Below are 57,671 nucleotides of genomic sequence, written 5' to 3'. Positions count from 1 at the left end.
CGCAGTGACGTCGGGCGCCCAGGCCAGCTCTTCCGTCACGTTCTTGCGGATTTCACCATCTGTCGGCATGTGCCGGTTCCTCGAGGAGCAAAAAAGACGTATCGGCATTGCGCCGCAGTGCTTTGCGATCGGACCCTCGGCCGTTGGGATGGCAGCCACAATCCTCGGCTTTCCCTCATACGGGCTTGAAACTTCGCCTCACGGGGGCGCTCGGCCGGCTGCTCCACCAGCCGTGGATGCCGCTAATCAGTGACGGAAACTACGCAGACGCGGCGGGCGCCCGGCGGTGGCGCGCCGGCGGATTCCGTCGCGCTAGCCCGGCGAGTGCGAACGGCTTGAGCAGTTCCGCTGTGATCAGATAGCCGACCGCGATCGCGCCAATCGCGGCCAACAGGGAAGCAGGCGGTGTCACGAATCCGAACCAGGCGCTCATCGGCGTGCAGGGCAGGGCCATCGCAACCAGCAATGCGGTGAGAGACGTCGCGGTCAGGATCGGCCGCGGCAGATCGGCCCAGGGGCGGCCATTGGTGCGGATGATGAAGATGACGAGGATCTGCGTCGCCATCGATTCCAGGAACCAGGTCGTGCGGAACTCGTCCGGAGACGCCTTGAAGATCCAGATCAGCGTGCCGAAGGTGATGAAATCGAATAGCGAGGACAGGAGCCCGAGCACGGCGGCGAAGCGCAGCAGGCCGTTCATATCCCAGACTTGTGGCTGCGCGGTCGCCTCGGGGCGCACGGTGTCGAAAGGAATACCGATCTCGGAGAGGTCGTAGAGCAGGTTATTGAGCAGGATCTGGGTCGGCAGCATAGGCAGGAAGGGCAGGGTGACCGACGCCACTGCCATCGAGATCATGTTGCCGAAGTTCGAGCTCGCGCCCATCCTTACATATTTGAGGATGTTGGCGAATGTCCGGCGTCCTTCATCCACGCCGTCGGCCACGACTGCCAGATCGGAATCGAGCAGGATCATGTCGGCCGCCGCCTGCGCTACGCCCGTCGCGCCATCGACCGACAACCCGATATCGGCGGCTTTCAGCGCCGGCGCGTCGTTGATGCCATCGCCGAGATAACCGACGACGGCGCCGCTGGCCTGGAGCGCCTTGATGATCCGGAATTTCTGGTCTGGCGCCAGCCTGCCATAAGCGTCGACCGATCGGACCTGCACCGCTAGCGCATCATGGCTCAGGCCTGCAATGTCGGCGCCGCTCAGGACCTTCTCACCGCGCAGACCGACGAGCCCCGCGAGACGTTTGACCACGATCGGATCGTCGCCCGAGAGGATCTTGACCGAGACGCCGGCCGCGGCGAGCCGTGCGATCGCGGCCGCTGCGGTTGCCTTCGGCGGATCGGCGAAGGCGCAAAGCCCCTCGAAAACCAGATCGCTTTCATCCTCCACCGAAACGTCACGCACCGCGCCTGTCCAGGGTCGCGAGGCGACGGCGATGCAGCGAAGGCCGTCTTGCGCCAGAGCCTGCACCTGAGCCGCCGCTGCGGCCTGGGCTGCCGTATCCATCGGGGCCGTGCCGGTCCCGATGCGTTTCAGCGTGCACCGATCCAGAATGGCTTCGGGCGCGCCCTTGGCGATGAGCACAACCTCGCTTTGGCTCGACGCCAGCACGGAGCCGATCCGCCGCGAGAAATCGAAGGCTCGGCGGCCCGCCAGCGACCAGTCCTTGCCGGCGGCTGGGCTTCCCGCGATCAGTGCTGCATCCATCGCGCCGCGGTCGCCGCCGAGGATGGCGGCCACGGCGGCGAGCGTCGCGGGGCGTACATCCTTGGCGCCGGTTGGATCGAGGCTTCTGGCGAGCGTGATCTCGGCGGAGGTGAGCGTGCCGGTCTTGTCGGTGCAAAGCACCGTCATGGCGCCGAGATCGTGGATGGCGGCGAGCCGCTTCACGATCACCTTGCGGCGCGCCATCCGGATCGCGCCGCGAGACAGGGTCACCGTCGTGATCATCGGCAGGAGTTCGGGCGTCAGGCCGACGGCGAGAGCCACGGCAAAGAGCAGGGAATCGAGGACATCCCGCCCAAGCGAGACGCGGGCCGCCAGGACGACGACGACGAGGCCCATGGTCGCTCGGGCGACCACGAGCCCGAACTGGTGCAGGTCGCGCTGGAAGGGTGACGGGTCGGCATTCTCTGCGAGAGCCGCCGCGGCCGAACCGAAGAGGGTCGAGCGCCCCGTGCCTACCGCAAGAGCTGTCGCCTCGCCGGTCTGCGCCACCGCGCCCCGGAACAGCGCGTTGGCGGCTTGAGAGGCGCTTTTGGCTGTGCTGACCCCGGCGCGTTTCTCTACGGGGTAGGGCTCGCCGGTCAGCGCAGCCTCGCCAGCCGTGAAGGCGCTGCTCTCGAGGATCAGCGCGTCGGCGGGGATGATGTCGCCTGCCCGGATGCGCAGCAGGTCGCCGGGTACCACCTCGTTGACGTCGATCTGCACGAAGGCGCCATCGCGCTTGACCTCAGCCTTGAGCGCGACCGAGCGGCTCAGCTCTGCTGCGGCCGTCATCGCCTGTCCTTCCTGCACAGTGTCGAGACCGATCGAGAGGGCGAGGATCGCGACGATGATTGAGCCGCCGACGGTGTCGCCCGTCCCGACTGAAACGATCCCAGCCGCGAGCAGGATCAGGGAGAGCGGCTCCAGCATGCGTCGAAGAACAGCGCGCAGGCGACTGTCGGCCTTGGGCGCCGCGTCGCTGTTGGGCCCGTAGCGATCGAGGCGCCGGGCCGCTTCCTGGGACGACAATCCGCCCGTTGGACACGCGAGCGCCGTGCCGATCTGCTCGGGCGACAACGTCCAGAATGTCCGAAGGCTGTCCTGCGGGGTTGAAGGCTCCTGCGCTGCAGCTTTTGGCATGGGCCTCTCCGATCAGGCTGTGGCGTGGGGAACGAGGTGTCCCTGCCCCAGGAGCGCATGTGCTTCATCGGCGATGACCTGCTCCTCGTCGGTCGCGACGACGAGGATGGCGATCTTGCCCGCCTTGCTATCGATCCGGGGCAGGTTCGCCGCATTGGCGGCGGGATCGACCATCGCGCCGAGCCAGCCGAGCCGACGGCAGATGGCATCGCGGATCGTCGGTTGGTGCTCGCCGATGCCGGCCGTGAAAACGAGGCCGTCGAGGCCACCAAGCGTATTGGCGAGGGCTGCGACCTCGCGCGAGACCCTGAACGCAAAGAGGTCGAGCGCATCCTTCGCTCTCGGGTCGTCGCTGGCGCAGAGCATGCGCGTGTCGCCGCTGATCTCGGACATGCCGAACAGTCCCGAGCGGTGGTAGAGCATGTCCTCGACGCGCGCGATCGACCAGCCGCGCTGCTTGACGAGATGGATCACGACGCCGGGATCGAGCGTGCCGCAGCGCGTCGCCATCGGGACGCCGTCGAGCGTCGAAAAGCTCATCGTGGTATCTCGGCTGACGCCGGCCTCCAGCGCGCACATGCTGGCGCCGGCGCCGAGATGGGCGACCACGACCCGCCCTTTGGCGACGTCCGGGTAAAGCCGCGACAGCTCGCCTGCGACGAAAGCGTAGGACAGCCCATGGAAACCGAAATGCTTGATGCCCTGGTCGAACAGGGCGCGCGGCAGGGCGAAGCGTCGGACGAGGTCGCTCTGGCTGCGATGGAAGGCCGTGTCGAAAGACGCGGTCTGCCGGATCTGCGGGCGCAGATGCGCGATGGCCTTGATCAGCCGGATGCTCTGCGGCTGGTGCAGCGGATCGAGCGGGACCAGCGCCTCGATCGCGGCCAGCGTCTCCGGGGTGATCAGCGTCGGGCCCGTGAACCGATCCCCGCCATGGACGACGCGATGACCGGCCACCGCGATCTCAGCCAGTGCGAAACGGCGTGTCAGCAGGCCGAGCATCTCGTCGATGACCGCGTGCAGGTCGCCGCCCGGACTAGCGGATAGCGGGGTCGCGGTCGCCTTGCCGTTCTCGACCAGGTGCAGCACCAGCGGCTCATCCGAGAGGTCGATCTCTCCATGCCCCAGCCTGATCGGCCGGTCGCCGTCCAGCGCGAAAACGCCGAGCTTGATGCTCGACGACCCGGGATTGAAGGTCAGCGCGATCGGCAGGCTCACGACGCGCCCTCGATTGACTTGCGACAGGCATCGCTGAGCGCCGATTGCGCCGGGGGCGGGGCCGCTTCCGGCCCGGAGTAGGAGAGCTCGTCAGGCAAGCGCATCGATGCTCGTTCCGGCTTTCCGGCGGCCAGCGCAGGCGATGGAGGCCCGCAGAATAGCGTGCCTGCGCCGAGTGGCTGTGATCCAGGGCAGAAGCGAAGCTAGCTCCGTACGAAGTCGCGCCGTCAGGGGTGGATTCTACCTAATCGCGCTCGAAACTCTGACGCCTTGCGCCGTGCGCCAGACGAACGACGCGGCTCGACGTTGTTGATCCGATGCGTGTTTTCCGAGCCTCTCCAGAAGACTCCGTTCCAACTAGGTTCTGCCGCCAGACGTCCCCGACGCTCCACGGCGGAGGCGAAAATCATGGACCAAACGAGTCCGAAACAGCCGAAGCCGGCTGTCTCGCCCGACGAGGTCCGTGCTGCACTAAAGGAGGCGGCAGCGCTGAAACCCGCCCATCGGAGCCAAGCGCGAACTAGGTTCGCGCGTCGATAAGGTGGTACGTGACAGCGATCTCGCTGCCTTCCGCCGTTCTCGTCGCGATGATAGGCCTCGAACGACACGATCTGCGCTTCGACGAACTCGCTAGAGCGGCGCTATGGCATCCCTAATCGCAACAGCTCCACTTTCGCAAATTCGGGCGGTTATACCACCATAACCTCGAACTGCATTATATTGATCTGAGCCCTTCCTAAATTCGCTTTATCCATGCGCACCGCGCGGAACCAGACCGATGTTACTTCGAGGAGAATATGGCTATGAGGACTTCATGAGTAACGATCGAACGCGCCGCCCGACGAGTGCGCGGGACAAGGCGGAAGCCCTTTTCGCGGCGCCGAAGGTGGCGCCACCCGCGCCAATCGAGAAGCGTACCGTTCTGCCAGGCGCCAAGGAGATGGTCACTCTTCGGATCGACAGCGAGGTGCTGGCGCACTTTCAGGATGGCGGCCCCGGCTGGCAGGACCGGATCAACGACACCCTCAGAAAGGCGATGCCAGCAGCCCTCCATGAGGGGCTGAGGCCGGAGGAGGTCAACTCGTCAAACGGCGGCTGATAATCAGCGCGCGAGCCCCGCTTTGATGACCGGGGGCAGTTTGCTGTCCGCCTGGGGCTGCGGATGGTGAAAGGGCTTTCAAACGCCCACGCTGCCGCGATCATCCCGGCCCGAGCCCGTCTGCCGTTCAAGTCGATCTAGGACCTTTGGCGACGGGCGCGCGTACCGGTCGCGGCGCTGGCGCAAATCGCCGAGCCCAAGAGAAGATGAGAGCAGAATGTGCCAAGGAATGGGGACGTAGGAGCGCGATCGGCCGATTGCGCGAGGTGCTGTTTCCGGATTGGATCCTCAGCGAGCCTTAAACCAAGTAGATCCAGGCCATCGCTGCCGCTCGGCTCGTCATCCGATGCACGCCCAGAGAGTATCATAGTGTCTGTCGCGCATGACCCTTCGGCCAGCGGGCGCGTCTAGCGGATCATGCTATCCCGAATAAGCTTGATCCAGTCGCCCACATTACCGGCATGAACACGGTCGAGAAGAGCCTCGAGGCGCCCCTCGTATATCAGGCGAAAGCCGTGAGCTCGTGCCTTGGCGGCATCCATATGAAGATCGTAAAGCCCCGCATTCGGGTCATCGTAGCCCAAGAGGTCGAGCACGGCGGTCCGCTCGATGACCTGAATTGCCTGCCGAAGCTGCAAGCCGTGGAGCGCTGGCGGAATCAAGGAAACATCACCAACGCCGAGCTGCGCAAGAAACCAGCGGTCGAGTTCGACAACATAGATGTCGGCTTCTTCAACCGCTACCGCAGCGACGTCACCGTGGTCGCATGCGAAGCATCGCGCGAGCAGGCCGTCCTTCCAGCTGAGAGGTCGTCCGCAGCTGCAATGCGAGGCTAGCCGTCGCAGATGCCGGGGGCAGGTGGCGATGAAGGCGAGATCCCACCACAAGCGATGATGATGAGACTCGTTGAGGCAGTCAGGGCACGACCTTCGCGGCGACTTCAAAAGATCGTCTCTGGAGTCAAGGACGTGCTCGCGCACGCGGATCGCTCGGCCTGAGCCGCCCCGGAAAGCGCTTCGTTCGAGGTCAGCCATCGGGCATTTGGAGATCTCGGCGAGCGCATGTAGATCACGGCCGTTCCAAACCCTCTCGCAGCGCACTCCGGTCAGGGTTCGCATTATGGCGCTCCTGGCGAGACCATTGGTGTCGCACAGACGAAGGTATAAGCCATGCGCCGGCTCCTCGGAGCGCAGCACTGGTGTCCAGCGCGGTGGCGCCCACGACAACTGATCAGTTGAGCTCACCGGCCGCGGGCTCCGAACGCGGTCCGGTTTCGCTTCCCCCGTGAACGCCGCTTTTCGGCGCTGACGATGCGATCCTTCCGAGCCGCAGCCACCAGAGCCGGGAGCGTTTCCAGCTCCTCAGCGGTCATTCGGAATGGATTCTCCTGATCGGCGATCTGGAGTTTGTCGCGCAGGTAGTTTTCGAAGACCAGGCGGTTGAGGCAGGGCAGGTTGCGCTCGATCGCATAGCGCGCCGCCAAGCGCACGATCGTGGCGATGCGCCCTTCATAACCATCGCAGTACGTGCCGAGCGGCAGAAAGACGTCGGGCTCTCCAAGGGCACTCGGTGTATCGAAAGGCAATTCCTTGTTCAGGGTCGCGCAATAGGTTGCGAGCGACGAGCTCCGCTCTGCCGTAATGTCGTGTGGTCTGACGACATGCACTTCGCCGCCGAGCCACTCGGCCTGAGGATTGGCGTCCTTGATCTCGATGGTGTGTTCAAGACCGACACACAGAACTTGAGCCTGGCCGGTTTTGGCCAGAACCTTGAAGACGTCCGCTCCCTCGTAGGCGGCGGAGGTTTTGCCCTTCTCGCAGATGTGCTGGGTATCGTCGAATACCACGAGGCGGGTCGCCTGGCCCTTCAATTGGCGGCCGAGTGCCAATTGCCGCTCGGCGAACGTCGCGGATCTCGGCAATTTGATGTCGAAGGCGAGCAACACGTCGTTCAGCAGGCCGTTGAATGTCGGGGCTTTGGGCACGTAGATCTTGACGATGGGACGCTCCCACCCGTTCGGCGTCTTCACCAGGACCGAGACCATCGCCTCGGAATCGCGCTGGTCATCAAGAAGCTGGCTTACAATCTGGCCGCCGGTTTCCTCCGCCGTTTCCGCGATCACCTCGTTAATCGCCGTCGTCTTGCCAGCGCGGGTTTCCCCGAGCAGGAATGCGATCTCACCTTCAGGGGCGGTGAGATGGCTGGCCATCAACGTCTGGATAAAGGAGATCGAGCTCTGCAGGCTGGGCGTCACGGCGACAAACTTTCCGATGTGGCTAAGACGCCGGGAAACGGAAGCATCGCTCCAGTGGGGGGATCGCAAAGGCCTCGCGGTGGCGCGCTCAATAAAGGGCTGCATGGAGGAGGGGGCTTTCGAGTTGTTCATCGGCGACGTCGCCCGACATAGGTTTGGGGAGATGGCAGGGGCTGCACATCTGGTTCCGGCAATGCGGCAGGCGCTGAAAGCGCGATGGGGGGAGGGGGCTGCCAATCCCCGGGATAGCGCCCTGTCTCATCTCGCTTTGGATACGGGTCGACGGGCCGCAGCACGGCATCGCGATATGGGCCGTTCGGATCCGGAGCAGGTGAAAGAATGGGCCCATCGAGATTGTGGGTTCCGACCGCCTGCGCACTGGCTTGTTGATCGTGGCGTTCACCATGAATGTGCTCGACCGCCCGGGACCCCTCCGTGATGAAGGCCGCGATCGGCTTCGGAATGACGCCGTTCTGGCGCCTGCGCTTTTCGACAAAATCGAATTGAGCTTGGCTGCCGCGCGCGAGCTTTAGCTCGTAGTCCTCGTCGACGACCCGTGCATCATCGGTTCTGGCCTTGAGGAACTCGTACTGGCCGAGCGTCATGTTTTCGATCGAGCGCTCGGCCATCAGATCGCCTTCGATCCAAGCATGTGTATCTGGATCGAGGACGTAGCCCTTTCGGAGATCCTTAGGATCGATGCGGATCAGGACGTCACAGGACCGTCCGACCCTTTCTCGCAGAGCGCGAAAAGCGTTCGAGTTCCAACGCAGTTTTTTGTGGCGGACGCCCTCCCGGCGCAGCTTACAGGAAACGACCTTTCCGACGAGCGGGGCGATGAGTTCCTTAGGCGGCGCCGGTTTTTGGCCGACCTCGTCCATCCCCTTCCGCCACAGCTCGGCAGGAATCTTGTTGGTCCTGGAATTGGGAGTGCGGTTATGCGTATCGACCACCCATCTGATGACGACGTAGCGAACATCGTTGAGTGAGAAGATCGCGTCGTCCTGTGATTTGTATTTGCCGCGCTTCTGAGGGTTCGAAAACGTCGTGCCGTTCATACTATGCATGCGTTCGCGATTGAGGCGGTGAAACTGACCCTCGATCGTGCCCTTCTTGTCGCCGCTGGCTTTCGGCAGCTGGAGAAGCCTCATGTTGAGGGCTGCTTCGGTCGCGACCATCGAAGCCGAGAGAAATTCAGATCCCTGGTCAACGATGAGGACGTCGGGTGCCCCGAAGCATGGCCAGTCGAACTGGAATGGCTTTCCGTCATACTCCGCCCAGCGCTGAAGTTCCTCGTCCTTGGGCAGGACGGCATGTCGCAGAGCCTCCATGACCGAGACCCAAGACGGTGGAACGAAGGAAATCGAGAAGCCCAGCACCATCTGCGAGAAGCGATCGATGAGCATGGTGAGCCAAGGCCTGCCGAGAACGACGCCTCCTTCCATGACCATGACGTCAAGCGGTGTATGGTCGGCCTCGACCTCTGCAAGCGGATACTCTCCCGTGGGGCCAGCCCCCGTCAGGCGCAAAAGCCGCTCCGCTTCCGCCCGCCCTTCTCGTTTGACCAGGATCTCCCATGTCCCGCGCTTGGCGAGGACGGATTCCACGACCTTACGTCCGATCACCTCCTTGCTGGTTCCAGGCAGAACAAGTCGCTCGTCAGCGGCGCGGATTCAAGTGGCGATAGATCAGGCCAAGCTGGATACCAAGGCTCTCGTTCAAGCCAGAAAGCGCAGGCCCGACTGATCGCCAATTCTGAGATCGAGCGTTACCTCCAACAGCGCGATCCTGAGATTCTCGATGAGTTTAGGGTAGCGATCATCGCCGCGACGTTGGATCAACGGCTACAAGTCATCGGCAAACGGCCCTTTGTCATGGTGGACCGCAACGGCGGTCGCCACGAGTGCATCGCCTAGTCCTTCACCCAGACCCACCAGGTCTTTGTCCTCATTCATGTGGTCAAGACGCTGACCGCCCCGCGTCCCTCTACCTCGCGGCCGAGTAGAGCGCGAGGGCCCTCTCAGCAGAGCCAATTTCGCATACCGAAACCACACCGCACCACAGACGGCAAAGCAATTCTTGGACTGACACGATGGGTCTATTCAGGCCCAACAGGACGGAGAATTGTTGTTGCAAGTTGGCTGAAGTAAAGATCCGCAGGACCTTGCGCCGCTGCGCCGTTCGACTACGGTGGCTCAAAAGCAAGCTAAGGGCGGAGCGCTTCGCACTCGCGCCGCCGAGCGAGAGGTCGTTGCAATGCCGCCACGAACAAAAGCTCCTGGCAGGACCACGGCGTCGGCCGCCAAGCGAAGCGCGCCGGCGAGGAAGGCAGCCGAAAAACTCAAACGTGTAACCGCTGCTGCGCGCATCGATCTCTATTCGGCTCGGCAGTATCTCGACAGCAGTACGCTTGACGAGCTGACGGTCAGCATTCCCTTTGATGTCTATTTCCAGGATCCTGCCGTCCGCGAGGCGACCAAGGCCTATAACTTTGACGAGACGTTCACGGTCCCGTGGGAGCCCGGCATTTCCGATGGTCCGACAAGCGCTCGATTCGTTGTCATCGACTATGACGGAACCACCGAGGCGCTCAACCGGCCCGCCAAGTGGGACAAGAAGGACAATGTCTTCCGCGACGACAACGGCGTGATCCTCGACCGCAACAATCTCGACACGCCCCAGTCACATCAGGTCAACGTTTGGGCGACATTGCAAAGTGCGCTGAATTTCTACGAAAGCGGCGCAGGCCTCGGCCGCCGTATCAGCTGGGGGTTCGAGGGCAACCGCTTGATCGTCGTGCCACATGCAGGCTACGGCGAGAACGCCTATTACGATCGCGACAGCAAGTCGCTGCAATTTTACTATTTCGACTACAATGGCGACCGGGTTCACACCTGTCTTTCGGCCGATATCATCAACCACGAATTCGGCCACGCCGTGCTTGATGGCGTTAGGCCGCTCTATCGCGAATCCGTATTTGTCGAGACAGCTGCCTTCCATGAGTTCGTGGGGGACATCTCGGCTATCCTCATCGCATTTCGCAATAGCAAGCTTCGCCGGCAGATCGGCGAGGTCACCAACGGCGATCTCGACAAGGACAGCGCACTCTCCAGCCTCGCCGAACAGTTCGGACGCAAGGATGAGAAGCCTTATCTGCGCACCGCGCTCAACAAGCTCAAATACAAAGAGGTCAATGATAGCCCAAGCCACCATCATATGTCGCAGGTGCTGACCGGTGTCATGTTCGACATCCTGCGGGAGGTCTATCGCTACAACCGCACAAAACGCGAACATAGCGTCCCGCAATCGCTCTGGTTCACTGCCAGCCGGATGCAGAATCTTGCCATACAGGCGCTCGATCTGCTTCCACCTGTCGATGTCACCTTCGCAGACTATGCGGAGGCGGTGTTGCGCGCCGAGCAAATCGTCAATCCCACCGATCCCGATGGCTATCGCGGGATGATGCTCAAGGCTTTCGGCAAGCGGGGCATCCTCGAACCCAAGAGAATCAAGAAGCTGGCGGATGAGTCCTCCGTGCTCGCGCCGGTTGAGATGAGGGTGTTTCATGAAGCCAGAGATATCGCCAGTTCACCCGCCAACGCTTACCGCTTCCTCGATGACAACCGGCGGCAGCTGCTGATCCCATACGGCGCGGATCTTGTGGTCAGCGACTTGTCTACCGCCGTCAAGTTCACGACGCGCCGCCGCCGACAGGCCAAGCACATATTACTGCAATATGTCTGGCGCGAGGACGTGCCGCTCGCAGGCAAGCAGTTCGGACAATTCGACGGCCAGACCACGGACCTGCTGTGCGGCGCCACTCTGGCTCTCGACATCGACGGCAATCTTCTCGCCTGGGCGCGCAAGCCAGGCATTCTGCCGCTGATGCGGTCCCCCACCGGCAGAGGCAAAAAGGGCGACGCGGAAGTCGATGCCGAAGCCGAGGCTGGCGTTCGTCGCCGCGAGGCCTTTCTCACCGCGCTCGCAGCCCGCATCCAGGCGGGCAGCGTTGGAGGTGTGCCAGTCAGCGGCGCGCTAGGACTTCTGCAGAAATCGATCGCGCCGCTTAGCTCATATGTGGTGAACGGTACCGTCCGGTTCGGCCTCGCGCCGCATGTCGGCATCAGCAATCACTCCGAGGACGAAAACAACGCGATGGGAGACAGATCGTGGTCGATAAGCTCCTGATCCACGCTTACTCGGTTGGCGTTGGCGACTGCATCCACGTGACCATCCCGAAGGCCCGCAAAGATGGCGCCGATTTCCATATCCTCATCGACTGCGGAACAAGGGGAAAAGGCGCGGTGCTCAAAGTCGCCGTCGATCACCTTAAAACGAAGCTGCCCAAGATCGACGGCAAACGCCGGCTCGACCTGTTGCTGGTCAGTCATGAGCACGAGGATCACATCAAGGGTTTCGATCCCGACTGGTTCAAGGACGTCTTGATCGAGAACCTCTGGATGAGCGTGGCGATGAACCGCAAACATCCGCAGGCAGAGTTCAAGCACAAGCTTCACGATGAGGTGGCGCTGGCCATGCGCAGCATCGCGGCGCGAAACCTGTCGCTTAGCCCGGAGTTGCAGGACATCGTATCGCGCTATCATATCGCCAATGATGGCGCACTCACGGCGCTCACAGAAACGTTGCCCAAGCAGAACAAGATCGAACCGCTCTACGTCCATGCCAGCCTTCCGGCTCCCAAGCTCCAGCCAGAGACGCTCACCGGCGCCGCGTTCAAGGTCCTCGGCCCACAGGAAAATATCGATTACTATTATCTGGGCGAGGACGCCGGGACCATCGTACAAACCTTTGCTCTTGCCGCCAACGGCGCCATGCGCTCGCCCGCCGCAGCTGCGGCGCTGGACGCTGCTCCGCCCGCCAACATCAGCGGCACGGATTTCCGACGCCTGCGCTCGCGAATGATGTCAAACGTGTTCGCCTTCGCCGAGGAGGAGGGCGAGGTGGTCAACAACACCAGCGTCATCCTGCTCATCGAGTGGCGCGGGCGGCGCCTGCTGTTCGTCGGCGACGCCGAGTGGAACGGGGCCTATGTCGAAGGTAAGAAGAACTTCGCGTGGAATGTCGCCTGGGAAAAACATAAGATCGAGCTCGGCAAGCCGGTCGACTTCCTCAAAATAGGCCACCACGGCAGCACCAACTCGACGCCCTGGAACGACCGGGAGGACGGCAAGCAGACCGAGCCGAGTAGCATCCTCGACGCCATCCTGCCGCGGCCCAAGGGCAATAAGAAGCCCACCGCTATGGCCGTTGTTTCCACCGATCGCACCAAGTACGACCCGATCCCCAAATCGCCGCTCCTGCTGGAAATCGGCAGCCGCGTCAGCAACACGCGCAACTACTTTTCGCTCCTCGGCGACGAGCGGGCGCGAACGCTCCCACTCTATGTAGAATACGAACGACAATGGCTCGATAAGCCGCAGCCTTGGCGCACGGACATTGAGACCATGATCAGCGGTGAGATATTCGTCGAACTCGAGATCGAACCGGCGGCTGGTCATTAGTCGCCGCGCACCAGGCTAGCTCGCGGTCAGATGAACGGGAAGGCGGGAATAGGCAAACCGTCTTGGACCTGCGGCGGGGGATCGTCGAGGTTGACTGGAGCGTAGAAGCCGCCGCTCGCCGGATCCGCGTCGATCACTCGATGTACGCGCCGACCGGTCCGGGGTGGGGCATCTCCCAGGGCAAGGTAACGGTGGCGACGTTGACGACCGCCGTCTGCAGGTCGAGCGGCGCCGCCGGGTCGTAGGCAAAGATCATCCGCCTTACAAAGGGAGGTCTCAACGCTCCGTCAAACCTGCTTCCAGGCATGTCTCTCCTCCCGGGGCGAAGGGGACGGCTAGTAGCCGCCCGGATACGGAAACCCATTCGGGAGCGAGACGACGACACCGAGACGCGCCTGCAGATCCTGCGGGAAATGCGCGCGAAGCGCTGCATCGGTGATCGCATAGCCCCAGTTCATCAGCCGTTCCTGGAGCTTGTCGGGCATGGCCTCAAGCCGGGTCGGTACGGCCGCCAATGGGTCGGAGCTTCGCGCGCAGCAGCCGAGGGGGTCGTTCGCGAGTTCGTAGTCCTCGAACCTCGTTCGGACGCTCCAATATGCTCCCGTCCGCTCGCCGCTCTCGAACGAGCCGATCAGCTGGCGCTTGCGCAGGCTCCGCACCTGGTTGTCGACGACGTCGAGAATGCGGAGCGAATGCCGGGCCCAGTCGTCCGCCGGACCCTCCTCCGCCTGAATCTTCTGGCCGGCGTCGCTGACCAGCAAGGTGCGGTGGCGCTTGAACGCGGTCTCCAGTCCGAGGTTGTCGTAGACACCGCCGTCGCTGAGGACCACGGCGTCGCGGAACTCGGGCCTCTGCAGGTCGCCGCCGTCGACGTCCTGGTAGGGGCCGTCGACGGGCAGCGTGAGCGGCGACAGGATGGGCGGAAAGGCCGATGAAGCGGCGACGGCCAGCGACAGGGCCACCTTGGGCGACCGGACGCGGCCGACCCTGTAGTCGCCCATGTAGGGACGCGAGAAGCGCCAGAGGGCGGCCGACTGCACGTTGGTCGCGTTCAGCACGAAGCGTGGGGCCTTGCCGCCTGCGTCGTCCGGCAGGTCGGCGAGCGTCGCGCCCTCGAACAGGACCTCATCATATGCTGCGGCGACGCGCTCGCTGATCGAACCCGGTAGCAAGATGCCCTTGAGGACGGCGCCGACGTCCACGGACGTCCTTGCCATCTTCCGGACCCCCGTGACGACGGCCTCCAGATTGGCGGCTCGACCGTCCTTGAAATGAAGATCCTTCCAGCGGAGACCGAGGTAGGCCGCGGTGATCGAGCCGCCGGAGACGGACGAAACCCTCGACAGCCTCGAGAGTAGGCCGGCTTCGTTCAGCCGAAGGAGCGCACCGAGATGGAAGACCATGGCGCGGTAGCCGCCGCCCGACAGGCAAAGCGCAATCCCATCATCCACCATGTCCGACATGCCGAGATCCGTATGTTGGGGGTGTCCGCGATCGGACTACCGAGAGTTGCATGCGTAACATTACGTTACAAGAAGTCATAAGCACGGCGCGCTAAGAGCAATCGCAGGAAACTCACTCCTGGGCGGGTATGGGGAGCGTAAGATAAACTCCTCCCGACCTCATCTGGTTCAAGACCGACTGGAACCCCAACTGTTGCATGACCGTGTAAGGCTCCTTCCCTTCCCATGCGGCGTTGATACGCTCGCGCTGCTCCGCCTGTTCCTCCGTGGATGCAGAGACGACCGCGGCGCAATACTGACGCAGCAGCGCGCGGGCGTTGAGGAACGCTGCGTGTCGGGCCTTGAGAAGCCCTTCCCTTCGATTCAAACCTAATACCGCCAGCGTCACCTCTCCGACCTTGGTTAGCGGAGCGATCCGACCATCGGGCAGGAACTTCAAATGCTCCGCCGGGTCCGTCACGCTAGGATCGATCAGAAGGGGTTCCTCTCCGGCCTCCTGTCCTGGCGCGCAGGCGCGCGGACCACTTATGGGGAATCGATCCGCCTTGCCAGCCGCTCCCTCGTCCTCGCCATGAAACCGCCGTCGGTTGCAGTCCGTGCAGGACGGCAGCAGGTTGTCCCAGTCGTAGGCGAGCCAATAGTAACCGGGATGGTCCATCGCCCCCCGGGTCGGATGCGTGAACGGCACCGGCTTTAGGTTCTCGTCGACGACGCGGCCCTTGGGGCGATAGTGCTCCACGTCCCCGGGTTGATTGCTGGTGATGTTGGTCTCGCAATAGGCACACTTCTCGTCGAACAGAGCGATTAGGTAGGACATGTATTTCTTGTAGATCCGGTCGTCGATCCGTAGCTCCTCGCCCTTGTCGAAATCCTCGACGAGCTTCCTGCGTCCGGCTTGGGAGACCGCGGTGAGGTCGGACCATTCCGCATCGGTCCCGACGGCTTTGCGAACGCGTCTCATACCGTCCCCCCCGTCGATCCGGGCCTTTCGTCGGCCTTGGCGAAATGCTTGTTGAGGGCCTCGATCTGCACCTCGGACCACTCGGGCTCGATCGCCTTGACCTCCGCCTCCCCGGTCAGGACCGAGCCGTAACCTACGCGTTCGAGTTCGGCACCGAGGGCCCTGAGCTCACCCTGTTCCGCCTGCGTCCGCTGTCGCCTCTCGAAGAGGTCGAAGTAGCGTTCTATCGCTCGTTCGGTCTCGGGATTCCGATCCGATTTCAGGCCGAACACGAAGCTCGTGAGTATCTGCTGGCTGTTCTGGCCGAAGAAGTCGGCTTGGATGGTTTGTACCCGTACGACGCCGGATCTAGCATCCTGACCCAGGACGCACAGCTCCTCTTTACGCAGGGCGCCCGCCAGCAAGGGGGAGTGGGAGGTGGCGATCACCTGCACCGCAGGGAAAAGCCGCTTCGTCATCTCCACGAGCTTCCTTTGCCAGTCCGGATGGAGGTGTGCGTCGATCTCGTCGATGAGCACGACCGCTGGCTCTTTCTGCGAAGCCGGCGAGTCGGGGTAGAAGTCGTACATGCGCTGCACCAGGATCCCGAGCCAGTTGAAGATGGAGGCCATGCCCTGGCTGATGTCGTCGAACGGCACGTCCGTCGGCGAAGCGGTGTCTGCATCATCCAGCTTCACCTTGATGACGTAGGTGACATCGAGGGGCGCGAATTTCCGAAACCGTCCGGGGACGATGTCGCGGATGATCTCGTCAAGGAGCTGCTTCATGGCCATGGCGTTGCGATCGCCACGGCCAGCCTGTTCGAGAACGTTGATCATCCACTGCTTGAAGCCGACTAGCCGCTTCTCGACTTCTACGTTGACGAGCGGCATCAAGTCCGCCGGGGCCGGCTTGCTCCTCTCGACGGCGGCGACGCCCTTCGGATTGGTCGAGGGGCCGCCGCGCAGGGCCGGGAAGCCGAGGACGAGGCTGAGCCCCGCCTGGACCGGGGTCGTTTGGTGCGACTTGACCACCACCGCGTCCCTGTCGCGGGTCAGCTGGGTGCGGAACTCCTGGTTTCCGAAGGAAAGCTCGATCGCTCCGTCCCGTTCGCCAAGCCTTAGGAGCCGTCCCATCGGCGCCGTCGTCTCGTTTCCGACCAGCGCCAATCCGATTGCGCGCAGGATGGTCGACTTCCCGCATCCGTTCGGCCCGAAGATCACTGTCCACGGCAGCCCGGCCTCCCCCTCTATAGGCTCGTCGCGGAAGTTCAGTTCGAGCGCTTCGAAGTGCCCGACATTATGGAGGGTCAGCCTCCTGATCCGGGAACTCGCCAACTCGCGGTCGAAGGTCGCGGGCTCCGGCGAGCGATATTGCTGCGTGGCCTTGTGCCGCTCGACGACGCGCATGACGAAGCGCGAGACCTGGCTATGCGCGCCATCGACCGGATAGGGCAACAGCTCCACGCCGAACCGGCCCAGGGTCGACCTGAACACCTCGTTGTCCGGCCCGCCCGGAACGAGCGAAAAATGTCGGGAGGGCGTTCGCACGGCGTCCGACCCGATCGCCTGCAGGAACTGCTCGATGGTGTCGGCCCCGGCGCCGACGAAGAGCACGGTGTGGGTTTGGAATTGCAACCCGACCTGTCGGGTGAATTCCGGCCATCGCGTCAGGTTGCGGCGGAACTCGTCCATCGACAGCGACAGGGAGGCGGTTCTATCCAGCTCGCCCAAGGGTTTCAGGAAGGTGCGCTTGTTCGCGCGGATGCTGGTCAGCAGCTCCGCCGACTCGTCCAGGGTGGCGACTGCCCATTCGCCCTTCTGCGCGGCCATCTCCCTGGTGAAGACGGGCTGCGCGACGTGATCCCAGGTCAGGTCCACCACCGATTTCCAGGGGAGCGAGGCGAGCATTCGGTGGAAGGTCAGGTCGGGATCGGCATGCGAGAGGATGTCCTTCAGCGCCGACGCCATCTCTTCCCGGTGGAGGACGCCCATCAACGCGTCCATCGAGCGGCTGAAATCGGTGGAGCGTGAGTTCAGCGCCTCCGCGAAGCCCGACGGCAGGCGTGTGTCGAAGCGGTTGATGAGCCTGTTGATCAAGACGCGGGCGGAGGGCACGCCGGCTTGGGCCGAGGCGCCGCTGCCGAGCACGAGGATGGCCCTGCCCATCCTCAACGCCTCAAGGAGGGCCTCGGGCGGCTCGGGAGGCGGCACCTCGTAGAAGGGCCGCAGCTCCCGATCGATCTGCACGGGACGCTCGCCGTAGGCCAACGACCGCTCGGCTTCGAGGATCCGGCGATACCGGTTCCTTCTGACCACGAACCAGCCAATTGCGAGGACGACTGACGTCGCCGCCAATCCGCCGGCGATCAGCGCCCTGATCGAGCTTCCGATCTCCACGGGTACGAAGTTCGATTTGAGGGAGCCGTCCTTGGACGCCAGGATGAGGAGGCGGCTCGGCGCGAGCGACAGGCCGACGAACGCGCTGGTGCTCCGGTCGTCCGGCGTGAACCCGACGGCGCCGAAGGCGCGGAACGAGCGTTGGGAGTCCGACGGCGCGACCTTGGTCACGGTCAGGAACGCCGGAAGGATCGCGCCGCCGTCCGTCACGAGCGACAGCTCTCCGACCAGTCGATTGGCCTCGCGTCGCGCCGTAGCGGGATCGCCGTGCTCGAACTCGATCATGAATTCGGCGGTCGCTGGTTGGTGGAGCCGAAGCGGGCTGGGCACCGGCGGTTGGAGGAGCAACGTCGTGACCTGCGGCGGCGCGACGGAGTTTGGCGCCGCGGCCTTCCCGTCAACGTCCGGGCTGGTCTGGGGCGCGGCGCCCTGCCCGTGGGCGCCGAGGTCCATGCCGGCGACGAACGCCAGCGCCGAGATCAGAAGGATGGCGGCCAATCTGCTCATCGTCGGCACGAACCTCGGTGTGGGTTGGGCGTGTCGGATTTCGACACACCGATGGTCGTCAAAGCTTGACAACGAGGTCGAGGATGGCGCGAGGCCCCACCGGGGCCGGACCCCAGGCCGCCAAGGGCAGCGCCTTTCCCATGGCGTCGACGCCCTTCAGCTCGATCTTGTGCGCCTTGCCGGCCTCGACCACGTAGCCGCCCGACTGAGGGAACCGTACCGGGTTTCGGAGGAAATGCCGGAGCGGCCCGGTCACCTCGGTGCCGGTCCCGACCTGGCCGATCGCCTGGTCGTCGAGCAGAACCTCGACCACGCCGTGGGACCGCTCGCGGACCAGCCTCACGGAGATCCAGCCCTGGTCTTCGCGCAAGGTGCTCCGGACCTGCTGGTCAGGCGTCCCGATGGCCCGGAACCCGAACGTCTGCAGGATCCTGTTCACGCCGGCGCTGCCGCCGGCGACGATCATCGCCGTGACCAGGCGCCCGGGCAGGTCGGAGGGATGGCTCGACTGGGTGTAGATGTTGGTCAGCGAGGTGACGACGTCGAGCCCGAACGTGGCCACGAAGATGAACGAGACAACGAAGGCGATAACCGGCGTGAGGTTGCGGGAGTTGAAAGTGGCCAGGAACGGCTGCCAGCGGAAAAGCAGCGCGAGGGCGTTCTCTAACAACACGGCGAGCACGAACAGGATGAACAGCGCCTTGAAGGAAGGCTCGTAGAGGTTGGCGGCGGTCAGGTCTGTCCCTTTGGCCGCGCCCGCGGCGGAGACCGTGACCGGGATTGGGGCGACCGCCACGCCGCCGACCTTGAACGTGACCTTGTCGTCCAGGCGATCGACGCCCGGAGGCGGCAGGTACACGACGACGGTCTCTGCCCCGTCCTTCTGGAGCGCCACGCCCGCCCCCTTTGCCTCGACCTTCTCCTCCGAGACCGCCCCCGCGACGCGCTTGACGATCACGTGTTGGCCCGGAGTCGTCGAGATCTTTTCCGGCGCCTTTTCCTGTGTCTGCGCCTGCGCCGATAGAGCGCAAAAGGCGAACGCGAGTGCGATCCCGAGCAGCCGCCTTGCAAGCGTCGATGCGTGGTTCATCCACCCCCCCCAGTGCGTCCCGATGGTCGCGGCTCTTCGGCGCGATCTCATCCACACGATCGCCGCCACGACGGTCGCGGCGGGCTCTCCGATCCCTGCGCCGCGCCTGATTGCTCGCCGCGGATTGCCTCAACTTTAGGATGCAACGATACCGTGTCGGGCGATGATGTCCAGAGTATCGGCGTGATCAAACTCTAGGGAACGTTCGCGCCCTTGCTTGCCTGTCCGACTGTCAGCTCGTGGGCCTCTCCGCCGCGGAGCGCGCGCTTGGTGTCATGGCAAGGAGCGGGATTCGGTCGTCGCCACGCCGCTCTAGGCATCGGAAACGGCCTCGACGACAGCGCCGATCCCTGCTCCGTCGGACGACCGCACGAAGCCACGAAGCATTGAATCATCGGCGACGCAGAGTAATGCCCGGATCGGCTTGCACGTTATCGTTGAGCGTGTTCGGATGGGGAAACGACCTGGGCGGTAAGGTGGGGGTGGCCGTGAAGTTCCCGATGACCTGCGCCATGCTGGCATTGGCCCTCGGCGGCTGCGGTTACTCGGTCGACAAGCGACACGGCATCGACCCGGCCCTCGACCCCGTCGCGATCGAAACGGCAGTGCAGGCGCGCGCCAGGATATTGACGGCCTTCGCCGCGGACGCCCGGGTTCCCGAAGGCGATCCATCCTACTGGCACGGCGTGGCCGAGGCCGGCTTCAACCACGTCCAGGACGAGTGCCGCGTCTATTTCCAGCAACTGCATTCGCTCAGCCGCGGCAGGGAGCGGGCCAGGGCCGGCTTCGGCGCTGCGAGCGCCGCGACGACGGCGATCCTCGCCCTCACCGGCGCCTCGCCCCTCACCGAGGTGCTCGTGCCCCCCGCGTTCTCGGTGGGAGCGGCGGCGACGGACGTCGTCATCGGCTCCTATCTCTATCGCGCGTACTCGCCGGCGGCGGCCTGGATCGTCGTCAGGAGGTCGCTGGCCGCCCACCGTCGCGCCGTCTCGGCCGGCCGGGTCGACTCGGCGCCGGCGGCGTATCGGGCGATCCAGGAACATCTCGACATCTGCCTCCCCGTGAGCATCGAGGGAGCGCTCGCCGGGCGCGGCGCTCCGCCGGGGGACGGCTCCGAGCTTGGAACGTCGACGGGTCGAGGGAACGCCGGAGCGGGGAAGACCTCCGGCCGGGGCGATGCGGGTCGCGGGGAGCCGAGGCGAACGGATCCGGCCCCGACCCTGGTCGCGGGCGTCGAGGAAATCCTGGCGCCGGCGATCGCCTCGCGCGGCACGAAGGAGTTCTTGGTCCAGCTCCAGGAGAAGCTCTGCGTCCCTCTCGCGGAACGTGGCGTCGTGGGAGTGACCACCAAGGCTATGGTCGAGATCTTCGAGGATTGGAAGTATCCGCGCATCCCCCGGGAGAGGGACGGCAAACTCACCGATCGCGATACGGTGGCGTTGAGGGAAGAAGGCGGATGCCCCGACAATGGGCCTCGGAACCTCTACGAGAAGGCCGCCTTCACGGCCGACCGCGACGGTGCGAATGCGCTGAGCGAGCTGGTCAAGGCACTGAACCGGACGAAGGTGGGCGAGGATATCGACCCCGGCGCGTCGCTGGAAGCCTCGCGCAAGAAGATCGCCGCCGTGAGGGCGAATCCCGCCTTCGCCGGCCGCCTTTCCGTCAGGCTGCCCGGCGCCATGGCCGAGCAGGTCACACGCGATCTCGTGAGCGTGCTGCCAAGACCTGGAGCCGGACCATGAACCTGCTGAAGGCCGGAACGAGGGTCATCGCCACGGCGACGACCGATGTCTTCGCGGAACCCGGGAAGGGCCAAGCCGGCACCATCACCGCCTCCGAGAGGGCGGAGGTGGTCGAGCAGACGCCGGACCAGGTCTTCACGCGCGTGGATTTCGGCGACGCGTCGCCGGCCGTCTGGGTCGAGACGGCGGCGTTGAAGGTCGACGCGCTCCCACCCCCGGCCACGAAGTTTGACCCAGACGAGTTCGTCGACGAATGCGTCGCGGTCGCGCAGCTGATCAACGAGATGCCGTCCACCTCGCCCTGCTTCATCGATGCCCGGGGGGTCGTGGCCAGGGCTCTGCTGCTTACGGACATGAAGCCGTCCAAGGCGAGCCTCGGCGGCGAGGAGCTGGCCGGGCCGCTCCAGCTCTCGGCGACGGAATGGGCGGCGTTCCTGACGTCGGGGGCGCCGCTTGCGCAAGGCTTCCGCCCGAAGGACCGGGGCTCCCCGTTGGCGCAGATCAGGGGGGCGGCCTGGAGCCTGCTGGCCGATCGCCAAGACTTCGACCGGCTGCGCGCCTCGCCCTCCCCCCAAGACCAGATCCTGGCGCCAAGCCACGTCGAGCTTCTCCTCGCCCAGGTTCTTGGCGCGGCGGTCCGCTCCGAGGGTCTCGCCTCGATCGAAAGCCTGCAACCGGACCGGGCGCTCGGGTCGGCCTTCGGCGAACTCCTGCCAGCCGGCGAGGCACCATCCCTCCTCGACAGGTTGAAGGCGTGGGCCGGGGCGGGAGCGATGGCCAAGTCGGTGAGGGGCTTCCTGGACGACTTCGGCAAGGTCCTCACGAGACATCTGTCCGCCGCCGACCAGCGCATCCTCCTCCGGACCGGCCCGCCGCCGGTCGTCAAGGACCCCAAGGTCAAGGTCCTAACGAGCATGCCCAGGAACCTTGCCGCCGTGCCCAAGGAAAGTCCCGTCCCGTTCGCGTCCTTCGACGCGAGCCCGGACGACTTGTACTGGCCGGTGATCACAGCCGACCCGCGGGCCATGGTGATCTCCCACCGGACGACGAGCGACCGCCTGGTCGGCGGCCCGGGACGGGAGTTCCTCGCGGACAGGCTCGGCGGGCGACGCAACCACGTCGGCGTCGACGTCTACTGCGAGGAGGACGACGTCGTGGTCGCCTGCGCCGACGGCGAGATCGTCAACTTCTTCAGCTTCTACACGCGCCCCGACGGCGAGCGGACCTATGCGCTGCTCGTGAAGCATGCGGGCGTCGTCGTCAACTACGGGGAGGTGAAGCCCACCGCGCCGCAGGAATTCAAGTGGGCGATCGGCAGCGCCGTCGAGGCGGGCCAGCCGATCGCGCGCGTCAGCGGCACGCGGATGATCCACTTCGAGACGTACCGGCCGGGCACCGATCGCACCTACCGCTGGATGCGGGCCGACCCACGTCCGGAGCGGCTGCTCAACCCGACGAGATTGCTGATGGGGCTGGCGGTCAACGCGAGGCGGATCGTCAAGGGCGGAGACGAGATCAAGAAGCCGGGGCGCGCCGCCATGCCGTCGACGGACGGCAAGAACGTCCGGGACCGCGACTTCCTCGCGCTGGCGCGGACCATCTACGGCGAGGCGCGCGGGGAGAGCCAAGAGGGCCGGATCGCCGTCGCGAACGTGGTGATGAACCGCGTCAAGATCGGACCCAAGCGGTTTGGCAAGACGGTGGAGGACGTCTGCCTCCAGGACAAGCAGTTCTCTTGCTGGAACGAGAACGACCCCAATCGAACGATTATCCAGGCCTTGCAGCCGGGAGCGAACCCACGGTTCGACGAGTGCTGCGAGGCCGCCGACCTGGTGCTGCGGGGACAAGTGGGCGACAATTCCGGCGAGGCCACGCATTACTACGCGACCTACATCGCCGAACCGAGCTGGGTGAAGCCCAAGGCCAAGCACACCGTGACGATCGGGCGGCACAAGTTCTTCACCGACGTCGATTGATCGGGACTGGCCGATCCGGAGGCGGGTATCGGCCGAACTGCGCGAGGTATTGCTTTGTTGGCTGGCTTTCGACCGAGCGAACGCCGGCGCGGGACGGCAAGGCGCGGGCTGCTGCCCTGGATCGCCGACCTGTTTCGCCCGCGGGCCTCCGACCTCGTCGAGGCCGACGCCAAGGCCCTGATCGAGGCGCACGGCATCGGCGCCTACGGCATCGCCCGCTCGCGCGCGAGACAGGTCGCGCAGGGCCGCTTGGTCCACGACAGCCGCATTCCAGGGCATTGGCGCGCGGTCAGCCATCGCGTGGCCGAGCTTGTCGGACACGAGATCGGTCTTGATAATGCGACCCGCCGCCTTCGGGAATAGCGAGCTTCGGGACGTCGCCGACGGATGCGCTCGCGGCCGTGCGATCGGTCGGGCGGCGGGGCGACGGCGCCCGTCGGGCTCTCGACCTGCCCGCGGCGGTCGAGACGCAGGTGCGAAATGACGCGCCCACGGTACGCTCAAGTGCGATGCCCTCGCCCAGGGTTCGTGATGCGAGAGCGGGGCGGGAATCTGGGATCGAGGGAGGCGACGGGGGCATGAGCCGAAACGGCGGATCTCGGCGCCACTCGCACGACGTTCGCGCGCCCGATGGACGACGCGGTGCCGCACCTCGTTCCCCGCCACCGGCAACGACGGTCACCGGGACGGCCGCGAGCGCGCGACGGCTCGCTTCCGATCGAACGGCATGACCGCCGGCGATCCGGGTGCGTCGCTCGTGACCCGCGCCCTCGCGGAGAGACCGACGCCGCTCGTGCTCCAATGGCCGGTTCCGGGCAATCCGGCCGCGCTGGTCGCCTTCGAGACGCCCGGCGAGTGGCGACGGGCGATCGCCGCTCTGGACCTAGATGCGCGCCTGCCGGACATGGTGCGGCGCAAGTTCGCCCGAGCCCAGAAGCTGCACCTTCTCGGATGGCAGGACATCGACCTCCTGAAGGCCGGCGAACTGGCCGCCCTCGCGGCCCTGGAGCTGGCGCTTACGGACCGCTATGGCGGTGCGGTCAAACGGCGGCGCCCGGGGCTGCAGCGCCTGCTCTCGCACCTGGTCGAGACCGAGGGCCTTCGCGACGTCGACCTACCGTCCATCGTGGCGTGCGGCGGAACCGCGCTCGGCTATTTGACCGGCGAGCTGCGCCCTTCCCTGGCGGATCGGCGCAACGCGATGGCTCACGGCGATTCGTTCGACGGCCCGCCGGTCACCGGTTTGTTGCACCTGGTCAGGGATCTCGTCCACGTCTCCTATCGCGAATACCTCCGGGACGCCGGACAAGGCTGAGCGAGCTGCGGCCTCCGAACCGGGCGTGACGGGGCAAGGCGAGGCCCCATCGAGCTATAGCGCCATAGGCGGCGATCCACGCCTGAATTTCTCGGTTGGCGTCGACCGCCCGGCGTCTTCGCTTTCAACCTCGACCGAGGTCTCGAACGACAGCATCTCGCTGAACGCGTCATAGCCGGCTTCGCTGGCGAGTGCGCGGAGGCCGCGCACCCGGAACTGCCTCGTCCTGTCGACGACGAGGGTGGTCGGCGCGAGCGGCCGGGAGCTCCCGGTCGACAGGAACCCGGCGACCTCCTGCAGCGTGCCCAACACAAGTGCGGACGATGGCGGTGGATCGTCCATCATGGCGAGCGCGAGGAAGCTGGCGAATTCCCAGCATCCGTTTGCCTCCGAGCAAATCCCCACCGACGCGCCCCGCGTGCGCTGCGCCAGCTCGTTATCGACGTCGACGGCGGAACGGACGGTCATCGGCGCCGACGTCCTGTCCTTGCCCAAGCGGGGATAGAACACGTAGTGGCCGGCGCGCGTCGCGAGAAGCTCGTCGAGCTGCGCGCGATCCCCGCCGCGGGCCACCGTCGCAGTTCCGCGCGCTTGCTCATCCTCCCATTTGGCCTGGAACAGCGCGACGCGGAAGCGCGGCTCGTCTCGGTCCATGGTGCCGACGACCACGGCGAAATCCGCCCCCATTCGGTCGCGGCGATCGGTCATGGACATAGTCGCGACATCGAGGAAGGATCCCGGCGGCAGCGCCGGGCCGGGGCCGTTCAACGGCGGCAGGAAGCGATCCCTGAGAAGCCCGACGATCTGGTCCATCAACGCGATGGTGAGTTCGGGCTCCGGGCGGCCCTGGCGTTCCCGGACGACCCGATGGACCGCGCCTTGCGCCGCGGACAGCAGCAAGCCCACGGCGGGATCGCGCCAGGCCCATGGCGACATCGCCAGCAATTGCGCCCAGGCGCAGTCCCGTCCGTCGGAGGCGAGCTGCGAACGACCGGTTCGCGGAAGGGCGCCGGTCACGCCGACCCATCTGCCTTGCTTGCAGGGAAGTTCGAGCTGGAGCAGCGCGCGCCCGCCAACTTTCCGGGTTCGTATTCGAGTGGCGGAGACCAATCGGTCCCTCGTCGTTGCCCTCAAGGCCATTTCCGCCTCGCCCATCGCGTCCGCGGGTTTGCACGCCCCCCGCAGGATGAGGCGCCGAACCTCCCGGGCGAGTTCCGCGAAAGCGCCTCGAACGGGGTGCCGGAAGGACCAATACCTGGCGTTGTCCCAATCGCCGTCCGTATTCGGATCCATCGCCGACGCCCCTGAATTCAGCCCCCGGATTCGCCCAGCCGCTGCTGCCGTTTGCGCCGGGCGCCCCGCCACCGGGGTTCGCCGCGACGCTCGCAACTCCGCCAGGGTCGATCCCGCCTCGCCAGACCGCGCACTTCTGCTCGAACTTTCATTCCGTTCCTCTTTTGACACAATGATTGACGGGCGTCGCTTGTGGCTATCGTTTGCGTCTGCCGCCACAGATCATTTTGAGGCTGAAGCCGATTAAGATAGGGGCTCGCTTTCGAAGCATGATGGCTGCGGTTGACACGCTCACGGGAAGTCAGCCCTTGTTCGTCCAGTGGCAACGGACCACGGAAGTCGTGCGTCAGCGTGTAAGTCCGGGCCCTCGCGGGACCGGCCGGGGCGCACCGGAATTTGCCTTGGTCGACGCGAGTTACATAGGCGCCAAGCCCCCTCGCCTCTCAAGCGTCTGACCGCTCCCGAAGCTTCGGTTGAGCAAAAGCCCGGAAGCCGAGCACCATACCTGGGTATTACCCGCGTAAACCAACGCCGGCCTCCCGACCGTGCGCCCGGTGATCAGCCAGGATACGCGTTGCAAAGGCGCTGTCTCAGCGATCAACTGGCGTCTCACGCGCCGCGATCAGCAAGGTCGAGCGCGGGGAGATCAGACGAGAGCGCGACGTGCGTCCAGATGGGCGATGACCTCGACAAGTCCGGTCGCAGTCTGCAGCTTCTCGATGGGCCGGGCATTGAGGAAGGTGTTCGGACTGGCGAGCCAGCTTGCCGCGACCTCATCGTCGCCGCCCACAATTGCATCGAGCGAGCGAAAAAAGCGCACGAAAAGGACTGCAAGCTCGAAGGGCTTCGTGCCAGGCTCAAGTCCAAATACGCCGCGCCTGATGCGCGTGACTGTGGTCTCGTCGAGACCGATGATCGCGGCAAAGGCTCCCGCAGGAATCTTGAGCTGATCCGCAGCCCGAATGGCAGCTTCGGTGATGACCGCGCTCTCGCTGGAGACTGGCTGCATCACGCAAAGTCTCTCGTGGCGGCCTGCAATACTTCTTCGACGCTCCCTTGCTTGAGACGGTCGAGAGGCGTGCCCCCGATGCTCTCCTTAGGCGATATAAGCCAGTGCCAGGCAACCCGTGGATTGCGGACGATCTTCGTCACCTCTGCGATTCCATCGACCGGCCGGCCATCGACGAACTGTGCGAGGGGAAACATGGGATTTCCGGCGCCATTCTGAATGCTGATGACGGCGCCACGCTCCTGCCAGTCATCCAGTTTGGAGCGCTCCACGCCGATCCTTGCTTGCAGTTCAATCGCTTCGACGACGCCCCCTGCCCAGTCCTCAAGAGGAATGGCAACTGCGTAAGCGTTTAAGCGCCTTTGCCCTTCTTCGAGGGTGAGCGGCTCTCCCAAGCCCTCGCCATAGCTGATCTCGACGGGCTTTTGCACGGGCACCTCCGTTAGAAGGATCTGAGAACGTCCTCGGCCAAGCCGGCTGACGTCCGTCACAGCTTCTTTTGCTTCGTCGGCCGCGCTCACCTCGATCACGCGGTCGGGCCGAAAACCCTGGTTCTCTCGAACACCGTTGCGAGGATAGCCCGCTTGGTTCGCGAAAACTCGGGTTCGGCCAACCAAGTAGTCGTGTGAACCATGATCATGCCCATGGATCCACAGCTCCGGGCTAGCGCCTACGATCAACCAACTGAGATTCGACGCGAACGCCGGCGACAGCGAATTACCCTGGTGCCGTGGCTGCACCGAGCCTGGATGCGGCGCGTGATGGGTCACGACCACCGTGGGCCCGTCGTGGTGACGCTCGAGCTGCTCTTGGAGGTAGACACGGTCTTTTCGATGCTCGGCGGCCGCGTGCCACGGCATGAACCGGGCGACGTGGCCACTGTCCTCTCGATATCTGATCAGGCGGTGGTCGTTCATCTCGTCCCCGGCCGTGATCATCGATGGCTTCGGGGTGCCCAGCAGCCGATAGTCGGTCCAGAGGATCGCACCGATAAAGCGGACCCCTTCGATGACAACTGCGCGCCTGTTCAGCATGTGGATCCCTGCTTCGTCAGCGGCGGCCTGCCCCTTGGCGAGCTCGGATTTCATTTCATGATTGTAGAATTCGTGGTTGCCGGGGACGTACACAATCGGCCGACCTTTCAGCGCGCCGGTGTCGCGCTCTTGGGCGAGCCATTCGACCGCCGCCGTGACAGGCTGATGGACATCGCCGGCGAAGACCGCGGCATCGAACTCCGGGAGGTCGGTTGAAAACAAGAAAGGGCCGAACTCAAGATGAATGTCCGAGATGATGAGCAGACGCATGGGCACGAGGCGATTCCAGTTTGTTAGTCGATAGTCGACTCCCCTGCCCTGCTGTCGTCAATCCCAGCTAGCGCACGCCGCGGCCTTCGCCAGTCTTAAGCAGATCGAAGGGCACGGCCCCGCCCTATCTGCGGGGAATTTCTTTTTCCCGACCCCACAATCCCGGCAGGTGATCGAGCGCTGCAGAGGCGTCGAGAAAATAGGTCAGGGCGAGGAGTGCAAAAACGACGAGAGCACAATCCCATGAGGAGCGGATGAATCGGAGAGGATAGAGCAGCGGCGCAGGCGGATAAGCACGCTACGCGTGCTGCGTCGAAAAGTGATGAGTCGAGTCGAAAATAGCTTACAGCGCGAGGATCAGGTCGAAATTCAATTACGGCCCGGACCTGCACTCGCCGCCCAGATCACCGCCCTCGTCGGCATCGCGCAGGCCTGATCTTCGATACGAAGCAGGCCAAACACCGCCCGTTCGGTGCGGGGTTTTTCTTATGGCCGCTTGGCCAATCCCCTCCGCAGACCTTGCGCCCGCGCAACAATGGGACTGAGCGGCGAAGCCGCCGGGCCGCCCGATTCATAACCGCCCCGCAGCCGACCGACACGGTCGTCTCCCCTCGCCTTCCGGCACCTCGATCTTCCGATTCACCGAGGTTGCTGGCGCGACGCCAGTTTCGCCGATTCATACTGGCGCAAGAGCCTGACGGCTGCCCCTCAAATGCATCAATCCGTTCGCCAGTCCGCTGCGATTCACCGCTGATTCAGCGCTACGGATTCATGCCCGACGACGAGGGGCCCTCGCCGGCAGTGGACATACGATCCCCCGCCTACGCTATGTCCGCATTTCCCGGCCTCGCTTTCAGCACCAACCGCCCCTTATGATTCAGCGTGGATTCAACGCGCGGACATAAGGTCCCCACCTACGGTATGTCCGCAGTTTCCACGCTTTGATTCAGGCTCAATTTCGGGCCGTTTTTCACACCCCGTTTTCTGGCGCGGACATACGCTATCCCACCTATCGTATGTCCGCATTTCCAGGGTGCGCTGAAAGGTTGAACTTCAGAAGGAAACAACATAGGGCCCAATACCGTAAACGTTACGCGTGCCGCGTATCCTTTACTGCCTTCGGCTGTGGGCTCTGCGAGGCTTATCCTTCCCAAATTGGTAAGGATGGAAAAACCTGGGACAGGCCCGGTTTTTCGAACCAATCGAGCCTGCCTGCTGCCACGCGAATTTACCGGTCCGGAAAAAGTTTCCGGCCTCGGGAAACCCGCGTTCTCAGGCTCGATGGGGTTGCGTTCCGGCTACGCGCCGGACGCCGTTTCCAGGGCCCTGATGAGCACCTTGGAAAATCGGGATGCTGTCTCCGCGCTCCCCGAAATCGGGTCGCACAGGCTGCCAACGGCGGCCTGTGTGCGGAGGCCAGGAAGCATCCCGATATGCCGCTGGTGCGGTCTGATTTCCATGATCTCGGACCTAGCCGAGAGATCTCGCCCCACAGCGTCAAGGCAGCCCGCGCGCCGTCCTGACGGCCGACGCACAACGCGGCAAAGCCTTGTCGTGGCGGGATGCCAAGTTGGCCGCATTCCATAGCTGCGGCGGCCAAAAAAAGAGGCCCGGGAAACCCCGGGCCTCTATCGACTCCATGAACTTCGATATTGCATCAGTGCAAGGTGTGGCCGCCGGCCTGGACCTTGCGCTGATCCGCCTTGATCTGCATCAGCTCGCGGAAGGCTGCCGCCATCTGATCCTCGATCAGCTTGGCTGTCTCTTGGCCGAGATCGCGCTGGACTTCCCACCCCAGGTCTCGCTCGGAGCCCGAGACTTTCGCTACGATCTCGTCGATCTGATCACCGATCATCGCGCCGTATCCCCTGCCCGACTTGAGGTTTTAATCGGCCCGCAAAATCGACGCTGGCTTAGGTTCAGATCCATTGCCCGATTTTGATTTTAAAAGTCTTTGAATAAGCACTGGGGCCTATGTTCGGTCGAGAGGACGATTTGCGTGTTCGAACAGGGGACGGTTCAATCAACCTGCCCCTGTTGCGTTGGCGAACATGGCTTTTGACAATTTTCAAGCGTTCAGTAGCTGAGTTCACTTTTCCGCTGACAAGTCGTTTGCTGGTGTTCAGGCTTGTCATTTCACAGATTTCTGACGTGGCACATCCCGAGCCTGCGTGAGCAGCTGCATCAATTCTGCGTTCTGCTTTCGCAACTGCATAATCTCGGCCTCTAGCTGACTTATTTTCGACTGGTCCGGTTGTCCCATGGGCAGATTTTCTAATCCTATCCACCGCACCAGAAAGTCTACAATCGGGTGATAGCCGTGAAGCGTCACCTTTGCTTCCGTTCGATTCGTTCGGTTGTTGCCACGCTTGAACTTCGGCGCGTGGCCTTGGGCGGCGCACCAACCGTCGAAAATTTCCTGCCAGCTATCGCGGTTTGTCAAACTTCCGAACACGTCTACCACCAGAAGATATTTGACCCGGTCGCTATCGATTAGCACCCACTCTATTTCAAGCCTCAGTTTGGAAAAACCGCGGGCTGGGGCAGGAAAGCGTTCCATCAAAATTCGCACCACCTGCGCTCGTGATCAGTCCGATGGTCATAACCTCAATGTGCAATATAGCGCAACGCGGTATAGCGCGTCGCCATTAAAGGCTCGCCGCAGATAAATGCGGAAATGGATATTAGACAGGTGATCGCTGCAAATGCGCGAGCCGCCAGGCTCACCAAAGGTCTGACCCAAGCTCAAGTCGCGCAGCGTCTCGGCGTCGACAGAGCTCATGTGAGCGCCCTAGAGATGGGCCAGCGAAACCCGACTGCGACTAGCCTCTGGCAAATATCTCAAGCGTTAGAAGTGACGGTCCGCGACCTCGTCGATGATGGCCATCCTTTCGGCAATCCAAGTTCGGTGGACAAGCTGTGACGGGCTGGGCATAGCCAGAGCAGGCTTGCACACGATCTTCAGCGATCCGCTGAGTTCTGAGACGTTGGGGGTGATCCTCCCGTTGAACTGGTCTGCGCTGGACTATCGCCTTTCGCGGGCAGAGGACCGGAATATGCAGAAGTCTGGCCGCCAATCTTGCCAAGGCGCTGCGCTTAAGCGCACTATCTTCCACAATTTTCGGCAGGAGTTGCATCCTCGGAAATTCGGTAGTGCAGAGTTTAGGCACACTCGACGCCCGTCTTACTCTCCGCAGGCTCACGCCGGCGGGGTGAACGCTGAGAGGTCCAGGACCGCGAGATCAATACTGAGAACGATCACATGTGTCGCGGAGGCACCAGAGCGGGCTCGAGAAAGCGGCCAAGGATCCGCGGCAAGCTGAGGACCTGACGCCCTACGCGCGGCTTCTGGTCACCTTCAAGGACGCCATCGTGCAGCAGGCAGTGGAGCCGCAACACCCAAATAAAGATCACCAAGCCAGGCAAGATTCTGGGTGGCGACGAGGCCCTCGCAAGCCTGATCGCTGTCTTCGGCCACGTCGAAAACATGAAGGTCTTCCTGCATCCCGATAAGTCGGAGCAAGCCCTCGCCATGGCCGATCCGGACATTGCAGACCTCTATCAGGCTGTCAGTTCCGATCCCCAGCCATAACCACGGCTCGCCAGCCGCGCCGATCGCGCGGCAGCTCCCGTTTCTGATCGACGAAAAAATCTGGGCGAAACCTAGATTGATCAGAATCCCCAGGGAGAGGTCCACCGCGCTGCTGCGACGCTCGATCAGGCCTCCAAATACGAAGGCGACCTCTAAGCCGGATCAGCCAAGAAACCCCCTCCCCTCTCCGGGCGGGGTTTTCTCTTGGTCGCCCGACCCATCCTGGAGGACGGCGCGCGCTGCATAGACGTCGAATAAACCCGCTAGGGTGATCAGGGAGAAAACGTTGGGCGCATAATCCCCGGCGGAGCGGATAAATCGGCAACGGCAGAGAGGCAGTAACGGGAGAGGCCAGTGCTGTGAAACCGGACGTCAAAGGCCGTTTCCGCACGTCGAAAGATGCTTATGGCGCGAGGCCCAGGTCGAAATTCGACTACGGTCCTCTTTGCGCAGATCGCCGCAACACCGGCATCGCGCAGGCCTGATCGTCAACATCCCTCAGGCCAAACCCCGCTCATTCTGTGCGGGGTTTTCTTTATGGCCGATTGGCCAATTCCCTCCTCCGACGTTGCGCAAGCGTATCCTCGGGGTTGAGCTACAGAACAGCCGGGCCGCCTGATTCATTACGCCCCGCAGCCGACCGCACCCGGTCGACCACCGTTCATACCGGCGCAAGAGTCTGACCGCTGCTCCTCTCATGCATCAATCCGTTCGACGCTCCGCTGCGATTCATGGCGCCCTGAGCCTTGGCCACGCGGCCTCCCGGATCAGCGTCGGGCACTCGGCGCGCCGCTCTTAAGAGCGACGCACAACGCGGCAAAGCCTTCTCGTGGCGGGGGCTAGGTTGGCAATTTCAATGGCTACTGCGGCCAAAAGAACGGCTAGAAAAGCCTGAACCTCTGTCCCCTCGGTAGGCTTCGGGATTGCATCAATGCAAGGGGTCTTTGTCCTCTGATTTTGCCCTGAACAAAGGCCATGCGCGGCATGACAGGCCGGCGGACGGCCGATCCCATAATCGCTCCCGATGAGGCCGAGAGCCGGGGCGCGGCCGCGACCGATCCCCATCGACGTTACGCGCTGGCCAAGCCGATCAGACGAGGAACCCTCCGATCTCATTGGAAGAGGCCCACGATAAAGCGAAGTCCATCGTGGCGGAGATCCCAGCCCTCCCAGTGAGCCGTGGGTTTGGGGGCCTTGCTGACTTCTTCGATACTCTCATTGCATTGGGGGCCGGCACTTGGCTCGAACCCGACATCAAAGGCGCTCGGGCAGTGGGTGGCTCTGACGCTCATCGTGCTCGATGACGGCTGCAACGCGCCAGCTATACGGCGACATGAAAAGCTGAGTCGTCCTACCGATTCTCGGAAAACGTTAGGCGGCGAAGCCAGTGACTGAGTTGGGTGCCCTTCGCTCTGGCATCCATGCGAGGTCGACGATGAGGTGGCAATCGTCGACATAAAATTTCTAAGTCGTTGGTTTATTTATGAAATCAAAGTATTGGCTTGAGCATTTGGCGGCGAACCGGGAGTTTCGTTAAGACTCTATTAACCCCATTTTTCTTGCACAAGACGGGCAATCGGACATACTAGCGCCAAATCCACCAAACTAGCTAAATTAGCGCTATTTCCTCCGAGGCAGCCCGAAGCATGAACGCGCTCGCACCGTTCGAATTCGACGATAAGATTCTCCAGCAGGGTGCGGAGATCTCGCGGAAGCTCAACCAACTGCGTCAGGAAAAATTCCCTCCGAATGCAAAGAAAACGCTGAGGCGTTTTCCCATGGCGGAGGTTGCGCATTATCTTGGTGTTAGCCCGAACAATCTCAAGCGCCTCCATCTGGAAGGTAAGGGGCCCGAGCCCCTCACCGGCGCCGGTGGCCGTCGTTTCTACACTGCCGAGCAAATGTTGGAGCTCAGGCATTATCTCGACAAAAACGGACGGTCCGACGTCAAAAAATACGTCCCACATCGCAAACCCGGCGAGAAGCTGCAGGTCATCGCTGTTGTCAACTTCAAGGGTGGCTCGGGCAAGACGACGACCACAGCGCACTTGGCGCAGCACCTGGCTTTGACCGGTCATCGTGTCCTGGCCGTTGATCTGGACCCTCAGGCTTCGCTGTCGGCGCTTTACGGCTTTCAACCTGAGCTGGACAAGAACCCGTCGCTGTATGATGCGATCCGATACGATGATCAGCGCAAGCCGATTCGCGACGTGATCATGCGCACGAACTTCCCATCGTTGGATGTGATCCCCGCGAACCTTGAACTTCAGGAATACGAATACGACACGCCGTTAGCGATGCAGAATTCACTTGAGGGCAAGCGGTTCTTTACCCGATTTGGCAATGCGCTCAAGGAAGTTGATTCCTCTTACGATGTCGTCGTCGTGGATTGTCCTCCTCAGCTTGGCTACCTGACTTTGACGGCGTTGATCGCCGCGACATCGGTTCTCATTACGGTCCATCCGCAGATGCTCGACCTGATGTCCATGAGCCAATTTCTGCTGATGCTAGGAAACATCGCTAAGACCATCAAGGACGCTGGTGCGGAGGTCCGCATGGATTGGCTCCGATACCTGATTACGCGCTTTGAACCAACTGACGTACCGCAGGTCGAGATGCTTGGCCTCATGCAGAGTATGCTCGCGGCGGAAATGCTGAAGGCGCAAATGGTCAAATCAACCGCCATCTCGGATGCAGGGTTAACCAAACAGACCCTGTATGAGGTGGAACGTGCGAACTTCACCCGCGAAACCTATGACCGTGCGATCGAGTGCATGGATGCAGTCAATTTCGAGGTTCAGGGACTGATCCACCAAGCGTGGGGGCGACTCTGATGTTGACTGCCGTAAATTCTGGCAAAAAACACCCTTGTTTCAATAGCATGCCTCGAATGAGGAGGGCGCGGATTGGCTCGTAAAAACCCCTTCGCAAACCTGATGGCCAGCGAGGCTCCCGCTCCGGAGCACCCTGCCCTCGACTATACGGTCAAGGGTGCATCCAAGTCGTTTCTCAACTCACTGAACGAGATTACGGCGCGTGCGGACAAGCTCATGGAAGGCGAGCCGATCGTCGAGCTCGATCCCGACAGTGTCGACCCGTCCTTTGTCAGGGATCGCCTCGATGAGAACGAACAGGAGTTCGATGAGATCCTAGAAGCCATCCGTGAGCGCGGGCAGGACAGTCCAATTTTGGTGCGGCCGCATCCAACGGTGGCCGAGCGCTACATGGTGGTCTTCGGTCATCGGCGTCTGAAAGTCGCCAAGGCACTTGGCCGCAAGGTTCGGGCCGTCATCAAGGAGATGAAGGACCGCGAGCATGTAGTTGCTCAAGGTCAGGAGAATTCGGCTCGTGCGAACCTCTCATTCATCGAGAAGGCACTGTATGCGTCCGAACTGGCGAAGCTGCGCTACGACGAGGACAATGCGATTGTCATAACGGCCCTCGCCTTGGACCGGACTACCTTGTCGAAGATGCTTGCCGTCGCGAGCATTCCGGAGAAGGTCTTGCGCGCGATCGGATCCGCGAAGGGCATCGGTCGCGACCGCTGGTACGAGCTGAAGCTGCTCCTAGAGCGTCCGTCCAATTATGACGCGGCTGTCGAAGTGGTTGAGGCTGAAGGCTTTGCAGAGCTTGCAAGCGACGCGAGGTTCATTGCGGTCGAGAAGCGGCTCAAAATCAAGCAGAGTAGGAGTCGGAGCGAGCCGAGCAAGCAAAGCTGGGCACCACGCGACGGCACTCTCGCAGCGGAGATGTCGGCCGAAGGAAAGAAATTCACTTTGGCTATCAAAGCCAAGGGGCCGGACGCCAAGGCGTTCGGCAGCTATTTGTCCGATAATCTGGACCGTCTCTACGACGACTTCAGAGGTCGGAAGGGTAACACTGCAAACGGAGATTAGCCCCGCAAAAGAAAAAGGCCCCCGAAACGACGTCCGGAAGCCCTTCTCTGTGTCCTAAGCAAACACAGAATCGCACTTCCACGAATCACAGTCAAGAGTCCCGCAAGGGGTTCAGCGCCGTTTCGGCGAGCGGATTTCTTTTGCCTAACGATAGGTGAAAGAACTTGGTTTCGCACATCTCGACGACGCCCTTTGGGCGGCGATCGCTGACGCTTGCCCATGTTGCAAGTCAGGCGATTGCAAAAGAACGTCCGCCTGAGAAGGCGGTTCATAAATGGAACATCTTCCGGGCGATCTGCACGGCGAAAGCTCGCATCGGTGTTACCGAGCGTGCGCTGGCTGTTCTGGACGCTCTCCTGACGTTTCACCCGGAAACTGTACTGACGGGCGAGGGGTTGATCGTCTTCCCGTCAAACCAGCAGCTCTGCCTGCGGGCGCACGGCATGCCGCCGGCGACGCTGCGGCGCCATCTGGCCGTCCTGGTCGATTGTGGGCTGGTCATCCGTCGGGATAGTCCCAACGGCAAGCGCTATGCGCGCAAGGACAGGGCAGGGGAGGTCGAGGTCGCGTTTGGCTTTGATCTGTCGCCGCTTGTCGTTCGCGCCGAGGAATTCGAAACTTGGGCCGACGAGGTCCAACTCGAGGAGCGAGCGCTGAAGCTGGTGCGCGAGAAGATCACCATCTGTCGGCGTGACATCGCGAAGATGATTGCGACCGGCATGGAAGAGGGCGTGTCCACCCAGCGAGGAGGGCAGGGCCCGGCGGACTGGATGGAGATTCACGAGCTCTATCGAGGCATTATCGGCCGGGTTCCGCGTTCTGCTACGCGCCAAGTCCTGGAGCCGATCGCCGAAGAGCTGTCACTACTGGCGGACGAAGTGCTCAGCCTGTTGGAGGATCACATCAAAACTCAAAATATGAGCGGCAATGAGTCTCATTCTGAGCGTCACATACAAAATTCAAAAACAGACTCTCCTATTGATCTTGAACCTAGCTTTCCAGAAAGCAGGGTGGCGATCGTCGAGATCCAGCCGGAACCCGTGAAGAAGCCCGAACGGCCGTTCCCCCTGGGAATGGTTTTGGATGCCTGTCCAGATATCATCGATTATGCTCGCGGCGGGATTTCAAATTGGCGGGATTTCCTGGCGACGGCGGCGATGGTGCGATCGATGCTCGGAATTAGCCCGAGCGCCTGGCTCGATGCCCAGAATGCGATGGGCGAAACCGAAGCCTCAATTGTCGTTGCGGCAATCCTGCAGCGCGGGGAGGCAATCTCGAGCGCCGGTGGTTATCTGCGCGGCCTGACGCGGAAAGCGGAAGCCAACGAATTCTCGATCGGACCTATGCTGATGGCGTTGATCGGAAGCCGGCGGCGTGAACCGAAACGAGCATAGCGCATCCGTGGATCGCCGACATGTGCGGGCCGTTGCCGACAGTAAGTGGTACAAAGGGTCTGTGGTGATAGGGTTTGCTCGATGAATTGGAAGCCGCCGGCGCCGATCGATGCCAGTCCGGAAAACCGGACCAGAGTGAGTGGACCTGGCTTAAGGACGCTGCTCATTGTCGCGCGCGTAGCTCGATATTGCCGAGATCCGAACGCGTCTGGGTATGCCCACATCGGAGGAATTTCAGACCTGTCTGACGCTGCCCGCGCCGACGAACCTCTGACCCTTGAAACCGACGTCCTTTTGCGGATTTCTGCGGTGCTCGGAATTTACAGATCCCTCCCTCTGTTGGAGGGGACTGACGGCGAGGGCTTGAAATGGCTCCGAGGCATCAATCGTTACAACGCGTTCAATGGGAAAGCGCCCATGGAGCTGATGCTGTCCGGCTTCGAACCTGAGCTGATGGATGTCCGTGGCTACTTGCTCGCCAAGGAGTACGGGGGTGGCACCGCCCCTAACGAGGTCGATCGCAACTTCAAGTCTTAATACCGACGCCAATTTAATCTGGCGTCTGATATCGCCTCGGATGATCTCTTGGGGTGCAAGGCGGTCGGTTCGATATTGGCGCCGCCAGCTCCCATGAACGATGCGGCTAAGGCGGGTTCTTGATGCTGCAGTTTCGGTGTTTCAAAGGAATAGACGTGTTTCAGATCAAGGCCACGATCCGGGGTAGCAAGGTCAAGGAAGCAGCCCCTTCTGCGGTGGAGGCGCTTCGTCGCTACCAGGATATCCAGACACGCCCCGGTGTGACTGCTTGTTCGGTGATGAAGGGCGGCGTGCTGGTGGGGCAAGCCGAGCTCGTGAGCGCGGCGACGGTTGAGGACCTGCGCGCCAAATCCGGGATCTGACCTCGCGGCGAGGGCGAGGTTCTGCAGGGCATCTCGTGGTTCATCAACGCTATGAATCATAAGCGCGGGATTGATTCATCCTTTGCGTTGGACGGGTGTCTGCCATGAGCGCGAGATGCGCGCATGGACAGCTCCTTCGTCAAAGACGTGCCGCGCTTGCAAATGTTGGTGTTAGACCGATCTGATCCAGCACAGAATATGGCGCGCTTCTATGTGCTTGCGATTGAGCCAACCCTGTTTGGCGATGTCGCGCTCGTTCGCGAATGGGGACGCCGGGGCCGTCCCGGCCGGCGGCGATTGGACCTCTTTGGGGATCAAGAAGCCGCAGCCGAGGCGCTGCAGGACTGGCTGCTCAGAAAGACCAAGCGGGGCTACGGTGTCGTAGCAGCTTCGGCGACGAACGTGGGGGCATAGCCGGAAGGCTCCCGTTGTTGCGGCGGTCACCTTGTTGGACTGGCATAGCAGGCGCCGGGCCGGCCTCGGCCCTGTTGTGAGCGGCGAGCTTTAACCATTGAGCTACCGGCCCGCTTGGGCGTCTGGCATTCCGCGCGATGAGCAAACAAGGCTGCGCGATCGTTTCTCTCAGGTCCGAGATGAGCCCTCAGTCCGGCGGCAGGCTACCTCGTTGGCCCTACGAACTGATTGTCTGTGGGAAGGAGGGGAGCTCGCTGCGTTGCTGCCTGGCCACAGAAGAGGAGAGTCTGCCGGTTTGCAAACAATCCCGATTGCACGAGGTCAGGACGAGACCGAAGCTGGGGAGAGAGGGAGGCGAGGTTATGCGTACGCCTGACAACTCGGACGCCTCTATGGCGCGGATCAACGGCATCCTCATTCGGAGTGCCATCGTCGTGGCGATTGCTGCGACCATCGTGCTGCCGCTGCTCCGCTAGGTCGGGCATTTCGAACGCGCGCAAATTCGGCAGGAGGGGAAAAGTCGACCTCGTAGGAGGCTCGCTGAGTGCCCATCGGGTAGGTGGCGGCTAGGGTGATGAGGCTAAGCGCTTAAATGCCCCCAGTGGTCATTTATGCGGCTTTTGGTCTGGCGGATGGGATCGTGACGTTTGTGCGAACGATGCTGACAGCATAGCCACCGCAAGCTTGCGCTTGGAAAGGATTTTCCTTACTGTAAGGACTTTCCTTACGAGGACTCATCATGATCACGAGTAAGCTGACAAGCAAGGCGCAGACGACAATCCCGCAGTCCATTCGGACAGCGCTGCAGCTGCGGGAAGGCGACGAGATCGCTTATAGCATCGAAGGCGCCACCGTCGTGATCCGCAAGGCGCCGGTGTCGGTCGTGCCCGAGGATCCGTTCGGCACGTTCGGCGAGTGGGACAGTGAAGCCGATCGGAGAGCTTATGCCTCCCTCTGATTTTCAGCAGGGCGACGTCGTCCGGGTGCCATTTCCCTATACCGACCGCAACACAAGGCAACACCGCCCGGCGCTTGTCGTCAGCAACGGTGCGATCGGGGAGGGGAATGCACTGCTGTGGGTTGTCATGATCACCAGCGCCGAGAATCGGCCATGGCTCGGGGATGTGTCGCTGGGACGATCCTATCAGGAGGCCGGCTTGCCGGCTCCGAGTGTGATCCGTACTGTCAAGATCGCGACGATCGAGGCCGCTCACGCTCAGCAGCTTGGCCGTATCAACCCCGCCCTGATGGCTGAGGTGGGTGATCAGCTCAAGAAGCATCTGGGTGTCTAGCGGTCGCTCGCAGCGGCCTTCCGGGCGAGGTGCCCGTCCATCTCGGCTGAGCCTGACGGAGCTCGCGCCGACCACGTCGACTCAACAATTCAAAGTGCCAGGCGGGCAGCTTGGCTGAATTGCCGCTCGGCGTCGTTATAGTAGCTTGCCGCCTGCTGGACCGAGCGATGCTGCGACTGCTGCATCGCAGCGGGGAGGGAGACGCCGTTGCGGGCCGCCTCGGTCAGATAGCCTGAGCGCAGGCCGTGCGCGGAGAACGCCAACGGATCGAGCCCGGCCTGGGCGCAGCGGCTTTTGAGGATCAGATTGACGGCTTGCGGGGTCAGGGCGCGATCCGAGAGGCCCTCCCAACGGTCGATCGCCCGGAACACCGCGCCCTTGCTAATGTTGGCGCGCTCGAGCCAGTCGCGCAGTGCCTCGACCGGCGGCCCCACGATCAGGACACGCGCGTCGTCTTCGGCGGCAGCGGTCTTGGTCTTGCCGAGTGCGATCGCCAGGCAAGGCAGGCGATCTGAGTCCGGATCGTCGGGATCGCGCGGCACCGGCGCCTCCTCGCTGATTTGCTCGACTCGTAAGCGGGCGATTTCACTGCGGCGCCGCCCGCCGGAACCGAAGGCGACCAGAAGCAGGGCGAGGTCGCGCGTGTCGCTCAAGCGATTGCTGCGACAGGTCGCCAGCAAGCGGTCGAGAATCTCGCGGGTGACGGCACGCTGGCTTTTGCGCCGGCGTGGCCGGGCGCTGGCCCGCACCGCCAGGCGCATGGCCGTTCGTAGCGAGGGCGCGGCGAAGGGTCCCAAATGGCCTTTCCAGCGATGCAGCGTCGCCCAATGGGCCAATCGGCGCTTGACCGTCGCCGGCGCATGCGGTCCCGCGACGCGCAAGCGACCCTCCAGGCGTAGACGCGCGGCGACCTCCTCGGGCATGCCATGACCGGGATCGCTTTCGCGTTGGGCCGGATCCCAGAGATGGTGCGCGACAAATTTCAGAACCAGCGCTTCGTGCGCCGGCCAGGGCAGCGGGGAGCCTGTCGACGCGAGCGCCCAGGCTTCGAGATAGGCCAGATCCGACGCGAGCGCGCGCAAGGAATTCTCGCCCATGCCCTCCTGGGCCAGGTGGCGCAGCGTCGCGACATCGTCATCGGTTAGGATTTTGGCGAGCTGATCGCGCCGCTCCAGCGGCAAAATCCCGGCGAGCGCGTCGAGCTGCAGGGCGCGCCGCGTTTCTGTGTCGGCCGAGAGCAGGAATGTCGAGGTCACGGGGGCTCCTGGTGCGGCTGACACGGGCCGATTTCGTCGACCGAATGCCCGGCTGACGTCGTCGGCGAGCTTTTGGAGCGCGAGAATTGCCGGTTTCCGCAGGCGTGTCCATCACTATCGATAAGAGGTAATTATCGATAGTGAAAGTATCGTTCTTAGAGATATCGACATGAAACAAATCAATAGCTATCTAGATTGGTCTTGATAGATTTAGTCACGTGGATTCAATGCGCTACGATCTAACGCGAACCGTTCGCCGCGAGCTGGTTTCGGACTGCGCCGTAGCTGCCGAGGCCGCGGCGATCGCGCTCGCCCGCTGCGACGAGCGCCTGCTCCGGGCTGAGCCGGCGCTGGCGAAGGGCGTGCGCGAGCGCGGCCACGCTTTTGAGGCACAGGCGCTGATCGGGCTCACCGGGGGCCTGTGCCCGCTCGAGGATCTCTGCCTACACGACGCGGGCATGGATGTGCGCAGCCCGACGCGCGAGATCGCGCGCGCCGCCACCATCCTTGACGAACGCCGGCGCCTGGCGCGAGGCGAGCCCGGCGAGCTTTTGAAACCAACCGCCCTGCGCCAGCGGTTTGGGATCGCAGGAGCCGGGGAGCCGGACCGGACGGACAGGCATAAGACCGGGTCAGTTGCCGCAAAAAGGGTCACGGCACCCTGGGACCGGATCGACGTTGAAGACGACGAGGAGGACCAGGTCGATGACAATGACCTGGACCGGGAGGAGGATGACGATCACGCCGACCCGGCCTTCGCCGACATCGACGCCTTGCTGGTGCGCACGCGAAAAAAACTCGACGCCTGGAACGATTTGTCCTCCGAACAGGGCCGCAAGAATTTGACGCTGCGCGATCCCGCCTATGACGCTCCCGGGCGGTTCGAGGGTTGGCTCGCCGTCCTGGAGGAGGGCAGGGGGCTGCCGGCGACCGTCGCCGCCGCGCTCGCGCTCGACGCCTGGCTGTGGCTCGAGCCGTCGGAACGCGCCGGCGAGCTCGGCTTTGCGCTGGCCGCGACCGTGTTGCGGCAGCGCGGGGTGGCGGCGCATTTGCCCGCGCTTGGACTGGGGCTGAGGCGGGTGCGGTTTCGCTGGAGCCCGCACCAGACGCTCGGCGTCCGGATTACGGGATTGCTTGGCGCCTTTGCCGAAGCGGCGGCGTTCGGGCAGGGGGATCTTGATCGGCTGTCGCTGGCGCGGACTGTGATGTTGCGGAAATGTGAGGGGAGGCGGGGGAATTCGAGACTGGCCGAGCTCGTGGATCTGTTCGTGTCGACACCGCTGGTCACCGTCCAGATGGCGGCGGCGCGGCTGCAGGTCACGCCGCAGGCGGTCGAGGCGATGCTGAGAAAGCTCGGCGGCAGCCTGCCGCGCGAATTGACCGGTCGGAAGCGCTACCGCGCCTGGGGGATCATTTGATTAGATATGCACTTGACAACATAATGCCGTTCAGGGCATATCGACGCCATGGCTTGGGCTGTCCAATCTGTTGCTGAGTTCGAGCGCTGGTTCCTGATTCTCGAAAGCGGCGTCCGGATCGAAATCGCGGCCAAGATCAGTTTATTGCAACAGGTCGGGCCGACGCTCGGCCGGCCGCATGCGGACACCTTGAAGGGCTCGGCCTATCCGAACATGAAAGAGCTGCGGATCCAGATCGGCGGCGACCCCTGGCGAATCTTCTTCGCCTTCGACCCGAGACGGTCAGCCATCTTGCTGGTCGGCGGCAACAAGGGCGGCGATGGCCGTTTCTATGAGGTCAACCTGCCGATCGCTGACGCGCGCTATCGCGACCATCTCGCGACGCTGATCGTGCCACCACCATCGAAGAGAGGGCCATAACGATGACCACCTCCTGGAATGAGACGCTGGCCAAGCTGCCGGTCGACGAGCAGGCTGCCATCACAAAACGTAGCCGTGAGGTGATGGCCGAATATGTCGGCCTCAAGGAGCTGCGCAAGGCACGCCGTCTGAGTCAGGCGGCTTTGGCCGCGCGGCTGCACACCGATCAGGCCGGCGTGTCGAAGCTCGAAAAGCGCGCCGATCTGCTGCTGAGCACGCTCAAGGGCTATGTCGAGGCGGCCGGTGGAAGCCTCGAGATCGTGGCACGGTTTCCCGATGGGCCGGCGCTTCGCATTGATCGCCTCGGGGAGGTCGGGCGGCCAAAGAAGGCCGACGCAGCATAGAGCGCGACTTCTGCTCGTGGCCCCTAGCCGACGTCTGGAACGTCTGCTTCAGGGCAGCCTGACGGGCTTGTCAGTTGGACAGATGAGAGTGGCCCCTAACCGACCGCGAGAACGTCTCCTTGATGGGCCATCCGGGTTGCCTGAGCTCGTTTCCGTTACCCGCCTAGGGGAACTCCTCCAGGCAGACGTGCCGAATTTTGCCGGGTAAGCCGCCGAGGCCGCCATGCGCCAGCAGAAATAGAAGGCTGGGGCGCAGCAGGCGGTCGCTGAGGCAATCTACGGCAGCGCTTCGAACCTACGCTGATGGCCATTGACCATCTCGCGCAGCGAGGCTGGCTGAAGCACTTCCACCGATTTTCCCCACGTGTAGAGATGCCAGCACATCTCGAGATGTCCCGACGCTCTGAACCGTACGAGCAATGATCCGTCCTTCTCCACTTCGACCGTTTGGGTCGGGTGAAACACGAATCGGCGGGCGTGATCAGCCGCGTCAGGAGAGAAGCGCCACACCACGTCACCATGCTCCGCCTCACTCTCGTAAGAGCCAAAGCCTTTTTCGGCATGCTTGCGGAGGCTAAAATTTGGGTCGATGTCGAAGCTCTCTCCGAGCACTTCGGCCGCATAAATCTCCTCGACGCGGTAGTGCTGAAGGCGCCCAGCCTTCTTCGCCGTGTCACGAGCTACGAGATAGCGCCGAACACCGAGCAAAAGCCCGTGCGGCGCTACGATGCGTTCGCTCGGCTTGTCCTGCGTTCGACGACGGTAGGTGATCCTGAGCAGGAACGGCCCCTTCAGCGCCTCCGAGATCGCGGCGTTGACCTGGCTGTTCATGACGGGCTGCGGACCAGGTCGGGCGGCGTGGCCGAGTGCCTCCAAGAGTACCTCCTCGTCGACCGAAAGCCGCGTGCCCGCACCGGGTGGGAGAAGTGCGCGGACCTTAGACTGGAGCTGGCGCAGCGACCCTGCCTCTGCCGTCATTTGAGCGGCATCAAGTTCGGCAATTGCTGCCGCGAGCGCGGCGAGTTCTTGCGCCGAGGGCGTTAACAGAGGCGCGATTGCCTTGGCGTAGATACGCCAGCGGCGCTTGCGGTCGTCGCCGTCCTCAGCCTTAGTCTGCGGGAATGCAGCCTGCAGCGCGTCGGTCATCCGCTGCGCGGTGCGGTGCGAGCAGCCCCACTCGTCGACGATCTCCTCGAGCGACACACCGCTCCGGCCCGTCGCCATCATTGCGAGCTTGAGCAGTTCTTGACCCTTCGCGAACGACATTGAAGCACTCTGACAGCTTTTGTCACCCTTATGTGCCATATCGCAGGAAAGGGGAATGCGTATGCGCAAGACCGACGGCGCGATTAGGCTTTCGGCCTCCGATTTGATGCGGTTTAAGAGCTGTCGCCACGCGACGACGCTCGACCTGCGGCTGATCGAGGTCGGCGACCTGGCGCCGAGCGAGGACGGTGCCGAAGCCGAGTTGCTGCAGCGGCAGGGCGACGAGCATGAGATCGCCTTTCTGGACCAGCTTAAGGCCGACGGCCGCTCCGTCGTCGAGATCCCGAAAGACGGCCTGTCGCTGGAGGACTCCGTCCGCCTCACGCTCCAGGCGATGTTGGACGGGCCGACGTGATCTTTCAAGGTGCGCTGCTCGACGGCGCATGGGGCGGCTACAGCGACTTCCTCGAGCGAGTCGAGCGACCGTGTGACCTCGGCGCGTGGTCCTACGAGGTCGTCGACACCAGCCGCTGCGTAATAGCATCCTCAAGGACGCGGTCGCCGCGGTCACCGAGGAGATCATCGCCAACACAGGCCGCCTCCCTGCGGTAGAGCACTTGCTGACGCAGTGTCCGCCGATATTCGTCGACGGCCTGCGCCCCGCAGGGATCATCTCGGCCGATGGCGACCTGCCGGCGGAGACGAGTCGCGCGATCTCGGCGATGGCGGGCACGACGCTGGCCATCCAAGGGCCGCCGGGAACGGGCAAGACCTACGTCAGCGCCCTCTCGATCGTGGACCTCGTCCGCGCCGGCAAGCGCATCGCGGTCTCGTCGAACAGCCACAAGGCCATCGGCAACCTGCTCGAGGCGGTGGTCGATCGCGCCCGTGCCGAAGGTGTCCCATGCAGCGTCGTTCAGAAGGCGTCCGACGACGGTGACGATGAGGCGCATCCCGGGATCATCTTCGTCAGCGACAACGACGCGCCTGAGATCGCAGCGGCGGACGTAGTCGGTGCGACAGCGTGGCACTTCGCTCGCTATGCCGACGCGGCCTACGACCACCTGATCGTCGACGAGGCCGGGCAGGTTTCGATCGCCAACATCCTTGCCATGGCGCGCTGCGCCCGCAACATCGTGCTCGTGGGCGATCCCATGCAGCTGCCGCAGCCGTTGCAGGGGAGCCACCCCGGCGACAGCGGCCGCTCATGCCTCGAATACCTGATCGACGGTCATCGTGTCGCTCCGTCGGATCGCGGCGTGTTCATGCCCGTAAGCCGACGCATGCATCCGCGCATCTGCGACTTCATCTCTACTGCGGTCTACGAGGACAGGCTCGGGAGCGAAGAGGCGGCGGGTAGCCAAACGCTGGTCTCCCGCGCTGGCGACGACCTAGTCGGAGCCGGCATGCGCGCCGTGGCGCACTTCGGCCGCTCGCAAGTCAGCCCCGAGGAAATCGACGCGGTCGCCGCGAGGATCGTCGAGGTGGAGGGATCGACCTACCGCGACCGCGAGCGTCGCGAGCGCGTCGTCGGCCCTGCCGACATCCTCGTGGTCGCGCCGTACAACGCGCAGGTGAACGCGCTGCGCGCGCGGCTGCCCAGCACCGTCCGCGTCGGCACGGTAGACCGCTTCCAGGGGCAGGAGGCGCCAGTATGCCTCGTCTCGATGACGACCTCGAGCGGAGAGGAATTGCCGAGAGATATTGCGTTCCTCTTCTCGCTCAACCGCATCAACGTCGCCGTGTCGCGAGCGCAGGTCGCAGCGATGGTCTTTGCTAGCCCGGCGCTCCTCGAGACACCGTGCCGGACGATTGAGGAAATGGCGCTAGTAAACGCCCTCTGCCTGCTGCGCGAGCATGGGGGTGACAATTTCTGACACCCGCGCGTGCGAAAGTAGCCGCATCGGAATACGCAGGAGGCGGCAAAATTTCGATCTGGGGATCGGTTTTGCAACATCGTCAAGAGGGTACGCTGGACGATATCAGCCCATTGGGACTCGGATCATGGGGCAGAAATACGAGAACTAGGGAGGCTACAACCCCAGCGACCGCGACCGGAGGCGTGAGGCACGGTCGAACTTCGGAGACTTTGATGAAACGTGAAGGCCCGGGCCGGAACCCCGGGCCTCGCCGTAGACCCGCAGAACGTCAGGATGCTGCGCGGGACTGCACTTGGTCGGCTCTTCTTTAGGGAGGAAATCCTGGTGCTCGTCAAGCGGCATCACTTCTTTGGAAGGAGCCCAGAATGGCAACATGTGACGTTGCCCTGATCCGCGAGCAGGGAGTTCGCTTCGCGGTTGTGTGCGTCGCTGACCACGTCATCGATAGCCCAAGCCAGCGCGAAAATGCGCTGGCGGCATGGGCGAGCGAACTTGGTGTCCCGATCGCCCTGATGGGCGCTCGCCGGCATAGAACCTTCGGTCGCCCGGATATCGTTCGCTGGCTGGCAAACATCAATCCGGGGTGCCTGCCTTGGCGCCGCGCGACAATTTCCTAGAGGAGATAACTCATGTCAAAGACCCTTAAACCTGGCACTACGGCTCCCCGCTCCGGTCAATATGAACAGGTGGGACCTCGAGGCGGGAACACTGGCAATGAGCGTACGGTTGTGCGCGGCGAGCCTATGCCGCCCACGCCCAAGCCCGGAATGGGATATCGCCTCGTCGACCCGACCAAGAACGGGTCTGGGCGCCGCTAATCGAAGATCAAAAAGTGCGGGGAGAGACTTCCCGCACTTCTCAATTCCGAACCGCTTTTTCAACGGTTACGCAGCATCGGCCACCGTCCCTCCAGGAGTTTGAGGCGATCGCCGAGGCGATATCGACCTTGGCCCACGGCGGGGGCTGATTGATCGGGCAACTGCGCCGATAGACTAAGCGAATACCGCTTGCTCAGACCTTTCCGTTTTGGCGAAGCCCGTTAATCTCCTCTCCTGGGGAGCTGGCTGATGGAAAACGCGGACATAGATAACTTGGAGAGCGCCGGAAACGACGATAGCGAGAAGCAAAGCAATCCAGAGATCGTTCCGGACGTTGCTACGGGCTTTACATACGCATCCTATCAGAACGCGATACCGGTGATCCGCTCCATTCGGATCGCGAACCTAGGCGGCCGGCATTTTGAGGGCTGCCGGCTCGATTTGACCTCGACGCCGTCTTTCCTGCGCCCCAAATCGTGGAGCATCGACCGGCTGCTGCCCGGCGACGAACTGAACCTCAGCGATCGCAAGGTCGAGCTCGACGCCCGATATCTGGCCGGCCTCGACGAGGCGGAGCGCGGCGAGATCACTTTGCGGCTCTCCTCGGCCGGCCAGGTGCTCGACGAACGCAGATTGAACGTGCGCCTGCTCGCCCGCGACGAGTGGGGCGGGGTCGCGGACATGGCCCAGTTGCTGCCGGCCTTTGTCCTGCCCAACGACCCCGCCGTGGCGCCGCTGCTGCGAGGTGCAGCGGACCGGCTCGCCGCTCATGGCCATGCCGGCGGCCTGGACGGCTACCAGTCGCAGAGCCCTCAGCGCGCCTATCTGCTGTCCGCAGCGATCTATTCGGCCATTGCCGGGCTGGGATTGCATTATGCCGAGCCGCCCGCGAGCTTCGAAAGTCGCGGCCAGAAGATTCGGCGCCCGAGCACCATTGCCGAGGAGCGGCTGGCGACCTGCCTCGATACCACGCTGCTCTTCGCCGCTGCGCTGGAGGCGGCAGGACTGCATCCCGTCGTCCTGCTGTTCCAGGGTCATGCCGCGGTCGGCGTCTGGCTCGTGCCGCGCTGTTTTGCCAACGCTATCGAGACGGACCAGATGGAGGTGCGCAAGGCGCTAGCCTCGCGGGAGCTCGTGGTCTTCGAGACGACGGGCGTGACCCATCGCCCGGCCATGACGATGGAAGCGGCGCAACGGGCGCTCGATATCCGGATGGCAGAGGAGCAGGCGCATGGGTTCGTCGCGGCCATCGACGTCAGGCGCTCGCGCAGCGGCGGCATCATGCCCCTCGCTTCCCATCAGCCCATCCGGCGCCCGGCGGTAGAAGGAGAAGGCGAGCCTGTTTCGGTGTCCGAGCTGCCCCTGCCGCCTGCGCCGGATTTCGGCGCCCTGTCGGCCGAGATGGTGGAGGTGAAGCCGACCAGCGCGGCCGGCCGCATCGACCGCTGGCAGAAGAAGCTGCTCGACCTGACGCTGCGCAACCGGCTCCTGAATTTCCCAGACTCGAAGAAGACCATCCCGTTTCTCTGCACAGACATCGCCTATCTCGAGGACAGGCTGGCCGATGGCGCCGCGGTCAGCATCATCTCGCTGCCCGAGCAAAACCCACTCGGCGAGCGCGATGCGGCGCTGTACCGCGATGTCCACGGCCGGGATCTGCAACGCGGTTTCGCCGCGGAGGCGCTGCTGCGGGACGAGCTCTCCTCGACGCTTGACGCAAGGCAACTCGAAGCACGGCTCATCGACCTGCATCGCCAGGTCAAGAACGACTTCGCCGAAGGCGGCGCAAACACCTTGTTTCTGGCGGTCGGGTTCCTGCGCTGGCGCAAGAAATCCGAGGAGGAGCGCAGCTACAGGGCGCCGCTTCTGCTGATGCCGGTCAAGCTGCAGCGGCGCAGCGCGAGCTCGCGCTTCGCGATCCGTTTCCACGAGGACGAGCCGCGCTTCAACGCCACCCTGCTCCAGTTCCTGGAGCGCGATTTCGATCTGAAGCTGCCGCAGTTCAGCGGCGAATTGCCGATCGACGAGAGCGGCATCGACGTGCCGCGCCTGCTCGCCTCAGTACGGCAGGCGGTGCGCGACGTGCCCGGGATGGAGGTCATCGACGAAACCGCCCTGTCGACCTTCTCTTTCGCGAAATTCCTGATGTGGAAGGATCTCGTCGAGCGCACGGCGGCGCTGCGCGAGAACAAGGTCGTGCGTCATCTCATCGACACGCCGGAGCAGAGCTTCCTGCCGGACGGCGGACCGCCGAGCTTTCATGACGAGCGAGATCTCGACCGTGTCTATGCGCCGTCCGCCATCGTCAGCCTTCTCCCCTCGGATTCCTCACAGACGGCCGCCAGCCTCGCCGCCGCGGAAGGACGGGATTTCGTCATCGTCGGGCCGCCGGGCACCGGCAAGAGCCAGACCATCGCCAACATGATCGCGAACTGCCTCGCGGTCGGAAAGACGGTGCTGTTCGTCGCCGAGAAGACGGCCGCGCTCGATGTCGTCTATCGCCGGCTGCGCGAGCACGGGCTCGGGGACCGGTGTATCGAGCTCCATTCCAACAAGGCCGATCGCCGCCATTTCCTCGCGCAGCTCAAGGCGGCCTGGGAGCATGGCGGCCGGAGCGACGCGTCGGAATGGATCGCCATCAACGAGCGGCTGCGGCTGCGCCGCGACAGCCTCAACGCTTATGTCGAAGCCTTGCACCGCCGCCACCGGAACGGCTGGACGCCCTACCGGGCGCTCGGAACGGCGCTCAAGGGTGCCGATGAGGTCGCTCCCGCTCTCACATGGCCCGAGCGGGACACGCATGGTGCGGACGCATTCCGAGGCCTCGAGGACGTGGCGGCCGAACTCGGCGTCGTGTTCGCCTCGGTGGAACGGCGGCCGGCGCTCGAGCTGGTCGATATCGCCGAATGGAGTTCGGGCTGGCAGGACGATCTGCTCGCCGCCGCCCGCGCACTCCGGAATGCGATCGACCTGCTCTCGAGTGCGGTTGCCGCCGCGTTCGCCAGCCTCGGCCTCAAGCCCCGGTCGCAACCCTCGGCCGATGCCGTGGAGGCGCTGGCCGAACTCGCGGCCGCCTTGCAGGAGAGCCAGGGGATCGATGTCTCGATCGCCTTCGATCGTGATTTTTCCCGCTGCGCCGATGCGCTCGCGGCCCTTGGCGGCGATATCGCCGCCTATCGCGACGCGGAACGGAGACTTCAAGCCGTTTACGCCCCCGCCGTGGTCCGCAGTCTTGATGCCGATGCGCTGTTGCGGCAATGGCGGGAGGCGAGTGGCTCGTTCTGGCCGGGCTCGCTGCTGGGCAGGCGCAAGGTTCAGAAGATGCTGCAGGGCTATGTCTCGCAGGGCATGGCCGAGCCGGAGCGCGAGCTGCCGCTGCTCTCGCGCATGAAGGCCGCGCTGGCGGCGATCGACGGGAACGTTCTCGTCGGAAAGCCGTTGCCGGTCGAGGGGCTGTCGACCGACACCAGCGCGGTGGCCGGGATCCTCGCGCTCGCATCGCGGCTTCGCGACGCGTTGCGCATTCCGGGTATCGACACCGACGATGTCGGTTCACTCCTGCGGTCGCTCGCGCCCTGCCTACCGGCGACCGCCGGAGCCGGTGGTGCGCGATTGGCTGGAGCCAGGCTTCTGGCCGCGCTGGCGGGCCTGAAGCCCGCGGCCGGGCAGTTCGCGGCGCTGTCCGGGCGCGGCGTCGCAACGGCGCACGACCACGCCGCGCTGGCGACGCTCTCGCAATCCCTGGATGCGCTGGCGGAGGCGGGGCATCTGCTGCGCGACTGGTCGGTCTGGTGCCGGGCGAGAGGGCGCGCCGTCGATCTGGGCCTTTCGCCCCTCGTCCAGGCGCTCGAAGACGGCAGCGTCGCGCCGGCGAAGGCGCGCGAGGCGTTTTCCTTGGGCTATGCACGATGGTGGCTGCCGAAGATTCTCGATGGCGACGCGGTCCTGCGGGATTTCCGCCGCTTCCAGCACGAGAACACGATCACCGAATTCCGCGAACTCGACGATCTCGTCCGATCCCATGCGGCGCAGCGGGTGATCGATGGGGTCGCGCATGGGCTGCCGCCGGTGCAGGGGGTACCACGCAACTCCGAGCTCGGATTGCTGCGGCATCAGATGGAGCTGCAGCGGCCGAGCCAGTCCATCCGCGACGTCATCGGCAGGATGCCGCAGAGCTTCGCCAAGCTAGCGCCCTGCATGCTGATGTCACCGCTCTCGATCGCGCAGTATCTGCCGCCCGACCACGCACCGTTCGATGTCGTGATCTTCGACGAGGCTTCGCAGATCACGACATGGGACGCCGTCGGCGCGATCGCGCGGGCGCGCCAGACCGTCATCGTCGGCGATCCGAAGCAACTGCCCCCGACGAACTTCTTCGGCCGCAACGAGGACGAGGACGACGTCGCCGATCACGAAAAGGACCTGGAGAGCATTCTCGACGAGGCGAGATCCGCCGGCATTCCGGTCCGCGATCTGCGCTGGCACTATCGCAGCCGCAGCGAGTCGCTGATCGCCTTCTCCAATCACCACTATTATCAGAACCGCCTCGTGACGTTCCCCTCTGCCGCCGTCGAGGACCGCGCCGTGCAGCTGCGCAAGGTGCCGAGTGGCGTCTATGATCGCGGCAAGAGCCGTACCAACCGCATCGAGGCGCAGGCCGTAGCGGACGAGGCGGTCTCCCGGATGCGGAGCTGGCTCAAGCTGCCGGAGAAGCAGCGCCCGACCCTCGGCGTGATCACCTTCAACGCACAGCAGCAATCGCTGATCCTCGATCTGCTCGATGCCGCGCGCCGTAACGAGCCGGAACTCGAGTGGTTCTTCGCCGACGAGCGCGTCGAGCCGACGATCGTCAAGAACCTGGAGAACGTGCAGGGTGACGAGCGCGACGTCATCCTGTTCTCGATCACTTTCTGGAAGGACGCAGCCGGCAAGCTGGCGATGGATTTCGGCGCCCTCAACCGCGATGGCGGCGAGCGACGCCTGAACGTCGCCGTCACCCGCGCCCGTCAGGAGCTGCTGGTGTTCTCCGGCTTCACCGCCGACCAGATCGACCCGAGCCGTACCAAGGCGCTCGCCGTGCAGCATCTGAAGACGTTCCTCGATTATGCCGAGCGTGGGGCCGTGGCCTTGCCGGCGCAGGACACTGGGTCGGCCGGCGGCTTCGATTCTCCGTTCGAGGAGGCCGTTGCCGCGCAGTTGCAGCGGCATGGTTGGACCGTGGTACCGCAGGTCGGCATTTCCGGCTTCCGGATCGATCTCGGCATACGCCATCCCGATCTCGCTGGCGCCTATCTGGCCGGGGTTGAATGCGACGGCGCAGCCTATCACAGCTCGGCCACGGCGCGGGACCGGGACAAGGTCCGCGAGCAGGTGCTGCGTGGGCTGGGCTGGAACATGCTGCGCGTCTGGTCGACGGACTGGTGGTTCGATGCGAAGGGTTGCGCGCAGCGCCTGCATGGCCAGTTGCAGGCTCTGCTCGACGACGACCGGATACGCCGGGCGGCCACTGCCGAGCAGGCGACGGAGGACACGGAGCCGTCAGCCACCCGCTGGGACATGGGGCACGAGGTCGAGGCTATCGAGGAGATCCGTGACGAAGAGGTCGCAGAGCCCGTCGAGACGCCGGTGCCGCCGCCAATGGTCAGCGAGGCCGAGCTCGTCTCGGTCACGGCCTCCATGGCTCACAACGTCACCCCGGCGCACACGGAACAAGCAGCCGCCGCCGACGTCGCCGGCGACAGAGGCGTTCGCCCCTATCGGATCGCCGATTTATCCGCTTTCCGTGCCGAACCCGATCAGTTCTATGAATTTGCCTATCGCGATACGTTGCGGGGGATGATCGAGGCCGTGATCGACGCCGAAAGCCCGCTGCGCAGCGATGTCTTGGCCCAGCGCATCGCTCGGGCCCATGGCTGGCTGCGCACCGGCGGCCGCATTCGCGAGCGCATTAATCTTCATCTGCGCGGGCTCGACACGACGAGCGAGTCCAGTGGCGAGTTCCTCTGGAGAAAGGGAGCCGTATTGGAGATCGCGCCCTATCGGAAAGCGGCCAGCGAGGATGCGCGTCGCCCCATCGCCGATATTCCTCTGGCCGAGCTCGCTTCGGTCGTCCTCGACAACTCGGATCTGCTCGACCAGCCCGACCCCGCGCGCGATCTCGCACGTCTGCTCGGCGTTGAGCGACTGGCCGCTGTCTCCCGCGCTCGCCTCGACGAGGCGATCGCGCGAGCACGCCGGCATTCCACGACCAGCGAGCCCTCCGCCTGACCATGTTCCGCTTCATCCACTCCAGCGATCTCCATCTCGGCAAGCGCTTCGGCAATTTCGACGGCGATCTCCCAGGTCGCCTGAGAGAGGCGCGGCACGGCATCATCGGGCGGCTGGCGCAACATGCCCGCGAGCAGGGCGCCGACACGATCCTGCTCGCGGGCGATACCTTCGACACCGAGACGCCGGCGCCCGATATCCGCCGGCAAGCGCTTGCCGCGATGCGCGACCATGCTCCAGTCCGCTGGGTGATCCTGCCCGGAAACCACGATTCGCTGCAGGCGGCGCAGCTCTGGTCGACGCTGAAGGCGGAAGCCCCCGAGAACGTCGTACTGGCGGTCGAGCCGGCCGCGATCCAGCTTGCGGCCGGTGTCGCCCTGTTGCCGGCACCCTGCACGACACGGCGCCCCGGGCGCGACATGAGCGAATGGATGGATGGCGCGGCCACCGCCGAAGGCACGCTACGCGTCGGCCTGGCCCATGGCGCGATCCGCAGCTTCTCCGAGGAAGGCGCCGCCTCGGACGTGATCGCGCCCGACAGGGCCGCTTGCGCCGGCCTCGACTATCTCGCGCTGGGCGACTGGCACGGGCCGCTCACCGTCGATGCGCGCACGCGCTACAGCGGGACGCCCGAGCCCGACCGGTTCAAGCATGGGCGACCGGGCGAGGCTTTGCTGGTGAACCTCGCCGGGCGTTCGGCCCTGCCGGAGGTGAGCGCGCTGCCGACGGCGAGCTTCGACTGGCAGACCCTCGACATGCATTTGCTCGAGGGCGACGATCCAGCGCGGGCCATGGAAGCCTTGCTCCCGCCCCCCGCAAGGCGGCGCCAGACGCTGCTTAAGCTGGTCGCGACAGGGCATAGCCGCCTGTCGTCGCGAACGGCGCTGACGGAAGCTGTCGCGCGCGCCGTCCCGGATTTCGCCCTCCTGGAGCTCGACGAAAACGGGCTCGTCACGGCGTGCGAGGCGGGCGATCTCGACCTCATTGACCGCGCTGGCGCGCTGCGCGAAGCCGCCGCGGCCCTGCTCGCGGAAGCCGAGGACGACGGCCGCTCCGCAGGCGAGCGCGAGATCGCCCGTGCGGCGCTGGCACGGCTGTTCTCCTACGCGCAGGCGGTGGCATCGTGAAGATCTCGGCCCTGCGCCTGTTCAACATCAAGCGTTTCGCCGGCCGTGGCGTCGCCATTGAGGGCATCGGCGACGGCGTCAACGTGCTCTGCGCCGCCAACGAATTCGGCAAGTCGACGAGTTTCGAGGCGTTGCACGCGCTGTTTTTCCAGCCTTATTCCGGAACGGCGGGTCCGGTCCGAAATCTGCGGCCCTATAGCGGCGGCAACCCACTGGTGGAGGCGGACATCGCGCATGGCGACCAGCGCTTCCGGATCACCAAGCAGTATTATCGCGGCGGGTTCGCGCGCGTCACCGACCTCGCCAGCGGGCGCCTCGTCGCGCAAGCGGACGAGGCGGAGAACTTCATCAACGCCCTGATCAAGGGCGGACCAGCTGGGCCGGCGGGGCTCCTCTGGGTGCGCCAGGGCGTGACCGGCATCGAGAAGCGCAGCAATGCCGAGGAAGACGGCGAGAAGCAGGTTCGCGCGAGCCTGCTCGAATCCGTGCAGGGCGAGGTCGAAGCCATCACCGGCGGTCGCCGCATGGCCGAGATCATGCGGGCGGTGGCCGGCGAACTCGACAAGGTCGTGACCAAGCGCGGGCCGAAGGCCGGAGGGCGCTACGCCACAGCGATCGAGGCCCGCGACAGGCTGGCGGCGGAAGAAGCGAGGCTCGCCGCGGATGTCGCGGCCCTGCGGGAAGCGCTGGACAAGCGCGCGTCCGCGCAGAAGAGGCTGGCCGAACTCGACGGTGCGGATGAGCGGCGGGAGCGCCAGGAGGCGGTGGCCGCGGCGCAGGCAAACTTCGAGACGGCGCAGGCGCAAGGCGAGAGGCTGAAAACCGCGGAGGCGGAACTCAAGCTCGCCCGTGAGCGGCGCGATGTCGCCGAACGCGCCCTCGACGCCTTTCGCACGGCTTTGCAGAAGACGACGGACCTTGCCGCACCACTGCACGAGGCGGAACGGCGGCGCGACGAAGCCATCGACCGCCGGGGCGAAGCCGCCGAGACGATCGCGAAGGCACAGGCTGCAGCCGATCTGGCGGATTCCCAGGAGCAGGAAGCCCGCGAGCTGCTGGCGCGTCTCGATGCGGCGCTGCGCGCCCGCGAGGCCACGGAACGTCTCGCGGAGTCGCGGCAGCGGCTGAACGAAGCCGAAGCGAAGCGCGGCGCGCTCGAGGACGCCGAGGCGCAACTGGCCCTCGTCAGCATCCCGCCAGACGCCGTCGAGGCGCTGCAGGCGCTGGAGATCGAGCTCTCCGGGCTTCGCGCGGTCGCCGAAGCGGCGCGTCCTTCGGTCGTCGTCGCCTATGTCGGGGACGCACGCGGCGAGGTCACGATGGACGGGACTCCTCTCGCCGAGGGGCGCGAGCGCAGCTATGACGGGCAGGCGCAACTGATCGTGCCGGGGATCGGCGTGATCTCGCTGCGCTCGAACCGGGCGCAGTCCGGCGATAGCCGCCTGGAGAAAGCCGAGGAGCGGCAGCGCACCCTGCTGGCCTCGATGGGCGTCGCGACCCTGGCCGAGGCGCGGGCGCGTCAGGCCCAGGCCCAGCAGATCGACGCCCGGATACGTGAACTGCGAGGCAGCCTGTCCTCCCTCGCACCGGCGGGGCTGGCGAAGCTGCGCGAAGAGGTCGCGGCCCAGGCACTCGCAGGAGCCGAGATCGTCGAGCCGGAAGGCGATGCGGCCGCGCTTCGCGCCGCGCTGACGGCGGCGGAGCGCGAGCGCTCGGAAGCGCGCCTCGCCCTGCGCGAGGCCGGGCCGGCGCGCGGCAGGGCGGAGGATGCCGTCGTCGCCGCCGAGACGGCGCTGGCGACGCTGCGCGCCGAGCAGGCGCATCTGGAGGCCCAGCTCGGGCCGGCCGATCAACGCGGCGCGCGTGAGCTCGCCCTGTCGGAGGAGCTCGCCGACCGATCGCGCCAAGCTGAGGAGACGCAGGTACGCGCGGCCGAATTGCGGGCCGGCGCGGTCGATCTGGTATCCGCGGAAGCCGCGCTGAAGCGCGCCCGCTCTGTCCAGAGCAGCGCCGAGCAGCAGATCGTGGCGCTGCGGGAGATCGTCGCCGGGCTCAACGCCGAGATACGCGCGCGATCGGACGAGGCGGTCGAAGAGAGCTGGCGCGAGACCGCCGACGCGCTTTCGGCGGCGAAACTGCGCGTCGCCGCCTTCGAGAAGGAGATCGCCACCCTGCAGCGACTCTCCGCTGCGCTCGACGAGGCCCGCACCGAGGCGCGCGAACTGTATCTCAAACCCGTCATGGCCGAGCTCGGTCCGCTGCTGAGCCTGCTGTTCAACGATGTCTCGGTCACCTTCGATGAGCGCACCCTGTTGCCGCAGACGATTTCCCGCAACGGTCAGGAGGAGGAGGTCGAGCGCCTGAGCGGCGGCATGCGCGAGCAGCTTTCGGTGCTCACCCGGCTCGCCTTCGCCCGGCTGCTCGCCCGCGACGGCCGTCCGGCGCCGGTTATCCTCGACGATGCGCTCGTCTATTCCGACGACGAGCGCATTGAGAAAATGTTCGACGCGCTGCATCGCCAGTCGAGGGACCAGCAGATCATCGTCTTCTCCTGCAGGCAGCGCGCTTTCCAGAAGCTGGGCGGAAACATACTCGCGATGGTCGACTGGGAACCGTAGCCGCTGCGCAATCGATCGTTCGCAATGTCCGGTTATAGGCGAGCCTTCAAGTTCCGCTAATGGCGCTCGGCCGCCGATATAGTTCGATGATGCGCTTCGGAGTGGCCTAAGGTCGTCCGCAACTTTGGCTCAAGCCATCAGTCTGCTCACTGCCGCCTCCCAGCCATCTAATCCGCGCGCTCGACCCGCATCGAGATAGAGCCGGGTCGGTCGAAGATCGAAGCCCCACCCTTCACTTCGCCGAGGATGACGATACCGGGCTGAGGGACCTGGCCATCACGATAGTAGACGACGAAGTGGTCCGGGCCCCAAAGCCCGATCGTCCCATTCTTGAAGGCGCGCTGCCGTGCTGCGGCGGGCAGACCCGACGGCAGGCTTCCCGTTTTTTCCTGACGAAGGTGGTCCGTCATCGGAATGGTCAGGGGCAGCATGCCAAGCAGCGCCTTAGTCGCGGCGTTGTCGGCGAGCTCCGCCGTAACGGAACCCCACTCCGACGAGATCTTGATGCGTTCCTGAGCCATGGCTGTTCCGATCGTTGCGAGGAGAAGGGCGCCGGCGATCCGAATGGCTTTGAGCGGCATTGTCCGATCCTCCGTAGTGACTGTCGTTCACCGAGCCTCCCCCGGTCCAGCGGCGGGAGCTTGGCCTACGGGTTTGTGGCTGGCCACCGAGGGCGGCGGCCCCATCGCTTCGTGTCCGGTCGAGATCAGGCGACGAGATGCCGGCCGAAGAAGCTGGCCAGCTTGTCGAACGGGATCACGTCGACCTTGTCGTAGAGATCGACGTGGCTGGCTCCCGGAATGATCATCAATTCCTTCGGCTCCGCGGCCGCCGCATAGGCG

Annotated in this window: 44 protein-coding genes and 2 pseudogenes (1 of these 46 running past the window's edge); 25 read left to right on the top strand and 21 right to left on the bottom strand. The window is 64.1% G+C overall.

Annotation, left to right across the window (positions count from 1 at the left end):
- The 3 genes from JHD80_RS00225 to JHD80_RS00215 all read right to left on the bottom strand — a co-directional run.
- A protein-coding gene (locus tag JHD80_RS00225) for a BON domain-containing protein (RefSeq protein ID WP_199084360.1) crosses the window boundary here: on the bottom strand, positions 1–159 show its beginning. It extends 582 nt beyond the left edge of the window; 159 of the gene's 741 nt are visible here — the first part of the coding sequence; the start codon lies at positions 157–159; its stop codon lies off the left edge, out of view.
- 100 nt (positions 160–259) lie between these two features.
- Positions 260–2,857, bottom strand: a complete 2,598-nt coding sequence (mgtA, locus tag JHD80_RS00220; protein ID WP_199084359.1) for a magnesium-translocating P-type ATPase — start codon at positions 2,855–2,857, stop codon at positions 260–262.
- 12 nt (positions 2,858–2,869) lie between these two features.
- On the bottom strand, positions 2,870–4,075 hold the full coding sequence (locus tag JHD80_RS00215) for an acetate/propionate family kinase (protein WP_199084358.1): 1,206 nt from the start codon (positions 4,073–4,075) through the stop codon (positions 2,870–2,872).
- Positions 4,076–4,889: 814 nt separating this feature from the next.
- On the opposite strand from JHD80_RS00215, the gene JHD80_RS00210 reads away from it, so the two are divergent.
- Both JHD80_RS00210 and JHD80_RS00205 read left to right on the top strand, forming a co-directional pair.
- Positions 4,890–5,174, top strand: a complete 285-nt coding sequence (locus JHD80_RS00210) for a BrnA antitoxin family protein (protein WP_199084357.1) — start codon at positions 4,890–4,892, stop codon at positions 5,172–5,174.
- Between the two features lie 27 nt (positions 5,175–5,201).
- Positions 5,202–5,312 (top strand): annotated as a pseudogene (locus tag JHD80_RS00205) (helix-hairpin-helix domain-containing protein); the annotation flags it as partial.
- 269 nt (positions 5,313–5,581) lie between these two features.
- Here the strand turns inward: JHD80_RS00205 and JHD80_RS00200 are convergent.
- From JHD80_RS00200 to JHD80_RS00190, 3 genes are read right to left on the bottom strand one after another with little or no spacing between them, the layout of a single operon-like run.
- The gene (locus JHD80_RS00200; protein ID WP_349237184.1) at positions 5,582–6,370 is read right to left on the bottom strand and encodes a TniQ family protein; all 789 of its coding nucleotides are present in this window, start codon (positions 6,368–6,370) and stop codon (positions 5,582–5,584) included.
- Positions 6,371–6,414: 44 nt separating this feature from the next.
- A complete protein-coding gene (locus JHD80_RS00195; RefSeq protein ID WP_199084355.1) occupies positions 6,415–7,560 on the bottom strand; it encodes an AAA family ATPase in 1,146 nt (381 codons plus the stop codon).
- Positions 7,557–9,035 carry a Mu transposase C-terminal domain-containing protein gene (locus tag JHD80_RS00190; protein WP_199084354.1) on the bottom strand — a complete coding sequence of 493 codons (1,479 nt, stop codon included), beginning with the start codon at positions 9,033–9,035 and terminating at the stop codon, positions 7,557–7,559. Before JHD80_RS00190 ends, JHD80_RS00195 begins: the two co-directional genes overlap by 4 nt.
- A 649-nt stretch (positions 9,036–9,684) precedes the next feature.
- Here JHD80_RS00190 and JHD80_RS00185 point away from each other — a divergent pair.
- Together JHD80_RS00185 and JHD80_RS00180 are read left to right on the top strand one after the other, a co-directional pair.
- Entirely contained in the window at positions 9,685–11,616 is a 1,932-nt protein-coding gene (locus JHD80_RS00185) for a gluzincin family metallopeptidase (RefSeq protein ID WP_199084353.1), read from the top strand.
- Complete coding sequence (locus tag JHD80_RS00180) at positions 11,598–12,950, top strand: ComEC/Rec2 family competence protein (protein WP_199084352.1); 1,353 nt, start codon at positions 11,598–11,600, stop codon at positions 12,948–12,950. The genes JHD80_RS00185 and JHD80_RS00180 overlap by 19 nt, the downstream gene beginning before the upstream one ends.
- Positions 12,951–13,083: 133 nt before the next feature.
- Here the strand turns inward: JHD80_RS00180 and JHD80_RS29035 are convergent, their stop codons facing one another.
- From JHD80_RS29035 to JHD80_RS00160, 5 genes are all read right to left on the bottom strand, one after another.
- Entirely contained in the window at positions 13,084–13,206 is a 123-nt protein-coding gene (locus JHD80_RS29035; protein ID WP_282568338.1) for a hypothetical protein, read from the bottom strand.
- A 79-nt stretch (positions 13,207–13,285) separates the two neighbouring features.
- Positions 13,286–14,413 (bottom strand): patatin-like phospholipase family protein, encoded by a 1,128-nt coding sequence (locus JHD80_RS00175; RefSeq protein ID WP_199084351.1) that lies wholly within the window; start codon positions 14,411–14,413, stop codon positions 13,286–13,288.
- Between the two features lie 112 nt (positions 14,414–14,525).
- A complete protein-coding gene (locus JHD80_RS00170; protein ID WP_199084350.1) occupies positions 14,526–15,374 on the bottom strand; it encodes an HNH endonuclease family protein in 849 nt (282 codons plus the stop codon).
- Complete coding sequence (locus JHD80_RS00165; RefSeq protein ID WP_199084349.1) at positions 15,371–18,250, bottom strand: AAA family ATPase; 2,880 nt, start codon at positions 18,248–18,250, stop codon at positions 15,371–15,373. The genes JHD80_RS00170 and JHD80_RS00165 overlap by 4 nt, the downstream gene beginning before the upstream one ends.
- 67 nt (positions 18,251–18,317) lie before the next feature.
- A complete protein-coding gene (locus tag JHD80_RS00160; RefSeq protein WP_199084348.1) occupies positions 18,318–19,349 on the bottom strand; it encodes a hypothetical protein in 1,032 nt (343 codons plus the stop codon).
- 437 nt (positions 19,350–19,786) lie between these two features.
- Between JHD80_RS00160 and JHD80_RS00155 the strand changes: the two genes are divergently transcribed.
- The 4 genes from JHD80_RS00155 (at position 19,787) to JHD80_RS00140 (ending at position 24,382) form a co-directional block, all read left to right on the top strand.
- Positions 19,787–21,091 carry a hypothetical protein gene (locus JHD80_RS00155; RefSeq protein ID WP_199084347.1) on the top strand — a complete coding sequence of 435 codons (1,305 nt, stop codon included), beginning with the start codon at positions 19,787–19,789 and terminating at the stop codon, positions 21,089–21,091.
- Positions 21,088–23,067, top strand: coding sequence for a cell wall hydrolase (locus JHD80_RS00150; RefSeq protein WP_199084346.1), 1,980 nt, complete (start codon positions 21,088–21,090; stop codon positions 23,065–23,067). Before JHD80_RS00155 ends, JHD80_RS00150 begins: the two co-directional genes overlap by 4 nt.
- A gap of 57 nt (positions 23,068–23,124) precedes the next feature.
- Positions 23,125–23,430, top strand: coding sequence for a hypothetical protein (locus JHD80_RS00145; RefSeq protein ID WP_199084345.1), 306 nt, complete (start codon positions 23,125–23,127; stop codon positions 23,428–23,430).
- 364 nt (positions 23,431–23,794) lie between these two features.
- Positions 23,795–24,382, top strand: a complete 588-nt coding sequence (locus JHD80_RS00140; protein WP_199084344.1) for a hypothetical protein — start codon at positions 23,795–23,797, stop codon at positions 24,380–24,382.
- A gap of 54 nt (positions 24,383–24,436) precedes the next feature.
- Here JHD80_RS00140 and JHD80_RS00135 read toward each other — a convergent pair whose 3' ends face one another.
- The 5 genes from JHD80_RS00135 to JHD80_RS00115 all read right to left on the bottom strand — a co-directional run bounded on the left by JHD80_RS00135 (position 24,437) and on the right by JHD80_RS00115 (position 30,548).
- On the bottom strand, positions 24,437–25,399 hold the full coding sequence (locus tag JHD80_RS00135; RefSeq protein WP_199084343.1) for a hypothetical protein: 963 nt from the start codon (positions 25,397–25,399) through the stop codon (positions 24,437–24,439).
- A 922-nt stretch (positions 25,400–26,321) separates the two neighbouring features.
- Positions 26,322–26,684 (bottom strand): antitoxin Xre/MbcA/ParS toxin-binding domain-containing protein, encoded by a 363-nt coding sequence (locus tag JHD80_RS00130; protein WP_199084439.1) that lies wholly within the window; start codon positions 26,682–26,684, stop codon positions 26,322–26,324.
- A complete protein-coding gene (locus JHD80_RS00125; RefSeq protein WP_199084342.1) occupies positions 26,684–27,988 on the bottom strand; it encodes an antitoxin Xre/MbcA/ParS-like domain-containing protein in 1,305 nt (434 codons plus the stop codon). Before JHD80_RS00125 ends, JHD80_RS00130 begins: the two co-directional genes overlap by 1 nt.
- Positions 27,989–29,645: 1,657 nt before the next feature.
- On the bottom strand, positions 29,646–29,843 hold the full coding sequence (locus tag JHD80_RS00120) for a hypothetical protein (protein WP_199084341.1): 198 nt from the start codon (positions 29,841–29,843) through the stop codon (positions 29,646–29,648).
- 276 nt (positions 29,844–30,119) lie between these two features.
- Positions 30,120–30,548 (bottom strand): hypothetical protein, encoded by a 429-nt coding sequence (locus JHD80_RS00115; RefSeq protein ID WP_199084340.1) that lies wholly within the window; start codon positions 30,546–30,548, stop codon positions 30,120–30,122.
- 117 nt (positions 30,549–30,665) lie between these two features.
- Between JHD80_RS00115 and JHD80_RS00110 the strand changes: the two genes are divergently transcribed.
- Positions 30,666–30,911, top strand: a complete 246-nt coding sequence (locus JHD80_RS00110; RefSeq protein ID WP_199084339.1) for a helix-turn-helix domain-containing protein — start codon at positions 30,666–30,668, stop codon at positions 30,909–30,911.
- Positions 30,912–31,346: 435 nt separating this feature from the next.
- Here the strand turns inward: JHD80_RS00110 and JHD80_RS00105 are convergent, their stop codons facing one another.
- Positions 31,347–31,685: a hypothetical protein gene (locus JHD80_RS00105; RefSeq protein ID WP_199084338.1), complete on the bottom strand. Its 339-nt coding sequence runs from the start codon at positions 31,683–31,685 to the stop codon at positions 31,347–31,349.
- A gap of 1,541 nt (positions 31,686–33,226) precedes the next feature.
- On the opposite strand from JHD80_RS00105, the gene repA reads away from it, so the two are divergent.
- From repA to JHD80_RS00065, 8 genes are all read left to right on the top strand, one after another.
- Complete coding sequence (gene repA / locus JHD80_RS00100) at positions 33,227–34,414, top strand: plasmid partitioning protein RepA (RefSeq protein WP_199084337.1); 1,188 nt, start codon at positions 33,227–33,229, stop codon at positions 34,412–34,414.
- 72 nt (positions 34,415–34,486) lie between these two features.
- The gene (gene repB / locus JHD80_RS00095) at positions 34,487–35,476 is read left to right on the top strand and encodes a plasmid partitioning protein RepB (protein WP_199084336.1); all 990 of its coding nucleotides are present in this window, start codon (positions 34,487–34,489) and stop codon (positions 35,474–35,476) included.
- A gap of 164 nt (positions 35,477–35,640) precedes the next feature.
- A complete protein-coding gene (gene repC, locus JHD80_RS00090; RefSeq protein WP_199084335.1) occupies positions 35,641–36,870 on the top strand; it encodes a plasmid replication protein RepC in 1,230 nt (409 codons plus the stop codon).
- Between the two features lie 81 nt (positions 36,871–36,951).
- Positions 36,952–37,407 carry a hypothetical protein gene (locus tag JHD80_RS00085; protein ID WP_199084334.1) on the top strand — a complete coding sequence of 152 codons (456 nt, stop codon included), beginning with the start codon at positions 36,952–36,954 and terminating at the stop codon, positions 37,405–37,407.
- Between the two features lie 155 nt (positions 37,408–37,562).
- A complete protein-coding gene (locus tag JHD80_RS00080; RefSeq protein ID WP_199084333.1) occupies positions 37,563–37,769 on the top strand; it encodes a hypothetical protein in 207 nt (68 codons plus the stop codon).
- Between the two features lie 123 nt (positions 37,770–37,892).
- Positions 37,893–38,183 (top strand): WGR domain-containing protein, encoded by a 291-nt coding sequence (locus JHD80_RS00075; RefSeq protein WP_248311294.1) that lies wholly within the window; start codon positions 37,893–37,895, stop codon positions 38,181–38,183.
- Between the two features lie 739 nt (positions 38,184–38,922).
- On the top strand, positions 38,923–39,141 hold the full coding sequence (locus JHD80_RS00070) for an AbrB/MazE/SpoVT family DNA-binding domain-containing protein (RefSeq protein WP_199084332.1): 219 nt from the start codon (positions 38,923–38,925) through the stop codon (positions 39,139–39,141).
- Positions 39,128–39,475 (top strand): type II toxin-antitoxin system PemK/MazF family toxin, encoded by a 348-nt coding sequence (locus JHD80_RS00065; RefSeq protein WP_199084331.1) that lies wholly within the window; start codon positions 39,128–39,130, stop codon positions 39,473–39,475. Before JHD80_RS00070 ends, JHD80_RS00065 begins: the two co-directional genes overlap by 14 nt.
- A gap of 89 nt (positions 39,476–39,564) precedes the next feature.
- On the opposite strand, the gene JHD80_RS00060 is transcribed toward JHD80_RS00065, so the two are convergent.
- The gene (locus JHD80_RS00060) at positions 39,565–40,731 is read right to left on the bottom strand and encodes a tyrosine-type recombinase/integrase (RefSeq protein WP_199084330.1); all 1,167 of its coding nucleotides are present in this window, start codon (positions 40,729–40,731) and stop codon (positions 39,565–39,567) included.
- Between the two features lie 227 nt (positions 40,732–40,958).
- Between JHD80_RS00060 and JHD80_RS00055 the strand changes: the two genes are divergently transcribed.
- From JHD80_RS00055 to JHD80_RS00045, 3 genes are read left to right on the top strand one after another with little or no spacing between them, the layout of a single operon-like run.
- Positions 40,959–42,149: an RHE_PE00001 family protein gene (locus JHD80_RS00055; protein WP_199084329.1), complete on the top strand. Its 1,191-nt coding sequence runs from the start codon at positions 40,959–40,961 to the stop codon at positions 42,147–42,149.
- Positions 42,150–42,197: 48 nt separating this feature from the next.
- Entirely contained in the window at positions 42,198–42,569 is a 372-nt protein-coding gene (locus tag JHD80_RS00050) for a type II toxin-antitoxin system RelE/ParE family toxin (protein WP_199084328.1), read from the top strand.
- A gap of 2 nt (positions 42,570–42,571) precedes the next feature.
- Entirely contained in the window at positions 42,572–42,913 is a 342-nt protein-coding gene (locus JHD80_RS00045) for a helix-turn-helix domain-containing protein (protein ID WP_199084327.1), read from the top strand.
- Between the two features lie 276 nt (positions 42,914–43,189).
- Here JHD80_RS00045 and JHD80_RS00040 read toward each other — a convergent pair whose 3' ends face one another.
- Positions 43,190–44,179, bottom strand: a complete 990-nt coding sequence (locus tag JHD80_RS00040; RefSeq protein ID WP_199084326.1) for a helix-turn-helix transcriptional regulator — start codon at positions 44,177–44,179, stop codon at positions 43,190–43,192.
- Positions 44,180–44,240: 61 nt separating this feature from the next.
- Here JHD80_RS00040 and JHD80_RS00035 point away from each other — a divergent pair, with 61 nt between their 5' ends.
- From JHD80_RS00035 to JHD80_RS00015, 5 genes are all read left to right on the top strand, one after another.
- Positions 44,241–44,534, top strand: a complete 294-nt coding sequence (locus JHD80_RS00035) for a hypothetical protein (RefSeq protein ID WP_199084325.1) — start codon at positions 44,241–44,243, stop codon at positions 44,532–44,534.
- 85 nt (positions 44,535–44,619) lie between these two features.
- Positions 44,620–45,996 carry an AAA domain-containing protein gene (locus JHD80_RS00030; RefSeq protein WP_199084324.1) on the top strand — a complete coding sequence of 459 codons (1,377 nt, stop codon included), beginning with the start codon at positions 44,620–44,622 and terminating at the stop codon, positions 45,994–45,996.
- A 1,070-nt stretch (positions 45,997–47,066) separates the two neighbouring features.
- On the top strand, positions 47,067–53,084 hold the full coding sequence (locus JHD80_RS00025) for a DUF3320 domain-containing protein (protein ID WP_199084323.1): 6,018 nt from the start codon (positions 47,067–47,069) through the stop codon (positions 53,082–53,084).
- Between the two features lie 2 nt (positions 53,085–53,086).
- Positions 53,087–54,211 (top strand): metallophosphoesterase family protein, encoded by a 1,125-nt coding sequence (locus tag JHD80_RS00020; protein WP_199084322.1) that lies wholly within the window; start codon positions 53,087–53,089, stop codon positions 54,209–54,211.
- Positions 54,208–56,829 carry an AAA family ATPase gene (locus tag JHD80_RS00015; RefSeq protein WP_199084321.1) on the top strand — a complete coding sequence of 874 codons (2,622 nt, stop codon included), beginning with the start codon at positions 54,208–54,210 and terminating at the stop codon, positions 56,827–56,829. Before JHD80_RS00020 ends, JHD80_RS00015 begins: the two co-directional genes overlap by 4 nt.
- 167 nt (positions 56,830–56,996) lie before the next feature.
- Here JHD80_RS00015 and JHD80_RS00010 read toward each other — a convergent pair whose 3' ends face one another.
- Complete coding sequence (locus tag JHD80_RS00010; RefSeq protein ID WP_248311293.1) at positions 56,997–57,410, bottom strand: cyclophilin-like fold protein; 414 nt, start codon at positions 57,408–57,410, stop codon at positions 56,997–56,999.
- A 125-nt stretch (positions 57,411–57,535) separates the two neighbouring features.
- A pseudogene (locus JHD80_RS28510) lies at positions 57,536–57,671 on the bottom strand (alpha/beta hydrolase); the annotation flags it as partial.

This window comes from Allobosea sp. ASV33 (genome assembly GCF_016428755.1).
In the GTDB taxonomy this organism is placed as follows: Bacteria; Pseudomonadota; Alphaproteobacteria; order Rhizobiales; family Beijerinckiaceae; genus Allobosea.
The sequence above is the reverse complement of the archived record's forward strand: the minus strand, read 5'-3'. Positions and strand labels throughout refer to the sequence as shown.

Coding starts and splice junctions, on each gene's coding strand:
- mgtA (WP_199084359.1), bottom strand. CDS start 2,857: ATGCCAAAAGCTGCAGCGCAGGAGCCTTCAACCCCGCAGGACAGCCTT.
- JHD80_RS00210 (WP_199084357.1), top strand. CDS start 4,890: ATGAGTAACGATCGAACGCGCCGCCCGACGAGTGCGCGGGACAAGGCG.
- JHD80_RS00195 (WP_199084355.1), bottom strand. CDS start 7,560: ATGAACAACTCGAAAGCCCCCTCCTCCATGCAGCCCTTTATTGAGCGC.
- JHD80_RS00185 (WP_199084353.1), top strand. CDS start 9,685: ATGCCGCCACGAACAAAAGCTCCTGGCAGGACCACGGCGTCGGCCGCC.
- JHD80_RS29035 (WP_282568338.1), bottom strand. CDS start 13,206: ATGATCTTTGCCTACGACCCGGCGGCGCCGCTCGACCTGCAGACGGCG.
- JHD80_RS00175 (WP_199084351.1), bottom strand. CDS start 14,413: ATGTCGGACATGGTGGATGATGGGATTGCGCTTTGCCTGTCGGGCGGC.
- JHD80_RS00170 (WP_199084350.1), bottom strand. CDS start 15,374: ATGAGACGCGTTCGCAAAGCCGTCGGGACCGATGCGGAATGGTCCGAC.
- JHD80_RS00160 (WP_199084348.1), bottom strand. CDS start 19,349: ATGAACCACGCATCGACGCTTGCAAGGCGGCTGCTCGGGATCGCACTC.
- JHD80_RS00150 (WP_199084346.1), top strand. CDS start 21,088: ATGAACCTGCTGAAGGCCGGAACGAGGGTCATCGCCACGGCGACGACC.
- JHD80_RS00140 (WP_199084344.1), top strand. CDS start 23,795: ATGACCGCCGGCGATCCGGGTGCGTCGCTCGTGACCCGCGCCCTCGCG.
- JHD80_RS00130 (WP_199084439.1), bottom strand. CDS start 26,684: ATGCAGCCAGTCTCCAGCGAGAGCGCGGTCATCACCGAAGCTGCCATT.
- JHD80_RS00125 (WP_199084342.1), bottom strand. CDS start 27,988: ATGCGTCTGCTCATCATCTCGGACATTCATCTTGAGTTCGGCCCTTTC.
- JHD80_RS00120 (WP_199084341.1), bottom strand. CDS start 29,843: ATGATCGGTGATCAGATCGACGAGATCGTAGCGAAAGTCTCGGGCTCC.
- JHD80_RS00115 (WP_199084340.1), bottom strand. CDS start 30,548: ATGGAACGCTTTCCTGCCCCAGCCCGCGGTTTTTCCAAACTGAGGCTT.
- JHD80_RS00110 (WP_199084339.1), top strand. CDS start 30,666: ATGGATATTAGACAGGTGATCGCTGCAAATGCGCGAGCCGCCAGGCTC.
- repA (WP_199084337.1), top strand. CDS start 33,227: ATGAACGCGCTCGCACCGTTCGAATTCGACGATAAGATTCTCCAGCAG.
- JHD80_RS00085 (WP_199084334.1), top strand. CDS start 36,952: ATGAATTGGAAGCCGCCGGCGCCGATCGATGCCAGTCCGGAAAACCGG.
- JHD80_RS00075 (WP_248311294.1), top strand. CDS start 37,893: ATGGACAGCTCCTTCGTCAAAGACGTGCCGCGCTTGCAAATGTTGGTG.
- JHD80_RS00070 (WP_199084332.1), top strand. CDS start 38,923: ATGATCACGAGTAAGCTGACAAGCAAGGCGCAGACGACAATCCCGCAG.
- JHD80_RS00065 (WP_199084331.1), top strand. CDS start 39,128: ATGCCTCCCTCTGATTTTCAGCAGGGCGACGTCGTCCGGGTGCCATTT.
- JHD80_RS00055 (WP_199084329.1), top strand. CDS start 40,959: ATGCGCTACGATCTAACGCGAACCGTTCGCCGCGAGCTGGTTTCGGAC.
- JHD80_RS00050 (WP_199084328.1), top strand. CDS start 42,198: ATGGCTTGGGCTGTCCAATCTGTTGCTGAGTTCGAGCGCTGGTTCCTG.
- JHD80_RS00045 (WP_199084327.1), top strand. CDS start 42,572: ATGACCACCTCCTGGAATGAGACGCTGGCCAAGCTGCCGGTCGACGAG.
- JHD80_RS00040 (WP_199084326.1), bottom strand. CDS start 44,179: ATGTCGTTCGCGAAGGGTCAAGAACTGCTCAAGCTCGCAATGATGGCG.
- JHD80_RS00035 (WP_199084325.1), top strand. CDS start 44,241: ATGCGCAAGACCGACGGCGCGATTAGGCTTTCGGCCTCCGATTTGATG.
- JHD80_RS00025 (WP_199084323.1), top strand. CDS start 47,067: ATGGAAAACGCGGACATAGATAACTTGGAGAGCGCCGGAAACGACGAT.
- JHD80_RS00020 (WP_199084322.1), top strand. CDS start 53,087: ATGTTCCGCTTCATCCACTCCAGCGATCTCCATCTCGGCAAGCGCTTC.
- JHD80_RS00010 (WP_248311293.1), bottom strand. CDS start 57,410: ATGCCGCTCAAAGCCATTCGGATCGCCGGCGCCCTTCTCCTCGCAACG.